This is a genomic window from Algoriphagus zhangzhouensis (assembly GCF_900148515.1).
In the GTDB taxonomy this organism is placed as follows: Bacteria; Bacteroidota; Bacteroidia; order Cytophagales; family Cyclobacteriaceae; genus Algoriphagus; species Algoriphagus zhangzhouensis.
The window spans coordinates 519,044-576,714 of record NZ_FRXN01000001.1 but is presented as its reverse complement, the minus strand read 5'-3'; the positions used below and the strand labels follow the sequence as shown (position 1 = coordinate 576,714).

The following is a 57,671-nucleotide window of genomic DNA, read 5'->3' as shown; positions in this document are numbered from 1 at the left end:
GTAGCTTCATCATCTTTAGATGGAGTTTCACTTGAAGAAACTTCGGCCTCTACAGATTCTTCTGCAACTGGCTCTTCCTTAGGGGTAGGAGCTTCCACGGTTTCTTCTGGAGAAACCTCTTCAGTGGATGTGTTTTCTACTTCTTGTTCTTTACCCTTTACCTCTGAATTTTCAGAAGCTTGGGTCACCTTGTCCTTGTCGGACAAATCGTTACTTTTCTCGGTCATAAAAACGGAACTATTTCAAGGCAATATGGGCAAAAGTAGGGATTTTGCCTAATTTAATCTTGGGTCCATGGGATAATTTGCAATTACCTTAAACTCCCCTCCCATGTTTTTCAAAAGATTTCTCCACAATTCTTCCGGAGTCAGGTGAAAGGTCTCCCTATCGACTTCTTCTTTACAAATTATCCAAGTATCCTCAGTCAATTCATCTATTAATTGTCCAGGAGCCCATCCAGAGTATCCTAAGAAAAAGCGGATATTTTCTAGATCAAAGGTCCCTGTTTTCAATCTGGATACCAACTCCTCAAAATCACCTCCCCACCAGAGATTTTCTCCAATTTGAATACTCCCCTCTAACTCTTTATTTCCCCAATAAACATAGTGAAGGGTATTTTGCTCTACCGGACCACCGACATATACTTCTAGGTCCAGAAAATCAAAATCCTCCAGAATTTCATTGATTCTTAAAATGGAAGGTTTGTTGAAAACTAAACCAAAACTTCCATCATCATTATGCTCACAAAGCAAGACTACGGAACGCGAAAAGTTCTCATCTTGCAAAAAAGGTTCGGAGATCAACAAATCACCGACGTGGGGAGTTGGAGTTTTTTCTTCACTCATAGGCACCAAGTTGGAGTTTATGAAAGGAAAAATATATATCTAAATTTTATAAATGCAATGGTCATCGTACTTTTATTCTGTTAAAATACTTTTGCCCCATCTACTATGGACATTTCATCAATACGTAAAGACTACAGCCTTAAATCATTGGATATCAACAATGTAAACAAGGATCCTTTTCAACAATTCAGCGCTTGGTTCCAAGAAGCAATTGAATCTAAAGTTCTGGAAGTGAATGCTATGACTCTTTCCACACTCGGAAAAGATGGTTTTCCTAATGGAAGGATCGTCCTTTTGAAGGATGTTGATTACGGATTTGTTTTCTTCACCAACTATTCAAGCGAAAAGGGTGAAGAATTAGCTGCTTGTCCAAAAGCTTCCCTTACTTTCTTCTGGCCTGAATTAGAAAGGCAAGTAAGAATCATGGGGAGAGTTGAAAAAGTAAGTGATGAGCTTTCTGATGAATATTATTTCAGTCGACCAGTGGGTTCACAAATCGGGGCTTGGGCTTCTCCTCAAAGTAAAAAGATTGGATCTAGAGAAGTATTAAATGAAAAACAGGCTGAATTTGAGGGTTTATTTCAAAGAGAAAAAATTACCCGTCCACCGCATTGGGGTGGCTATAGAATATTGCCAAAGCGATTGGAGTTTTGGCAAGGTCGTCCAAGCAGGCTACATGATCGAATCATGTTTGAAAAAAATGAAAGCGGAAGTTGGACTATCTCCCGCCTTGCACCTTAATTATTTCAGATCAAATAAATCGTCTGTTCCAATCATTTTCTCTACGGTGAAACCCTCGCCGTAGGTTTTCATGATTTTATGTCCCATTTCCCTGGATCTTGCTTCTATAAAAGGCAAGAAATCAGGCGTGGAAATAAAACTTTCCGGTTCCTTGCTATTTGGATCATGAAACTGGGACTGGAATGCGAGAATACTTTTCACTTTGGTGTCCCAGAATGGGGTGATATCCATCACAAAATCAGGCTCAATGTAATTGTTCTGAATATAGTGATAGACAAATTTGGGTCTCCAAGCTTCTTGGGCCACCCCATCCAATTCAGTTTCTATCTTCCTCAATCCACTCATGAAGCAAGCATTGGTAGCCAGACTACCTCCTTTTCCATGATCTGGATGTCGATCACGAATCGCATTTGCCAGTACAATTTCAGGCCTATACTTTCGGATCATTTTGATTAACTCTACCTGATGAGCTTCATCATCTTTATAATAAACATCTTGGAAACCCATATTTTCACGCGCAGACAAACCTAAGATTCTACCAGCTTCTTCAGCCTCTTTTACGCGTAATTCCGGAGTCCCTCTGGTACCCATCTCCCCTTTTGTGAAATCAACGATACCAACCTTATGTCCTTTGGCTACATGAGCTGCAATAGTACCTGAACAACCTAATTCTGCATCATCTGGATGAGCAGCAAAAACTAAAATATCCAGTTTCATAGTTTTATTATCTTACCCGAAGGTTTTGACCAATTCTCAATATACTGCGAGAAGAAATACCATTCATTCGAGTCAATGCACTGACTGATACTCCGTATCTTCTTGCAATTGAACCCAAGGTATCTCCACTTTTCACTCGGTGATAAGCTCTCGCTCTAGCCTGAGCTATATGGGAGAAAGTCTCTGATGTTATAGTAAACAATTGATTTTTGATTCTATACTCTCCGAAATCATACACGTTTTCCGGATCAAAGGCGAGACCTTTGTATCTCATCTCATAATGAAGATGAGACCCTGTACTTCTTCCTGTACTTCCACCTTTGGCAATGATATCTCCTGCTTTCACTTCCTGTCCTACTTCTGCTACAAATTTGGATAAGTGGCCATAGAGTGTTTCCAAGCCATTTTTATGTCTAACTACAACATAATATCCCCAGCCATATCGATCATAAGACCTAACTCTGACAATCCCATCAAATGTACTTCTCACTGGATCACCTGTATCCAAATCTAGATCAGTACCATAATGCCATCTTCTCCAGCGGTAGCCAAATCCTGATGTCTTCCTGGTCTCATCATCCAAAGGCATTTTCCAATCATAGCCAAAGAATGGGTCGTAAAGCCTGATGTTGACAGAATCCTGAAAGTCCTTGATATCAAAATTATAGATATCAACTTTTTTGGAATCCCAAGCGGAGTAATATTCATAAGCGGTTACCCAGATACTATCAATCTGAATTTGTTCTGAAACTTTAACCAGACGATTGGTGGGTGCCCAAATCATCACATTTTGATCTTCTGAAATAATGGATCTGACTTTACCCAGATTTACATTATTTTCAAAAATCAAAGAGTCAGTAACAGTAGAAAGAGTCCTTAGATATGACTCTTGATCAAATCCTCTCAGCTCAATATTTTTTCTCTCTTGGGTTGTTACTGGGGTGGTAGAAGTATTCTTCTTTATAATCTTAGGAAAAATTTGAGCATTGGACTCAGTTAGTCCAATGCTCAAAAATATTCCTAGAATAAGTATCAGTTTGAGATACCGCATGAATTCTTTTAGTGATTTTCAGTTTCGGCCAAATACCGTTCTGCATCCAAAGCTGCCATACATCCTGTTCCGGCAGCAGTCACCGCCTGTCTGTAAACGTTGTCTTGAGCATCGCCACAAGCAAATACTCCTTCAATGTTTGTTTTGGCTGTACCTGGAATCGTTTTGATGTACCCTGATTCATCCATATGAATGAAATCTTTGAATACCTCGGTGTTTGGTTGGTGACCAATAGCAACAAAGAAGCCAGAAATTTCAATTTCTTTCTTTTCCCCTGTTTTATTGTTCAAAATCCTCATACCGGTCACTTCTTGATCGCCTAAGACTTCTTCAGTCTCTGTATTCCAAAGGACTTCAATCTTAGGATTGTTCAAAACACGCTTTTGCATGATCTGAGAAGCTCTCATTTCTTCTCTCCTTACGAGCATGTAGACTTTGCTACAAATATTTGCCAAGTAAGACGCTTCTTCACATGCTGTATCTCCAGCACCCACAATGGCGACTTCTTGACCACGGAAGAAAAAGCCATCACAAACAGCGCAAGCAGAAACTCCTCTACCGTTCAATCTGGTTTCACTTTCTAATCCTAACCACTTAGCTGAAGCACCTGTAGAAATAATAACTGTATCTGCATGAACAGTTACCTGGTCATCTACTGTAACCACATGTGGTTTAGCAGAGAAATCAACAGCAGTCACAAGTCCATAACGGACTTGCGTACCAAATTTCTCAGCTTGCTTTCTGAAATCTTCCATCATTTCAGGCCCCATGATTCCATCTGGATAGCCAGGATAGTTTTCAACATCAGTAGTGATCGTCAATTGACCACCTGGTTGCCCTCCTGTGTATAAAACTGGGTTCAAACCTGCTCTAGAAGCATAAATAGCTGCAGTATAGCCTGCTGGTCCTGATCCAATAATCAGAACTTTTACTTTTTCAATTTCTTGACTCATCAACGGGATTCGTTAAATCGGGTAAATTTTGATATTTCTTAATTGGCAACAAAACTACTACATGTTAAAATTCCCAAAAGTGATATTTATCTCATGGGAATCCAGCTGGTAGTTTTTAAAAGGTTAAAAATAAAAAAAGGGGTTTGAAACCCCTTTTTTGAATTATCCTAGATAAGGCTTCAATGTCTTACTTCTAGAAGTATGTCTCAGCCTTCGAATTGCTTTTTCTTTGATCTGTCTCACACGCTCACGGGTTAGATTGAATTTCTCTCCAATCTCTTCCAAAGTCATCGCATGTTCTCCATTCAAACCAAAGTACAAAGTGATCACGTCAGCTTCTCTTTGTGTCAAGGTAGACAAGGCTCTCTGAACTTCCTTTCTCAAGGAATCATTCATTAGGCCGTCATCTGGCTTTTCATCACCATCATTTTCCAATACGTCCAACAAGCTATTTTCTTCACCCTGTACAAAAGGTGCATCCATAGATACGTGACGACCTGAAATTTTCATGGTGTCTACCACCTCAGAGGCGGTTACTTCCAATACCTCAGCTAGTTCTTCTGGAGATGGCTCACGCTCGAACTTTTGCTCCAATTCACTGAAAGTTTTGGAAATTTTATTCAAAGAACCAACTCGGTTCAATGGAAGTCTTACGATACGGGACTGCTCAGCCAAAGCCTGTAGAATTGACTGACGGATCCACCATACTGCGTAAGAGATGAATTTAAAACCACGAGTTTCATCAAAACGCTGTGCAGCTTTGATCAAACCTAGGTTTCCTTCATTAATCAAATCTCCCAAAGAAAGACCCTGGTTCTGATATTGCTTGGCTACAGAAACCACAAAACGAAGGTTTGCTTTGGTTAATTTTTCCAATGCCAATTGATCGCCCTCACGGATTCTCTTGGCTAACACTACTTCTTCGTCTGCAGTTAACAGATCCACCTTACCAATCTCTTGAAGGTATTTGTCCAATGATTGGGACTCTCTATTGGTAATCTGTTTGCTAATTTTTAGCTGCCTCATTCAGAATTTTGATTGATGTATTTGAAATTAAGTTAATGAATTTAATCAATAGAAACTTAAGACTCCTTTTTTGGTTCCTGTTTTTCAGGTTTTGGCAATAGAACCTTTCTAGAAAGCTTGAATTTACCAGTCTTTTTATCAATGTCTATCAACTTAACCATAATTTCTTCTCCTGGTTCCAAGACACCGTCCATGCTTTCCAAACGTTCCCATTTGATTTCGGATATATGAAGTAAACCATCTTTACCTGGCATAAATTCCACAAAGGCACCAAATGGTTGAATATTCTTCACTTTTCCTGTATAGGTCTCTCCGATTTCCGGCTGAGCCACTATAGCTTTGATACGTGCCAAAGCTGCATTTAGGTTTTCTTGATTTGCAGAGAAAACGTTAATTTTTCCTTGATTGTCAATCTCTTCGATCACAATCGTAGTATTTGTATCCTTCTGCATCTCTTGGATCACTTTTCCACCTGGACCGATCACAGCACCAATCAATTCCTTAGGAATAAACATGGTGTAAGATCTTGGAGTATGAGGCTTCAAGTCAGCTTTAGGAGCAGCCAAAGTCTTAGAAATCTCATCCAAGATATGCAATCTACCTTCTTTTGCTTGATACAAAGCTTCTTTCAAAACATTGTAATCCAAACCTTCTACTTTCAAGTCCATCTGGCAAGCAGTAATACCTGCGGCTGTACCTGTCACTTTGAAGTCCATATCACCTAAGTGATCCTCGTCTCCTAAAATGTCAGAAAGGATAGAATAGTTCCCTGTCTTCGAATCAGAGATCATTCCCATTGCAATTCCAGTTACTGGAGCTTTGATTTGAACACCTGCATCCATCATAGCCAAAGCACCTGCACAGACAGTCGCCATAGAAGATGAACCATTGGATTCAAGAATATCAGAAACTACACGGATTGTGTAAGGGTTTTCAGCTTCAGGAGGAAGAACTTTTTTCAAAGCTCTCATGGCCAAGTTACCATGTCCAACCTCTCTTCTACCTGGTCCTCTGTTAGGCTTTACTTCACCTGTTGAGAATCCTGGGAAGTTATAATGCAAGAAGAATTTGTTGTAGCCAGAAATCATGGCTCCATCAATCATTTGCTCATCCATTTTGGTACCCAAGGTACAGGTGGTGATAGATTGAGTTTCTCCTCTCGTAAATACAGCAGATCCATGAGCTGATGGAAGGTAATCAACAACAGACCAAATAGGTCTCACTTCGTTCAATTTTCTTCCATCCAGTCTTTTCTTTTCATTCAAAGTCAAGTTTCTGGCAGCTTCTTTATGGATTTTGTGAAAGTAAGGACCGATTAAGCTCGCTTCGAACTCATGCTCCTCACCTAAATTTTCTACGAACTCTTCTTTGATGGCTTTCACCAATTCAGAACGCTCGGATTTATTAGCAATTTGCTTGCTTACTGAATCGTACAATTTGTCATACAATTCAGATTTCATTTTTTCGTAAAGAGCTTCGTCAGACTTCTCATGACAATACTCTCTTTTGGTTTCTTTTCCAACCAATTTGGTCAGCTCGATTTGAGCTTCGCAATGTCTTTTGATCTCATCATGAGCAAATTGCAAAGCTTCTACCATCTCGTCTTCAGAGATTTCATTAGCTTCACCTTCTACCATCAAGATATAATCTAAGGAACCAGCAACGATGAATTCCAAAGATGCTTTTTCCAATTCAGATGGACTTGGGTTGATGACCAATGTTCCATCGATTTTTGCAACTCTGACTTCTGAAATGGGTCCATTGAAAGGAATATCAGAAACTGCCAAAGCAGAAGATGCTGCCAATCCGGCCAATGCATCTGGTAGCACGTCCTCATCAGAGGACATTAGGGTGATTGCTACTTGAGTATCCGCATGATAATCATCCGGGAAAATAGGTCTGATCGCACGGTCAACAATACGGCTGATCAAAATTTCGTAATCGGAAAGTCTTCCTTCTCTTTTCAAAAAGCCTCCCGGAATTTTTCCTGCAGAAGCGAATTTCTCTTGATAATCTACCGATAAAGGTAAAAAGTCTACTCCTTCCTGAGCATCTTTCTTTGAAACAACAGTGGCCAACAACATGGCCTTTCCCATCCGCACAACTACCGAACCATCCGCTTGTTTGGCTAAAGCTCCTGTTTCAATGGTGATTTCTCTACCATCGGAAAGGGTGATGGTTTTAGTGATTAAATTTGGTAACATAAGTTATGATTAGTATTTCTTCTTTCGTTTTAAAAATAAAGGCATCCAGCTTAAAAAGAAAAAAAGTAAGGTTCTCAACATAGAGAACCTTACCAAGGATTATTTTCTGATTCCTAGTTCGGCGATGATTGATCTGTATCGCTCGATATCTTTCTTGTGAAGGTAATCCAACAAGCTTCTTCTTTTACCTACTAGCTTCAATAGGCCTAGTCTTGTGGAGTGATCTTTTTTATTTGACTTCAAGTGCTCAGTCAAATGCTTGATTCTGTGAGTGAACAGAGCAATCTGAGACTCAGGAGATCCTGTGTCAGTAGCAGATTTTAACCGTCCATGATTTTGAAACAACTCTTGTTTTTTCTCTGATGTTAAATACATGTTTAGCTAAATTAATTAAACCAGCCACAAAGGTAAGGCTATTATTTCGAAAATAAAATATTATGCACTAACAGTATTTTTCTTAAACAATCGTTTCTTCACCCCTTTCCACCATTCCAGATAGAAATCAGGTTCGAATAAACGAGCGTCCTTTCTAGCCTGCTTCAAAAAGAATAAACCGAAAGGCAATAACATCACACACGAAAACCAGGTACCAATCAAAGGATCAGTCAAGCCTTCTTTTGCCCATTTTTCTCCGGTGATAGTCAACATATAATAAACTATAAAGAAAATAATTGAGACCAAGACAGGCATTCCCAATCCACCTTTTTTGATGATAGCTCCCAAAGGCGCCCCTATGAGAAACATTACAAAACATGCAAAAGCCTGAGTATACTTTTGATACCAAGCGATTTCGAAGCGGCGGTACTCTCTTTCAAAGTTTTCTATTTGGGTTTTCTTGATTCCAAAATTATTCTTCAAGCTTCGTGAATTATTCAATGCCATGGTGATTGCATTGGATCGATACCCTCTTTTGAAAACTGCTGAGTCAATAGCCTCTTTTTCCTCATCAGTAAGTGGAGCGGTTCTTCTATTTTTACCTAAAACTACTCGAGTATCTTCTTTTGGATTCGCAACCAAGTCCTCCTCCTCTTCTACAATTACATTCCTTTCTTTTCTCTTTTGAGTTTTTGCCGCAAAAATCGAATCCGATTTAGCTAGGTTACCATTTGCCCTTACAGCCAGAACTTTCCCAGAATCTTGATCGACTTTTAGATTGTTTTCGGGATTTGAAACAAGAATTTTTGAGGTGCCTGGCTCCATAGCGAGCTTTTTGGCTTGATTGAGAGAGTCCTGAATTGCCCTAAGCTTTTCAACTTTTTCCTTTCTAAGAGAATCATCTATGGCTTTTCTATTCAAAATATCATCCACTGGATCCAACCCTCGCTCTCTGGCATAAAATGGATATATACCTTCAGCACTTTGGTAAGTGTTGAATTTCTCATCATTGATTTTTGTATAGATAGAATCAAGTCCATCCTTAATCTCTGAAATGTTTTTGATAGCTCGATTAGTCGACCATAAATCTTCCGGTGTTCGACTTAATTGAAATTCATCCATACTAAAGATGATGACATTTTCATCAAAAGTAGATCTATCAAAAGGAACAGGGTTTTCATTAATTCCCCTCATAGCTCGATCCTCGCTATAATTTGTTCCATGATAAAGGGTCAATTTCATGTAGTTTTCATTGAAGAACTTTTCCATCCTGCCTGAATCAGCAACGGTCACTTCCAAATTCCCCAACTGGCCGTTTTTTTGGCTATAGATGATTATATCCTTCAAATCATTATCACCAATTTTTTCATTCACCTTGATACTAAAACCAGGGATACCAGCATAAAAAATCCCTTCTCGAATATCCAAAGCTGGAGACTTCATTCGGATATCGTACAGTAAGCCGAAAGTCTTCAAATTAACCTTTGGAACAACATAATTATTGGAAAGAAAAGCTGCAATAACCAAAAAGATTGTAAACACAGCTATAGGTCTTAAGGCTCTTACCAAAGAAATTCCAGAGCTTTTGATTGCTGTTAATTCGAAATGCTCTCCCAGGTTTCCAAAAGTCATTAAACTGGAAAGCAATACAGCCAATGGAAGTGCCATCGGTGAAATACTCACCACAAAGTATCCGATCAATTCGGCATAGACCCAAAAACTAAGTCCTTTTCCAAATATTTCATCGAAATACTTGAGCATGTTGACGATTAGCAAAATGAAATCGACAACTACAAAAGTCAATAAAAATGGGCCTATAAAAGACCCAAGAATTAATTTATCTAATTTCTTCATGACACCTCTGCTACCTTGTTCCTAACGGGACATAGTATTGGATGTTCAAATTTGGTAAATTCATTGAAATTAACCTCCAATTATCTCTTTCAATTTCCCGATTAAGCCATCCCAGATAGCAATCGACTCCTCGTCATCATAGCTATCAGAGTAATCGATAACTTTCAAAAACATTGTTTGAGTCAATTCATTTTCTTCAAGCTTAAATTCGATGTAGGCATGATCTGACTCCACGGGATCTTTGGGATCAAAGAACTCAAATTTTATATGTGAATTAGTCCTAATAGATGCGATTTTGGCGTAGTGCTCTTCATTATCAAAATCAAAAATAAAGTCCTTATCCTCGTTAATGCGCACTTCATCGGCAAACCACTCCTCTAAACCACTCGCAGTACTCAAATATTGGAAAATTATTTTTTTTGAGGCATTGATTTGATAATCAGCTACAAACTTGTTTTTAACCATGATTTTTAAATTATCCAGCGTGAAAATTTCACTTTTTTAAAGAACGTCAACTTGCATTTCACAGTACAAGACCTCATATTTGCATTCCCAATTCGAACGGGAGGGTTACTAAATGAAAATAAAAGATTTTCAGCCCAAGTATTTTGAACTTCGACCGTGCTTTAATATAGGCATTAATTCGAAAATTCAATACTTAAAAAAGATTAATGGATAAAATTGTAACCAGCATTTTCTAATCTCAGATTGAAACTGGTTTTATAGATATTCGGCGAGGTAGCTCAGTTGGTTAGAGCGCAGGATTCATAACCCTGAGGTCACGGGTTCAACTCCCGTCCTCGCTACAAAGGCTTTCAGAAATGGAAGCCTTTTTTCATTTAAAATCAACAGCTGCAGTTTTCATATCCGCCGCGGCGGACACGGCTCAACTCCTCCCGGTACCTATCGGGACCCGCTATGCCGAAATGCATCGAGGATCTTTCAGAAATGGAAGCCTTTTTTCATTTAAAATCAACAGCTGCAGGATTCATATCCGCCGCGGCGGACACGGGCCTGCTTGCAGAAGGCAAGTTCAACTCCTCCCGGTACCTATCGGGACCCGCTATCCCGATCAGCATCGAGGATCTTTCAAAAATGGAAACTTTTTTATTTTTATACCTATGAAAGAATTCGTTGTATATGTTCTTTATTCTTTTCCAACATGTAAATCAAACACCGGAATGACTTCCAATTTAATCACTAGGTTTCATTTTCATAAAATGAAATCAACAAAGGGATTTACCATAAGATATAGACCCTGGACTGTCATCTGGGTTGAATTTTTCAACCTTAAAACAGATGCATTGAGTCGAGAAAAAGAATTGAAATCCGGAAAAGGTCGGGAATGGATAAAAAAGGAAATACTTCCCTTCTACCTAAAATAATTGTTCAGGATTCATATCCGCCGCGGCGGACACGGGCCTGCTTGCAGAAGGCAAGTTCAACTCCTCCCGGTACCTATCGGGACCCGCTATCCCGATCAGCATCGAGGATCTTTCAAAAATGGAAACTTTTTTATTTTTCACCACCCCTTACTCCAAAGGGATATTTTTGTAATAAAATCTTCGAAAAAGAATTATTGAAATAGGGAGAGCTAATATCAAATACCAACCATACCCTCCTAGAATAAGCAAAATAGCGCCAAAGAACATCCCGAAGATCACTTGATAGAATTTCTGAATTTCACCCATTCGCAACAGAAGTACTTCAAATAAGCCTCCAATCCCCAAAAGAAAAGCAGACAGTGGAATAAAATCAGTTATAGGGAAAATTACCAGGATCACAAACAACTCGGGTAGAAACAAAACTACCAGCTTAGCTCCAACCCTTCCCCAGATCTGAAATATTGTCTCGGGAAAATTTCTACTAAAAATCAGAAATTCATCCTCGTATTTTTTCATAGTATAGACCAAATAGCTATTGATCATTGCCATAGTAAGAGTAATCAATTGAAAAACTCGAACATCCCCATTCAAATCTTGAAACAGAAATACTCCTCCAATCGCAATTACTATTGAAAGAAGTTTAAATAACAGAAAGACTATTTTTTGATGGAATAGAAAATTAAAAAGTGGAATTGACCAAAGTGGTTTTTTGATATGCTGAAAAGTAATGGATAGAAGTGAGTTCCTTGGAGCGTTCGAACCACGATTCAGATTTCTAACAACAAAAGCTGAAATTCCATAACAAATCAAGAAGATGATAACTGGATAATAAATTAAAAGTGAGAGTTCTCCATATTTAAATCCGGCATAGAAAATCCCACACACCAATAGAATTGCTGGAGCAAATATGATTGTAAACACCCCAAACCAAATTCTAATTTGTTCGCTACTTGGCAAAGCATTGATAGAATAGAAAAGGAATTGGTTGGACTCCAATTTCAATAGTCTCTCCATAAATCCAACTACCCTCCAAGCGTAAACAATCAAAAGAATCAGAAAAAGAATGAGCATAATCAGTTCACTGGCGAATGAATAGAGCAAGATCAAATGGAACTTGACCGAATCTTCATGGTTTAAGTGTCCCCCAAGAGGCTTTATCCAAAATATGTGGCTAAAAATCACTCCGAAAACCATCAGTAGAAATCCCATTTGCTCCTTATAAAAGCGAAAAGAGATTAGCCGAATCAAAACTCTCAAAGTCCCAGCTTTCATGCCTCTACCCAATTCAAAGTCTTATCCTCAATAGCAATTACTTTACAGGAAGATTGAATCTCAATTGGCAAAAGTTGATGGGAGGAAATAATAAAATTGCTTCCAAATTTTTCTTGGTAATGTAAAACCCATTGGATCAGATCTTCCACTGATTTATTATCCAAAGTGGTAAATGGCTCATCTAAAAGAATCCATTGGCTTTCTCCCAAAAATGCACAAAGCAGAGAGAGTTTTTTGAGCATTCCAGAGGAATATTCTCCGATTTTTTGATTGATAAAGGATTTCAATCCCATAAAAGAAATCAAATATTCAACATGTTCTCTTTTGCCTCTTTTCCCTGTCAAAAAGATTTCAATCATATCCTCTCCTGTTAGAAAATCAGGGAATTTTGGCTCAGCAACACCATAATTCACCAATGATCTAAAAGCAACAGGATTTGACTTCAGGTCAATATTTTTATTTAAAACTATCTTACCTTCAAAATCTATTAACCCTGCTATTGATTGTAGAAGTGTTGTTTTTCCAACCCCATTTGGACCCTTGAGAAAGTAGATTCCTGAATCCAAATTGAATTGCGGAATGGAAAGAATCAGGTTAGAGTGATAAGATTTTTGAAAGGATAAAAATTCGATCATGAAGAAAAATACCAAAAAAGTAATTTCTCAATGCACTGATTCAGATTAGATTAACCTGATTTAACAGGTTAGTTAAAATAAACAGTTCAGTAATTACTCCTTTAATTCCAAAATAAGCACTGCATCTTCTTCGAAAGGATTCTCAAAAGTCAGTATTTGATAAATTTGAATACTTTCACCAGGAAGGTATTCATTGGTTGCTGGATTAAACCAAGTCACTTTATAAGACTTGCCAAAAATTGGTTTGATTTGAAAAGTCTGCATCTGAGGAGTATAGACTAAAAGGAGCTTATTTTCAGCATCAGATAAAATTGAAACAAATTGATCAAAGGATTCCTCACCAGGTTGGTGGACTAGCAAAGTTTGATTGGGTTTCAATTCCCACCACTTGAATTTGGTAAACAATTGATTCAAATATCCCATCTGGATGCTTCCTGGAAGTTCCAAACTTTCTTTCCAGCGTTTCACATGTTCAGATGGCCCATGGTTTTCGATCTCCTCTCCTTCTCTGAGCCAAGGCCAAATTCCATTTGCTCCATACGTTAATCCGGCAACTGGGGCAGCAAAAACAGACCAATACCAAGCGTTTCTAATATCCTGTGGACTGGCATCCTTTCGAATATCTTCATACAAAGGCTCAGTATTTATAATAGGTAAAGGACGAATCTTGGACCAGCGATCCGTAACAGGGCCTTTATTAATCCAATTCACTGTTCCTTCAGCTTTGGAATGAGAAGATTGATAGGTATACACTTCATACCATGGTTCATCTTCATAAGTATCACCAACCCAACTCAAGCCATGTGGATGAAGAGTCACCAATCCTTGATATTTTCCTTCTCCAAAAACCTGCTCTCCAATCGATTTCCATCGATCCTCCAAATCTCCGTAATACTTACCATCTCCTCCCAGATTCCACAAAACATGGTTTCCCTGATATCTGGCTACAATGTATTTGGCAAGAATGACAGCTTCTCTGATTGGCAAATAATATCCTGGACTATATTCAGTCCCATCACCAAAAGGCAATGCCCATAAAATCACCGGTGAAACCAACAAGCCTTTCCGATTAGCCTCATCTATTCTTTCATCGATTCTTTTGAAAAATTCGGGATTGATCTGGATATGACCCGATCCTGTAAAAGCGACCTCTCCTTCCCCATTCTTCTCACTACCTCTCCACTGGGTCGTCACCAATTGAATCGTATTGTAAGAATTCTCAAGCCTATTCTCCAAATAATAATCCCATTCCTCTTGGGTTGATTTTAATGCTCCATTCCAAGCCGTACAAGCTGTCCAAAAGAAAGGTGTACCATCTTGATGCCTAAGCTGGTAAGTTCCGGGAAAATGGACAATCGGCCCCTTTTGATAAAGGTCCAATTCATTTTCTGAAGCTTTGCATTCAAAGGATCCTTCAATTTGATGCAAACCAGAATTTCCTTTATCTGAGGAATTGGAAATATATGTCCAGGTGCCGATTTCATCCGGCATAAATCGAACTTTCCAAGTATCTCCACCATCCCAAAAGCCACGAACAGTCTTCTTTACCCCGGTTGGAGAAGTAAATACTATCTCAAAATTCTGAACTTGATAAATGGGATCATCATAGGTTTTGTTACTCGTAAAAACTTGCTCAAATCGTTCATAAATCGGAATTTGACCAAAAGTGAAGGTCGAGACAGAAAATAGAACTATGCAAAAAATGAAAGATTTCGGGTTCATGGTATGGTGAATAGATTAGGAACGGTCAAGATAACAGAAATCAATTGTTTCACTCAACCTTTTGATATACACGCACATAATCAACGAGGTATTTACCAGGAAACTCTGAATTACTTGGATCACCTCCATTGGAGCCAATGGCCATATTTAAAAGAATATAATGTGGCTGATGAAAAGGATTACTACCGTCTGGATTAATTGTTTCCTCCAAGTTGACCTCATTTAAAACTTGATCATCCAGAGAAAGAATGATTTTCTTTTCATCCCACTCCATTTTCCAAATGTGAAATTTCTGAGGCCAATCCGGATCTTTGGCTAGAAACTCTTTGAAAGAGATTTTTGCCTCATCCCAAGCAGCTCTCTTATCAGGATGAGCCCATGCAGCGTTTGCCAAAATCGTAGCATCTCCATCTACTCTATAATATTCCATCACATCTATTTCTCCATTTGCAGGCCATCCTTTTTTCATTCCCAAAGTCCAGATAGCTGGCCACATACCCAAGGCTGTATCTAGTTTTGCCTTGACCTCAAGGATCCCGTATTGGAAGGAATATTTCCCTCTTGTATGAATCAATGAGGAGCTGTACTCGGCAAACTCTCTATTCTTTCTCCAATCCTGACTTTGAGGATCATATTTGGAATTAGGAATCTTTTCTCTTTTGCCTGTAATCACCAAATTTCCATCCAATACTTCTGCATTTTCTGGCTGATACCATTGGAGTTCATTATTGCGAACAAACCCATGCTCATAAGACCAAAAAGTAGAATCTGGTTTTCCTGAATAATCAAACTCATCCGCCCAAACTATATCATAACCTTCATAAGGGCCTGAGGTCTTAATATCTTCTGAGTCTTGATCTTGTGAAGGAGATGGTTTGCACTGAAAAAAAAGCAGAGATATAAAAAGGAAAACAGGGAGTTGCTTGATTTGCATAGGAAAGATATGATTGAATTCTAAAAATAAACCTTCCAAAAAATCTTCGGCACCCATTAAAATAAAAAAGCCTTCCCGAATAGGAAGGCTTTCCGCTAAATAAGGTAAGCAAACCTTATTTAACTCTTTCAACTACAGCTTTGAATGCCTCTGGGTGGTTCATAGCCAAATCAGCCAAAACCTTACGGTTCAACTCGATGTCAGCTTTTTTCAACATACCCATGAATTGAGAATAGGAAATACCGTGCTCTCTAGCACCGGCGTTGATACGTTGGATCCACAAAGCTCTGAATTCTCTTTTCTTCGCTTTTCTGTCTCTGTACGCATACTGAAGACCTTTCTCATACTTGTTTTTTGCTACAGTCCACACGTTGCTACCTCTTCCGAAGTAACCTCTTGTGGCTTTAAGCACTTTTTTTCTTCTTGCTCTGGACGCTACCGCGTTTACTGATCTAGGCATAATCTTTTGTTTTTTGACACTTGGTGTTTCGATTTCTCGAACTCTTTAGACCAAAGCATCTGGTGAATAAATAAACCTTAATTTTTAAAACAGGTTGATCAGATTCTCAACATGTCTCTTACTCTACCCTCATCGGATTCGTGAACCAAACCAGCTTTGGTAAGTTCTCTCTTTCTTTTGGTAGACTTCTTAGTCAGGATGTGGCTTTTGAAAGCGTGTTTCCTTTTGATTTTTCCTGTTCCGGTCAAAGCGAATCGCTTTTTAGCGGAAGATTTGGTTTTTACTTTTGGCATTTTGCTGTTTGTATTTAGTTGAAATTATTTCTTCGCTTGTTTCGGCGCGATGAAGATGCTCATTCTTTTTCCTTCCAATTTCGGAAGTTGTTCCACTGCTCCGTAATCTTCCAAAGCCTGTGCAAACTTAAGCAACAACATCTCTCCTCTTTCCTTAAATACAATACTTCTACCAACGAAGTGCACATAAGCTTTCACTTTGGCGCCTTCTTTCAAGAAGTTGATGGCATGCTTCAATTTGAAATTGTAGTCATGTTCATCTGTATTAGGTCCGAACCGAATTTCTTTCAAAACAACCTTAGCCGCATTGGCTTTAATCTCTTTTTGTTTCTTCTTCTGCTCGTATTTGAATTTGGCATAATCCAAAATCTTACAAACAGGAGGATTCACATTCGGAGAAATCTCTACTAGATCGAGGTCGTTGTCTTGGGCAAGTTTTAGTGCTTTGTCTAGGGGTAGGACGGCATTTCCTCCATCTACGTATTCACCTACTAATCGTACTTCTCTGGCCCGTATTCTTTGGTTTACCTTGTATGGCTCTTCCTGCCGACCTCTTTTTGGATTTCTGTCTCTCAAGTTAGCTTTAGTTGTTTTTTTGAAATTGACTGCAAATATCGGAATTATTTCTAAATTCTAAAAAAGCAGAAGAAAATTTTCCAATTTTATTCTCTACTCAGTGATTCTGAAATAATCCCTTGAAAATACTTTATAAACTCCTCCGGTGAGAAGTTACCGATATCTCCCTCCCCGTGTTTACGGACAGAAAGTTTTCTTTCTTCTTGTTCTTTTTCCCCTACAATAATCATGAAAGGGATTTTCTTCACTTCTGCATCTCTGATTTTTCTTCCAATCTTCTCATCTCGATTGTCGATTGAACCAGAAATATCATGCTCGTCCAAAATAGCTTTAATTTCCTCAGCATACCCAACAAATTTCTCAGAAATAGGCAAAATAGTTAATTGCTCTGGGGAAAGCCAAAGTGGGAAATTACCAGCACAGTGCTCGATTAAAACTGCCACAAAGCGTTCCAAGGAACCAAAAGGTGCTCTGTGAATCATCACTGGACGGTGCTTTTGATTGTCCGAACCAATGTATTCCAACTGGAATCTATCAGGCAACTGGTAGTCTACCTGAATAGTTCCCAACTGCCACTTTCTACCCAAAGCATCTTTCACCATGAAGTCCAACTTAGGACCATAGAAAGCTGCTTCGCCTAGTTCAGTTACAGTATTCAGACCTTTTTCAGCCGCTGCTTCAATAATCGCAGTCTCAGCTTTGTTCCAAGCTTCATCTCCTCCGATGTATTTGGAAGGATTTTCCGGATCTCTCAAAGAAATCTGAGCAGTGTAATCATCAAAGCCCAAAGCCTTGAATACATACAATACTAAGTCGATTACTTTGATAAACTCTTCTTTCACCTGATCAGGTCTACAGAAGATGTGTGCATCATCCTGAGTAAATCCTCTCACTCGGGTCAATCCATGCAACTCACCACTTTGCTCGTATCTGTAAACCGTTCCAAATTCCGCATAACGGATTGGAAGCTCTTTATAAGAACGTGGCTTGTATTTATAAATCTCACAATGGTGAGGGCAGTTCATCGGTTTCAATAGGAACTCCTCCCCTTCGTTTGGAGTAGCTATCGGCTGGAAAGAGTCCTTTCCATATTTTTCATAATGTCCCGAAGTCTCATACAAAGCCTTATGACCGATATGAGGGGTGGTTACTTGTTGATAACCAGACTTATCCTGAGCCTTTTTCAAGAAACTCACCAATCTTTCTCTCAACAAAGTCCCTTTCGGCAACCACAAAGGAAGTCCCATCCCAACCTTTTCGGAGAAGGTGAATAGCTCCAATTCACGTCCCAATTTTCTATGGTCACGCTTTTTGGCTTCTTCCAACATGGTCATATATTCCTGAAGCTCTTTGGCTTTCGGGAAAGTCACACCGTAAATACGAGTCAACATTTTGCGGTTTTCATCACCTCTCCAATACGCACCAGCGATATTGGTCAACTTCACAGCTTTGATGAAGCCGGTATTTGGGATATGTGGTCCACGGCAAAGATCCGTGAAATTTCCCTGCTCATAGAAAGTTATGGAACCATCTTCCAAACCTTCCAAAAGGTCTAATTTGTATTCGTCGCCTTTCTCCTGGAAGTAAGCAACGGCATCTTGCTTGGAGATGTCTTTTCTGACATACTCATTCTTTTGGCGAGCCAATTCGATCATTTTCTGCTCGATCTTTTCCAGCTCAGCACCTTCCAAAGTATGATCACCGAAATCTACATCATAGTAGAATCCCGTTTCGATTGGAGGTCCAATACCAAATTTGATTCCTGGATACAATGCTTCCAAAGCTTCCGCCAATAAGTGAGCAGATGAATGCCAGAATGTGTTTTTTCCATCTCCGTCATTCCAGGTAAGCAATTGTACTTCTGCATCAGAATCGATCGGGCGGGTAGCATCCCAAACCTGACCATTGACTTTCGCAGCAAGAACGTTCCTAGCCAAACCCTCGCTGATACTGGCAGCAATCTGTAGCCCGGTAGTTCCTTGTTCATACTCCCTTACCGACCCATCCGGAAGGGTAATTTTAATTTGTTGTGACATAAAATTGTTTTGGCCTATACAAACAGGCAATTGGTTTAAGCTGCAAATATGCCAAATGTGTATTCAAAGGAAAAATTTCAGGGAGGTGAATAATGAAAAGAATCGTTATTTCTTCAGGGTATAAATGATAAGGACAGGATTTTCAGAATCTTTGGCCGCTGTAGCCACTTCTGCAAACTTTTTCCCTTTGCCATTGATATAGGATTCAAAGGCTTCTTCCCCGAGTTCTTCTTTTTTCTTTTGTAAAACCTCGTAAAGGTCAACTCCGGGGATTTTACTACCAACTTGATTTGCTCCATCAAAATTATAATTGAAAAAATAGGGGTTATACCCTTCATCAATGTCATTTTCTATACCCCAATTCAAAACAAACGTTTTTCGATTCTCTCGATCATAAAAAACATTGTAGGAAGTTTCTTCACTTCTAAAAGAGTTAGAAAAATACTTATCGGATAGTACTGTTGCCCGAGGGACAAAATAGAGTTTCGACTTTTTATTTATAAAGTCCATTCTTTCCATGGGATCGAGATTCTCCATTTTCATTTTATACTCTTCTATGTCTTGACCATAGCTTCCATATTCAAAAACCAATTTGGGGATGTAAGCCTCTTCGCTTAATTGAAAAATTGTGTCTTGGAAACCATAAGTGAAATAGGTATCATAGCCTGATAAAATATAATTATTACGACCTGAAAAATTCCCATAATATCTCCCTTCAACAGTTGGAAAATAGCCAGTTGAATCCTTAAAATCAGCATTCACACTAGTAACTATATACTTTTCAGTCCTATAGGGAGACATGGAAAAATGATATCGGTTATTAGACTCTAGATAAACTCCGGCATTTATCCCCATCTCAACTTTCATTTCCCTTAAAAAATCTCCTTCCATATTAAACCACATCAACTTTGGAGGATAGACTCCCAAGAAAAGGACTTCATTTTTATCAATTATGAAATTATCAAACTCCTTATATTTTTCCGGTCCATCTCCGAATGCCCGGATTTGATTTAAAAAATTGCCTTTAGAATCAAAGATTTTGATGCACTTACATCCGAAAATATCCATAGTCATGATTTTATCTTTATAAAATAAAATCTTGTGTAGACCTGCACTCAATTGAGCTTCCTCTGAATCATCTTTCAGCCAGACATAATCAATTTCAGGCTCGAAAAACTCTGAAAGTTTCCCATCATAGGCTTTTGATAAATCAATGGAAATGACCTCAAGGTCATCTTGTGATAGGCTTTCATCTTTTTCGGAACAAGAAAAAAGCAAAAACGACAAAAGAATAGTTACAGCTAAAAGTTTCATCCTTAAAACTAAGGAATTCACTAAATCTATAAAATATCTTAAAGGATTATCTGGGCGCTGACTTTTACAACAAATGGCTTAGCATCAGGAACATCCAAATAAGTCATTCGATGGAAAAAGTCCACTCGGAAGAATTTGAAAATATTTTCCACACCATAACCCAGCTCAACATAAGGACGATTAGGATCCAATCTTCCAAAGCTTTCCAAAGTGTTGCCCTCAGGATCTACTCCCGGAACATTCAGGATATTCTCGTTCCTCACAGACCCAAACAAGATATTGGCATTTGCTACCGCTCTCCATTTGAGTTTTCTCATCAGAGGAATTCGGTTCAGTAGGAAGCCTTCAAAGAAATGTCTGTACCTCAAGCTCATGTATTGATCTGAGGCAAACTCATTGAAATTCATCGTATTGAAAGCAGCCGTTGTGTAAAACAGCGTTCCATTACCCAAATGGTTTTTAAGGATAGGATAAGGAACCTCACCAAAGATTTTCCCAGCATCAAATTCATAGCGAGAAACCCCTAGCAAGCCCATTTTCAGACGTTGATAGACATAAAAACTGAACTTTTCATAGCTCATATCTCCGCCCAACCATCTCAATCCTTTGGTAAAATTCACCTCGACAATTGGCCAGGTATCAGGACCTAAAGAAACCCGCTCATTATCATTGATGATGATGATTTCATCCCTCCCATAACGCAATCCAAAACGAGCCTCCATGGTTTCAAAGCTGGATCTATACTCCCGGCTTTTCTTGTCTAAGAAATAGAAATCAAATAATGGATCAAATTCGCTTTTCCTCAGCCCTCCAGTAAACAGGAAGCCTTTGAAAAACTCCCGCTGGAAATTCAATTGATTTCCCGTAGAAATAAAAGGTCTTCGAAGAGTCCCAAATCTACTGGCAGCCAAAAAGACACTGTTACCTGCCAAAGATTCCATCTCCAAGCCCACCTGATCAATTTCTTTGAAAGTCTTCAATTGGACAGTAGTCCAGCGTTTTCGGTCTAATATCCGAGTAGCAAAAATGGAATACTTAAAGCGCTCATCTTTAAATCCATAGGCTCCATAGCCTTGCAAAAGCCATTTTTTACTGAATTTGTAATTCGTGCGAAGCCCAAATCCACCACGCAGACCTTCTACATTATTATAATTCCCAAATTCTGTCCAGGGTCCCAAATCAACTTTCCCAACTGGCAAAAATCCAGAAGCAAAGAATTTGAGACCTTCTGAGTAAAACCGTACAACGGGGATTTTCTTCAGGGTATCAACCATTTGAAGCACGGCCAATTCCTCCTGGGTAAGAGGGTCTATCCTACTCTTTTGCCAAAACTCATCAGTGGCATTGCCGAAATCCGGTTTGAGTTCTACCGCATTGTTGAAGAATGAAGTTGGTTTAGGATCAGTCAAAACCACCGAGTCTGTAGCAGTATAAAACTTAGCCAACAAACCTGCAGTGTTCTTGGTCACCTGGGCAATCTTAATCTGAACTCGGCTTTTAGAAGGAATCAGATGCCCGCTTGAAATAGGCTCCAATTCTTGTTGAATCTTGATTCTTTCAATAAAATTCAGGTTGGCGGTCTTGGGAATGGTCAAATCCACCTGCTTCAAGGCATAGGTCTCCTTATTGATCCAAATAGTTCCTGCAAAGGCCAAATCCTCCTCCTGACGTGGATAAACCTGTAGCATGTAGCAAGAATCTTTGCCAACTAAGACCGAATCCATCAGATCATAATCGTAAAAAGTCTTCCAACCATCTGCTATTGGGGACACAAACTCTTTATTCAAGATCGAAAGCCAGTTTTTATAAAAATTATATTCTTGAAATACCGAACCTGTGATTTGTGAAGTTGTCGAACCATCTGTAATCCCAACCCCAGTTACCTTGGACTTTTCTACAATTTCCTTTTTTAGGACTGGATCGTTTCTGAAATAGAATTTGGAAACCGTCTCAGAAAAGAAAATCGGGAGGATCTTTTCACCCTCATCATCCTTTAGCTGCTGAATACTATCCAGGATTGCCGTGACTTTCTGAACTGATTTTCGTTGGGTGAATTTGTCAGAAACTTCATCAATATCAATTTCGATCTTCGTATAATTCTTTGTCTCATAAGCATCTAGATTACGCTTATCAAAGTCTTTCTTTCGATCTACAGCCCTTCGAATGATTTCAAATGCAGGATTCTCCCCAGCCTCAAAAACGAATGCTTCCAATTCAAAATCCGAAGGCCTCAATTGAAAATTAAGCGTTTGAAGGGGTTCTTTGGAAAGTGCTTTGGTTTGAGTCAAATAGCCCAAATAACTCACCTGAATACTATCCACCTGACTAGAGGTTTTCAGCTCATAATTCCCTTCAAAGTCAGTATTCATGCCTGTGGTAGTCCCCAAAAGCAAAACAGAAGCAAATGGAATCGGGTCACCAGTAGTCGCATCAGTCACTTTCCCTTTGATAGTGGTCTGGGAAAAAGCAACGAGTGTTTGTAGAAAAAGAAAAAGCAGGAGAAAGAATCTATTCATCCTAGAATTCGGTGATAACAAATGAAGACACAAAATAAAGCCATTCGGACGGCATACCGCTACCAAACGAGTGAAAAATTCTAAATGTTGTTCAAAAGTCCTTCCTTCACCCAATTTAATTTGAATTTCTGATCGGTATATTTGGGGCACAAAACAGGATACTATGCGATACGATATAGCCATTGTTGGTGGCGGAATTGTTGGCTTGGCCACAGGATTGAAGTTGTTGAAGGAAAAACCAGCCTTGAAAATTGCCATTTTGGAGAAAGAATCCCAATTGGCAAAACATCAGACCGGAAATAACTCTGGTGTGATCCATTCTGGCTTGTATTATAAGCCAGGATCTCTTAAAGCCACCAATTGTATCAATGGATATCATGAGTTGGTTCAGTTTTGTGAAGAGGAAAAAATCCCTTTCGAGATCACTGGAAAGGTGGTTGTGGCCACCCAAGAAGAGCAGAAACCACTTTTGGAAAACCTGCTACAAAGAGGCCTTCAAAACGGATTGGAAGGAACTAGAAGAATCAGTTTGGAGGAATTAAAGGTTTATGAACCACATTGTACAGGAGTAGATGCCATCCATGTTCCTCAAACAGGAATCGTCGATTATTTCCAAGTTGCATTGGCCTATGGAAGAAAAATCATGCAAGCTGGAGGCAACATCCTATTGAATCATAAAGTCCTATCATACAAGCATCAAGGACACACTAATTATATCGAAACTTCAAAAGGAACCATCGAGGCAAACCTGATTGTCAACTGTGCAGGGCTTTATTCTGATAAAGTTGCCCAGATGGATTCTGATACTGAAAAAGATGTAAAAATCATTCCTTTTAGAGGAGAGTATTTCAAATTGAAAAAGGAAAAAGAATACTTGGTTAAAAACCTGATTTACCCAGTTCCAGATCCGAATTTCCCATTCTTGGGTGTTCACTTCACCCGAATGATGAAAGGCGGTGTTGAGGCTGGTCCAAATGCCGTATTGGCATTCCGAAGAGAAGGTTATTCCAAATCACAGATCAATTTGGGTGAATTAGCCGAATCGTTGGCTTGGCCAGGTTTCCAAAAAGTAGCAGCCAAATACTGGAAAACCGGTTTTGGAGAAATGTATCGTTCCTTCTCCAAGGCGGCTTTTACCAAAGCATTGCAGGAATTAATTCCAGAGATCCAAGAGTCAGACTTGGTAGAAGGTGGAGCCGGAGTTAGAGCTCAAGCTTGTGATAAAAATGGGGGATTATTGGATGATTTTGCAATCCGCGAATCTCAGTATGTCATCAATGTACTCAACGCCCCTTCCCCAGCAGCTACCAGTTCACTTTCCATCGGAGGAACAGTTGCCGGAATGGTTTTGAAGCGATTGGATTGAAAAATTCACTCAGGCCCGATTGTTCGCGGGTAACAGATCTACACAGAATCTAAAATGGAAACGTTACAAATTCCCACTTAAAAAGGGGGTTAGGGGGATGTTGTGATATACCATATTAAGGAAATGGCAGTCTGGAGACTGCATTGAAATAGGTCCAAGTCAAGAGACTTGAACCTGATAAAATGTTTTTCGAAAATCTTGTTTTTAAACCTGAGTATTTACCGTATCCGGGAAATATCTATTTGCCAATTTGATCATCTCATCACCTTTGACTAGATCATGGATTGTTAATTCTGAAGTATGATGATGACCTGATGCTCCTAAAAGCTCTTTTACGGCATTAATCGTGTTTTTATGGAAGTTATAAACGCGCTCTGACTTATCCGTCACCACCAAGCCTTTAGCTAGTCCATGTTTTTGAGTCGCAACACCTGTAGGACAATCATTGGTATTGCATCTTAAGGCTTGAATACATCCCAAACTAAACATAAATCCACGAGCTGAATTACAGGCATCTGCCCCCAAGGCGATGTTTTTCAAAATGGAAAAAGCACTTAAAGCTTTCCCTGAAGCAATCAATTTGATATCATCTTTCAGATGGAATTTTTCCAAAGCAGCTCTTGCGAAAATCAATGCCGGCTCCAATGGCAAACCCACGCTATCTGAAAATTCCAAAGGCGCTGCTCCAGTTCCACCTTCTGCTCCATCAATGGTTATAAAGTCAGGCTTACAACCTTTAGCTACCATCTCTTTACAGATCTCAATAAACTCCTCAGTTCTTCCTATACATAGCTTAAAACCAATAGGTTTACCTCCTGATAGTTCACGTAATTCTCTAACAAAGTCAATCAAACCTTCAGCATCAGAAAATGCCGAATGAGCTGGAGGAGACAGAACCGTTGTACCTGCTTTAACTCCTCGAATATGGGCTATTTCCGGAGTGTTTTTCACACCTGGAAGCACTCCACCATGACCAGGTTTTGCACCTTGAGATATTTTGATTTCAATCATTTTCACCTCTGGACGTGCTGCTTTTTCTTTGAATTTCTCAGCATCAAAATTCCCATGTTCATCCCTGCATCCGAAATATCCCGTTCCTATTTGCCAGCATAAATCTCCACCCTGCATATGATATTCAGAAATCCCTCCTTCTCCTGTATTATGAAAGAATCTTCCCTTTTTTGCTCCTAGGTTCAAAGCTCTTACCGCATTGGAACTTAAAGATCCAAAGCTCATAGCTGAAATATTGAAAATTGAAGCTGAATACGGTTGCTTGCATTCTGCCCCACCAATCTCAATTCTTAGATCCTCATCCTTGACGTGTACAGCGTATATGGAATGCCTCAATGCTACATAATCCTCCCCATCAATATCTCGCTGAGTTCCAAAAGGATGGGTATCGTTTACGCTTTTAGCTCTTCGGTAAGCCAAGGCTCTGATATTCCTGCTAAAAGGTCTCCCATCAGTATTGCTTTCTATGAAATATTGCTGGATTTCAGGGCTGATAGATTCCAAAATGTATCTAAAATGGCCTACAACAGGGAAATTTCTTAAAATCGCATGCTTGGTCTGAAAGGAATCGTAAATCCCTAAAACTGTCAAAAAGCCTAAAATCAACAGGACGAAATACCCAAAACTAAACTCTCTAAAAGAGTAAAACCACATCAAAAAAAGCGTCAGGGAAAACAGGACTAGAATAGAAAAGAAAAACAGCTTACGCATTAATTTTAAATTTAGTTAGCACTAATATACTAAGTGAGTTTGAGTTTTTATGGATTTACCAAAAAGTCCAAAAACCGCTTTTCTGCCCATGTAAACTCTTCCCCACTTTGAACAAAACCGGTATGTCCCCCTCTTGTTGGCATTTCTAGAAAGATTTCTGATTTATTCTTTGCCAATTCCACTGGGTAGCATTCCGGTCCCAAAAGTGGATCATTTAAAGCATTGATAATTAGTGTTGGAATGGAAATATCTTCCATCCAGTTATCAGCACTTACAGATTGATAAAAGTCCGCCGCATCCTTGAATCCGTGCAGTTTAGCAGTGAATTGAGTATCAAACGTATCAAAATCTCTAACCCTCTCTAAAGCTTCCAAATCAATCAAATCAGGGAACTGAAGCGCTTTTCTTCTGATTTTCTCCTTCAGTTTGTTCAAGAATTTCTTTTTGTATATCGCATTCCTCTTCATTCTCAATGTGGCAGCACTGGAAGGAAGATTACAAGGAGTTGAGTAAACAGCAGCTTTTTTGATTTCAAAAGGAATGTCTGCTCCATTTTCACCAAGGTATTTCAAAGTTTGAGCTCCTCCCATGCTAATTCCGCAAAGGTAAATCTCTTCGTATTCATAATTGGAAACCACATGTTTGATAGTAGAATCCAAATCATAGCTGGCACCATGATGGTATAGAATAGGCTGAAGATTCATTTCTCCCCCACATGTCCTATTGTTCCAAACCAAGGCGTCAATTCCATTTTGGTTAAAAAGCTTTACCAAAGCCATGGCATAATGACGATAAGAATCACCTTCTAATCCATGGGAAACAATTAAAAGCTTTTTGGAACCTACTCGAGACCAATCCAAATTCAAAAAATCCTGATCAGGAGTATCGATTTTCTCTCTTTCGTAAAGGACACCTTCTATCTTCCTAAATAAACTAGGAACGATAGTTTCAAAGTGTCCATTGATTAAATATCCTGGAGGTTTGGTGTAGGTAGAAGGAACAATTGGCATGAAATCGAACGCTGAATCAATCTGCTAAATAAAGCCATTGAAGTCAAATTCGTTCAATATTCCAGAAAATATCAGGAATTGAGCTTTGGCTCCAACAAATACTTCACTTCTTGGATCGCAACTTTGAGTTTACTTTGAAATAATGAAAAATGAGAATCAAACTCATCACCAAATCCAGATGTTTCGATAATAACTTTTCCAGCAATCAGGATTTCGCTCAAATCATCGAAACCAAACATGGCCAAAGTAGGCTTTACCTTATGTCTTATCTGCTGAATGATCACATCATCCTTCAATTGCTTTCCTTCAGCATACTTTTCCTGAAGTTCAATCAAACCAGAATGAATAGCTTTGGTAAGGTCTTCTCTAAACTCTTCATCGCCTTCAGCCATATCGAGGATATGCTGATTCAATTCAGGGTAGGCTAAGCTCATATTGTCTTTTTAAAAGGTGGACTTGCCGGCCAAATACCCAGTTGACCAAGCTGCTTGGAAGTTAAAACCTCCTGTAATTCCATCTATATTCAGTACTTCCCCGGAAAAGTAAAGATTAGGGTGATATTTACTTTCCATGGTTTGGGTGTTTACCTCATTCAAGCTGATTCCTCCGGCGGTGACAAACTCCTCCTTGAATGTGGTTTTCCCTTCGACCTTCAAATTATAGCAAAAAAGATTTTGCACCAATTTATTGATCTGCTTTTTATTCAAATTCCCATAATTACTTCCTTGAGAAATCTCAGATTTGTCCAAAAAATGAGCCCATAATCTTCCAGGAATATCAAAAAGCGGGTAATTTTTAAGCAATCTTGCTCCATTGGCTTTTCCATATTCAATCAGGTGATTCTTGAAATCTTCCTCACCATATTGTTGATTCCAATTGATCATAGCATGAGCCTTATAATCCTGCTCAAACAGCCACGAAGCACCAAAAGCTGATAATTTCAACACAGCAGGGCCACTTACTCCCCAATGGGTAATTAGCAAAGGACCACTGTATGAAAGTTTGGTCCCCTGAAGTCGTATATGAGCATTTGGAACCGATAAGCCCATCAATTCTCGAATTGATTCTCCCGGAGTATTAAATGTGAATAAAGAAGGTATGGGGGAAATCAATTCATGCTTAAGTGCAAAAAGAAATCTATAGCCTTCCTTCTTGGGAAAGCCTCCTGTAGCAAGAATGACTTTATCAGCCACTATTCTTTCCGAACCGAATTCGAGTACCCAGGCTTCATCTTTGGGCTTAAGGCCTGTCAATCCCATTCCAGTCTGAATTTGAATACCACTTTTATGAGCTTCAGATTGTAGGGCAGAAATGATGGAAGAGGAACTATCAGAGACGGGAAACATTCTTCCATCGTCCTCGATTTTCAACGGAACTCCCCTGCTTTCAAACCATTCGATGGTATCTTCTTGTTTGAAATGGCGAAAAACCTGTTTCAAAAACTTCTCTCCACGCGGATAATTCTTAACCAACTTCCCTATTTCCATGGGACGATGTGTCACATTACACCTTCCTCCTCCTGAGACTTTTACCTTGGAAAGCAACTTGGGAGACTTCTCATAAATGGTCACTTTCCTACCTGGGCCAGATGCATGAATTGCAGCAAAAAAGCCCGAAGCTCCACCTCCTATTACCGCGATATTCAAACCTATACTATTATGATTAACAAATAGTTAAACTAATTACCTTCTACGCGTAAATGAACCTAAAATACCTCTGGTTAATTCGCGGAAAATGGTCCTTCCGATTTGTCTCACCATGGTGTTTTTGCTGAGTTCTTCTATGATAGATTCGTCTTGCTTAGTTCGTCGAGTTGTTCTAGGTTTTGGTCCAGGTAAAACTGCTTTTTCCTGTTCTTTCTCGATTTTCTCTAGCTTGTCTCCCAAGATTTCAAAGGCACTTTCTCGATCGATTTCCTGATTGTATTTATCAATCAAATCAGAAGATTTGCATACATCATCTATTTCTTTTTCAGTCAGGATATCCATGCGAGTGATTGGCGCACGAACCAAAGTATGAGCCAGCGGAGTTGGTATCCCTTTCTCATTCAATGCTGTGATCAATGCTTCACCAATCCCCATAGAAGTCAGAACCTCTGAAGTTTCATAATAGGGCGATAAGGGATAATTTTCAGCGGTTTTGGTAATTGCTTTACGGTCTTTTGCTGTAAAGGCTCTCAAAGCATGTTGAACCTTCAAACCTAATTGACCTAAAACAGAATCAGGAACATCAGTAGGAGTTTGTGTACAGAAATACACTCCTACACCTTTGGATCGGATAAGCTTTATAATTGCCTCAATCTTTTCTAAAAGATCTTTGGAAGCATTGTCAAACACCAAATGAGCTTCATCGATAAACAAACAAAGCTTTGGCTTGTCATCATCTCCTTGCTCTGGGAAAGTTTCATAAATCTCAGAAAGAAGACTCAACATAAAGGTTGAAAAAAGCTTTGGTTTGGATTGAACATCGGTCAATCTAATAACCGACACCACTCCTCTTCCATACTTGGTTCTCACAAAGTCCTCAACCTCAAAGGATTTCTCACCAAAGAATCGTTCAGCACCTTGCTGTTCCAACTCAATGATTTTTCGCATAATAGTATTCACGGAAGCAGAAGAAACCTGACCATATTCTTTGGTTACAGCTTCTTTACCTTCATTAGTGATGTATTGCAGCACCTTTTTGAGATCTTTTAAATCCAGCAATGGAAGTTGCTGCAAATCACAATAGCGGAATATCAAAGAAATGATGCCACTTTGAGTATCATTCAATTCCAGAATCTGAGAAATAAGAACTGGCCCAAATTCTGAAATAGTGGCCTTCATTCTTACTCCCTTTTCATCTGAAATAGACATCAGCTCAACAGGCAAGCCCATTGGATCATAGTCCACTCCTATTTTTTCGGACCTTTTCAAAATAAAATCAGATGCATCTCCGGGTTGAGCCAAACCTGAAAGATCACCTTTCAAATCCATCAAAACTGAAGGAATACCCTTTAGAGACAATTGTTCTGCTATCACCTGTAAGGTCTTGGTTTTACCCGTTCCGGTAGCACCCGCAATCAAACCATGACGGTTCATTGTCTTCAAAGGAACTTTGATCTGGGCACCAGTGATAGGCTCACCATCAAGGATTCCTGTCCCCATGATGATGTAATCTTTTTTATAAACCTGACCATCAGCCAAGTATTTGGTAAACTCTTCTTGTCGATTCTCTGTACTCATTTTCGAAAGATTTTAGAAAAAGCAAACTACAAAAAAAACCTTTTTGCTCAGGGCAAAAAGGTTTCTAAATGAAATTACTATTTCAAATTTTAGTATGTCACCATTGGTTCCAATGCTTTTGCTTGGCTGATAAAGTCTTCCACTTTAGAAAGAGCTGGAACAGCTTTAGTCAAACCTTTTTCTTCTTGGGTCTTTGTCAAAGCAGCGTGAAGATTTTCAGCGTTTCTGTTACGTAGTTCTTTCACAGTGTCCACTCCTGCAGCTTTCAAAAGTTCTGCAAACTGACTTGCAATTCCATTAATTCTGAAAAGGTCAGCCATATTCACCCAAGTAAGGATTTTTGACTCATCGATACCAGAGGCTTCCGCCAATTTCTTTCTTCCAGCTTTAGAAGCTCCTGCTTCCAAAAGACCTTCTACGGTTTTGATTCCTGCCTCACCAAGTTTCCCTTTGAATACTTCGCCAATTCCTTCAATTGCATCAATTGCCTTTGCCATTTTTGATAAAATTTTTATAAACACTAAATAAATACTCAAAAGCATCCTTCTTTATAAGGAAGTACTAAATCGTTCTCCTAAAATAAAGACAATTTTCATCTTCCAAAATCCATTTTAGTAATTGTTTGAAAATTCACCGTTTGCAAACATTAACTTTACCTTTCCAAAAACTTCTTGTTTATTTTGTCATTCAATCAGCAAGTAACAGTGTACTCAAAATTTCTATTCTCAGCCCTTCTTATTCTAACTATCTTTTCCTCAAAAGCTTATAGTCAAGGAGTTCCTAATTTGGGACAGACAGATCGATGGATGAAAGGAGCCCTTGCTGCCATGGAGCGGCAGGATTATGAGACCGCAAATTCTATTTTCAGGAATCTAATTGATTCGGGTCTACCATTGCCAGAAGAAATGCCCTACTATTTTTCAGAGACTTTGTTTGAGTTGAAACAATATGACAATAGCTCTAACTTTTTGTCCAAATACTTTGAATTAAATGGTTTTAGAGGCGAAAATTACCAAGGAGCAAAGGAGCTGGAAGAAAAGTTAAAGACGCCACTAGCAGCAATTGCCAGCTGTCAACTTTGTAATAGAAAAGGCTATAGATTAGAAACATGCGAAACTTGTAATGGCACTAAAAAACTAGAACAGGAATGTTCTTATTGTAAAGGCCATGGAATAGTAGGTTGTAGTAAATGTGCTGGAACTGGAATGATCACCAAGAGAAATATCTTTAACATCGTCGAATACTACGAGTGTGACCGCTGTGCAGGAAAAGGAAGACTAACCTGCCCTACTTGTAATGGATCTCTCAAAGAAGTCAGTGAATGTAAAACTTGCGGAGGAAGCGGCACTGTTCCTTCCGAAGAAATATGTGATCACAAACCTCACGAACATTTATAAAAAAATGTTTATTTCAAAAACAGGAATTTGAAACAAAAAAGGGTGATTTTCTGCCATTTAATTTATTCGTCCTTTTTCCTGTAGGTGAAAAAGAGGACCAATCCCGATCCCGATAAGTATCTGGATACGAAACCACCGCTGTCCATTTTTGGGTTAAACAAATTCATCTAAGGAATTGAATTTTTCACTTGCCCTTTAACTCCAAAGTTTATAAACACCCATAAATAATTCAATCAAACTGGACTTCAAACTATTGAATGTACTTTTGGCATGGCCCAAAATGTACCAAAAGGCCTAGTCGCAGCTAAGCTTCCACCGCACATAGCCATCCCACACCTCGCGGCTGCGACCTCCCACCGCACCACTAGATTTGAGTTTTAAACAACATTTAAATAATAGAAGAAACTAAAAAGATTCCAGAATTTGCTTTGAAGTGGCTGTTGACGGATTGAGGTCAACAAGCGTGAAGAAAATCGGATAGTTCCGAAATGTTCGGAAATCCGGTGATTTTTAGCGTTTGACCCGCATGGGCTCAAGTCTCCTGTCTCGTGACTGCCATTTCTTACTTCATTTCCATCACAATAAGAATCAGTAGTTAAAAACTTCAACATTGAAAAGCACAAGTCGGGAGACTTGCGCTAGCTGGGATGTTTTCACTCAAAATGGAATTTGATTTGGTGAGAAGTTTCTAAAAAATAATCCAAATGAAAAAGCCCCGAAAATTCGGGGCTTTTTATTTGGACTCTTAGTTACAATATTTTTTGAGAGCATCTTCAGCTCCCGGATATTCCAGACCCTTTGCCAATTGAAAGTCTTCACAGGCACTTTTCTTTTTCTTAGTAGCCACTTTCAACATTCCTCTATTGAAATAAGCTTGGCCAAAATTCTTATCCAGCTTAATCGCATTATTATACGACTTCATAGCATCATCCGTATGTCCCAATTGATGTAGGGTTCTTCCTTTCATAAAAGAAGCCATTGCCGGTGCTCCAGAAATCTCTTCAGCTTTACCTGCATAGATCAAAGCTTTGGAATAGTTCTTTTGTGAATAGTGAATATTAGAAATACTCAATAATACCTGAAAGTTATTAGGATCAATCTGAGCCGCTTTTTCAAAGTCTATTAAAGCAGAATCATATTCACCCTGCTCCTCATGCGCTCTCCCACGATTATAAAGTGTGGTCACATCATTTGGGCTGAACTTCAATGTTTCAGAATACTCATTGACAGCTTGGCTGTATTCTCCTTGAGAGAAATAGACATCTCCTTTACTCTCACCAGAATTAGAACAAGCCAGACATGCAGCACTTAAAAGCACTGCAAATCCGGCCCGGAATAAAATTTTCATATTAGTTGGTTTAGACTGCTACGTTGTTTTCTCTTAAAGCGTCGTTTAGAGAAGTTTTAAGGTCCGTAGAGGCTTTTCTTTGTCCAATAATCAATGCACATGGCACTTGGAAAGTTCCTGCATTGAATTCTTTGGCAAGTGATCCAGGAATCACCACTGATCTTGGAGGCACATATCCTTTGTACTCCACAGGCTCAGATCCTGTCACATCAATAATCTTGGAACTAGCTGTTAGGGTGACTCCAGCTCCGATTACCGCTTCTTTACCAATTCTTACACCTTCTACGATGATTGCTCTGGATCCGATGAAAGCTCCATCTTCCACAATCACTGGTGCAGCTTGAACAGGTTCCAAAACCCCTCCGATACCTACTCCACCACTCAAGTGAACGTTTTTGCCGATTTGGGCACACGAACCGACTGTAGCCCAGGTATCAACCATCGTGCCACTGTCCACATAAGCTCCGATATTAACATAACTTGGCATCATCACCACTCCACTAGCCAAATAAGCTCCATATCTAGCTACAGCATGAGGTACAACTCTAACACCCTGCTTAGCATAATTGGTTTTCAAAGCCATTTTATCATGGAATTCGAATGGACCAACTTCGATTGTCTGCATTTTTCGGATAGGGAAATAAAGAATCACTGCCTTCTTTACCCAATCATTTACTTTCCAGCTACCGTCTTCCAAAGGTTCAGCAACTCTCAATTGACCTGAATCCAAGTCAGAGATGATGGTTTTGATAGCGATTTCAGTATCTTTTTCTTTCAACAATTCTCGGTTGTCCCAAGCTTTTTCAATGATTTCTCTGAGTTCCATTATTTTGTTTAGTTTCGTTTATGCAACAGAAAAGGGCCGAAAAGACACCCGTTTTAATAGCTTCTGGACTCAAACCGGTCCAGGATATCCGGGCTTTTAGAAAGCTCGGCCTTTCGATGAGCGAAACAAATAAATACAGCCTAAACTTCATAGGCTTTTGCCCTAAAAGGTCTTCAAAAAGCGAGAAATTCCGATACTTTTATTCCATCACCGATACAAAATCTCTATGGCAACGAGCTTGGATGCCTTTCCGATTTGCTCAAATAGTCCAAAAAGTTCGACCTAAAATCGTCATTTGTTGCACTTGGGAATATCTCCCAATAGCAAAACTTCTAAAGAGAATCTATGGCTTTAAGTTGATTTATGATGTTCAGGAAAACTACGTAGCTAACCTAAATCTCAATCCTGAAAGAGGAACAATTTCCCGCTTCTTAGCCAAATCTCTGATCTCATTTTCGGAATCCAAAAATGGAATTGATCATTTTCTCCTGGCTGAAAAATGCTACGAAAAAGAGATGCCTAAGAAAAGTCCAGCTTTGGTTTTACCCAATTTATATGCTGGTGAAAAGGTAAAATTCAAGCCAGTATTTCTAGACCTTAACACCCCACTTCAACTCCTAATCACAGGAACTCTTAGCCCTAGCTTTGGGACAGAAAATGCACTTCTCTGGTTCATCAAATTGAGTGATAAATTACCTCAACTCAAATTGAAAATCGTAGGACATTGCACTTTAAAATCCTTCCAAAAAAGAGTTGAAAATCTCTCCAAAAACTATCCAAATATCAGCTTAAACATTTCCGAAAATCCAATCCTTCACGAGGAGATTATTGAAGAAATGAAGGCCTCAGATCTTCTGCTTTTAGCATATGAAGACCGAGCAGAATTCAGGTCAAAGATGCCTACTAAATTGTATGAATGTGCAGGGTTGAACATCCCCATTTTGCACACACCAAACAGCCAGTGGCAAGAATTTTTAGCTCCATTTAACGGAGGTAAAAGCATCAATTTTTTAAATCTAAATCAAGCGGAAACTCAATTCAAAAGCGCACTTCAAGAACCATTTTTCTCCCAAAATCCTCCCCTGGAAATTTACTGGGACACTGTGAAGAACTCCTTTCTGGAGATTCTTTAATCCACACTTTAGTCCACACATTGTTTTTCTCCCCGCGTGGATAAGTGGAAAACTTATCCACCTACCCCGCTCTTTTTACACTCATTTTCATAAAATGGAAACTCGTTTTTCATTTATGGATTTTCATTTTTTAACCTAAATATCAATAATCAATACATCATAAACACCTATTATTTAATTGATTACATTTTTATTTCTGCTATCCTAATTATTATTTTAGACAGGCCTAATACGTAAATCACATTAAAAATTAGCTTATCAACAGCCGATTTAGATAATAATAAATATATTTTTAGCTAAATCTAATTTAATTTTTATATTTGCCTTATAACAATTGACTCATGAATCTGACTACAGCGGAAGAGAATTATTTGAAAGCGATCTATCACCTATCAGATGGTGGTAGCAAATCCGTCAGCACGAATGACATTGCAGGTGAAATGAAAACCAAGCCTGCTTCTGTCTCCGACATGCTTCGAAAACTTTCAGACAAAGAGGTGATCGAATACAGAAAATATTATGGAGTTCATATCACTGAGGAGGGTAAAAAAAGAGCACTCCAAACAATCAGAAAACATAGACTCTGGGAGGTCTTTTTGGTTGACAAACTCAACTTCGCATGGGACGAAGTTCATGAGGTTGCAGAGGAGTTGGAACACATTCAATCCCCCCTACTCATCCAACGATTAGACGCCTATTTGAACTACCCGAAATTTGATCCGCATGGCGATCCGATTCCAGATGAATATGGAGATGTCCGAGCAAGACCAAGAGTCCCTCTAAACGAAATGGATCTCGACCAAACCGGTCAGATCGTGGCAGTGAAAGATAGCTCAGCGGCCTTCTTGAGATACCTTGATAAAGTGGGTGCTTACATCGGCGCAAGAATCAAAGTTTTGGACCGAGTGGAGTTTGATGGATCTCTTGAAATTTTGGTTGACAACAAGAAAAATATCTTCATGTCAAAAGATGTAGCCGGCAACATTCTAGTCATTCAATCATGAGAAATTGGTTTTTCGTAGGACTCATTTTTTTAGGATTTTCCTCCTGTCGTTTCCAATCGGAAGAGGATAATGGAAAGGTGACAATTGTGGCCACCACCTCTATCCTAGCGGATGGAATCCGGAACTTAGTAGGTGACCAAGCCAGAGTTATTTCTCTTATGCCTGCTGGAGTTGACCCTCACCTTTACAAGGCTTCCGTTCGAGATTTGGATTTATTGGAAAATGCAGACTTGGTGATTTATCACGGTTTGTACCTGGAAGGAAAAATGACTGAGATTTTTGAAAAGTTGGCTTTCAGCAAAGACTTGATCAATGTCTCAGAATCCATCCCCGATTCTTTGTTATTAAGAGCAGGCCCCGAAGCCCACAGCGTTGATCCGCACATTTGGTTTGATGTCAATCTTTGGAAGCTTGCCATGCAGCATGCTTCAGATGAAATTATCAAATGGAAACCTGAATGGACAGATAAAACCCAAGAGCTTTCCAAATCCTATCAGAAACAATTGGATGAACTCAACCTAGAAGTTCAACAAAAAACAAAACAACTAACCGAAAGCCAACAAGCCCTTATAACCGCACACGATGCTTTCGCCTATTTTGGAAAAGCCTATCATATCGAGGTAAAAGGCCTCCAAGGACTTTCTACTTTGAGCGAACCCGGATTGAGAGATCTTACAGGCTTGATTCAATTTATTATCGAAAGAAATATCCATGCGGTATTTGCGGAGCAAACCATTTCCCCCAAAGCAATCACTGCAGTTGTAGCAGGTTGTGCAAATGCAGGCCATACCATCAAATTGGCGGGACCGCTATATACAGACAGTCTGGATAGCCCCAACACCCCAGCCGGAACCTATATTGGAATGGTAGAAACCAATCTCAAAACCATATTTGAAAGCCTTCAACCATGATTAAACAAATAGAAAACCCCTTATTGGAAATACATGATTTGACAGTCAGCTACGATCAATCTCCAGTATTATGGAATATTGATTTTAGTTTACCGGAAGGAAAACTTATCGGAATCCTGGGACCAAATGGTGCTGGAAAATCCACACTGATTAAAGCCATCATGGGATTGGTAGAACCAACAGGTGGTTATGTCAAGATTTTCAATAAAGATCTGGATCAGGTTAGAAATCGAATCAGCTATGTCCCCCAGCGGGAGTCAGTCGATTGGAATTTTCCTGCTTCGGTTTTGGATGTGGTAATGATGGGAACCTATGGCAGATTGGGACTTTTTAAAAGACCCGGTAAAAAAGAGAAGGATCTAGCCTTTAACTGTCTTGAGAAAGTCGGAATGACCGCTTTTGCCAAAAGGCAGATTTCGGAACTTTCAGGTGGACAGCAGCAGCGGGTTTTTATTGCAAGAGCACTTGCACAAGAAGCTGATTTGTATTTGATGGACGAGCCTTTTGCCGGAGTAGATATGGCTACAGAAACTGCCATTTTCCAATTACTTCAGGAAATGACGAAGGAAGGGAAAACCGTCATAGTTGTGCACCATGATATTCATTCGGCCATGACATACTTCGAATGGATCATCATGTTAAATCTCCATTTGGTTGCCTCTGGTCCAAAATCAGATGTAGTCAATGAGGATTTACTCAGAAAAACTTACGGTGGAAAGTTAAACCTTTTGAGCAAGGTTACAGAGATAATCCGCCAACAAGAGTTTAACCCATTAAAGAATTGATATGGAAGATTTCTTATACTTCTTTTCTTTTCAGGACTCTTCTATCGCCTTTATTGTTTTAGGGATCACTATCCTTGGAATTGGATCTGCCTATGTTGGCACATTTAGCTTTTTGGACAACAAAGCACTCCTTGGCGATGCCATCTCCCACTCTGTCCTCCCGGGGATTTGTTTGGGATTTCTTTTGGCCGGAGAAAAGAACCCATATTACATTGTAGGAGGTGCAATCATATCTGGGTCTGCAGCTACTTTCTTGACCTCTTGGCTGAAATCAAACACCAAACTGAGTGAGGATTCAATCATTGCAACTGTCCTTTCCACCTTTTTTGGGTTTGGAATTGTTTTATTGACCATAATTCAAAAGACTGGAAACCCTGAAATGGCCGGATTGAACCAGTTTATTTTTGGAAATGCAATCGGAATTCTGGAAGAAGACCTCTGGGTTTATGGAGGACTTTCCTTAATCATCATATTATCCTTAAGCCTGATGATGAAAGAATTCAGCCTTCTGGTTTTCAACCAAGAATTTGGTAGGGCGATTGGCTATCCCATGGATTTTATCCGATTGGTATTTAATATCCTGATGATTCTTTCTGTGGTTATCGGAATTCAAGCCATTGGAGTAGTATTAATGGCGGCTCTATTAATCACACCGGGAGCTGCAGCAAGATTTTGGACCGACCGCCTCTCTACCCTATTGATACTGGCAGGACTTTTTGCTGTGATTTCTGGTATTACGGGAACCTACATTTCTTTTGTCATTCCTAAAATGCCAACAGGGCCTTGGGTCGTAGTCTCACTTTCAGCATTGGCATTAATCTCCTTTTTATTCGCACCGAAAAAAGGAATCTTGTTCCGATATATTTCAAGAAGGAAATACCTACGAAAAACCCATCGAGACCACGTTTTGAAAAGTCTATTTAAAGCTACAGAAGAAGGAAAAAAAGGACTTTCGAAGGATGAATTATTGGGTCTTTATCCTCACCATAAAAAAGAGACTTTAGGATCAATTTCTTATTTACTAAGAAACAATCAATTAAATAATATTCAAGGACTTATAGAATTATCAGAATCTGGAAAAACTGAAGCAAAACGAATCGTTAGACTTCATAGATTATGGGAATCCTACTTGAATGAATACATGAATATTGCCCCAGATCATGTCCATGATTCAGCAGAGAAACTGGAACATTTAATTACACCAGAACTTGAAGCTTTATTGGACAACCGTCTGAAATATCCAAAACTAGATCCACATCAGGAAAATATCCCAAGAGACAATGATAACATTTGATCAAAACGCCTTTCTTATCATTTCCACAGCATCCCTGATCGCAATTTCCTGTGGACTTTTGGGAGTATTTATGATGCTCCGCAAAATGTCCATGACTGGTGATGCCATTTCTCATGCCGTGCTTCCGGGTATCGTCATCGGTTATTTTATCTCGGGAAGCCAAAGAGGTGTTGAAGTAATCGTTGGAGCTGGACTACTGGGAATACTGGCGACTTTGATAATAGACTTTCTTCGGAAAAAGGCAAAAGTCCAATTAGATGCATCTATTGGAATCACCTTTACCCTCCTATTTGCAATCGGAATTATCCTGATCAATTTACTAGCCTACAAAGTCGATCTGGATCAGGAATGTGTCCTTTATGGGGAAATCGCCTATCTCCCAATCGACCTTTGGATCACAGATTCCGGTTTTAGTATGGGCCCCAGAATTATCTGGCTAGCTCTTCTCAATCTACTTTTGGTAGGTTCTTTCATCTTCTTATTATTCAAAGAATTAAAACTAACCAGTTTTGATGAGGGATTTGGGATGGTAATGGGAATTCCTGCCGGTGCAATCAACTTAGCCTTGATGAGTATGGTATCCTATACGACAGTAAGTAGCTTCGATGCGGTTGGTGCGATTTTGGTAGTTGCATTATTGGTCGTACCGCCAGCAACTGCTTTCCTTTGGACCAAAGACATCAAATCTCTTATAAAACTGACCATTGGAATTGGAATTGGAATTTCAGTTTTGGGATACTATCTCGCCTTTTGGGCAGATTCATCTATTGCTGGGATGATGGTGACAGTTGGCGGAGCTGTATTTCTGATTTCTGCTGTTTTGACCAGTAAAAAGTTTAAATTTCGACTTGGAACCCAATCTAACCAGGAAGCGTTCAATTCTTGAATGAAGACACCCATGAAAAAAATAATCTTTCTATTTGCCTTCGTATTTGCATCAACATTCGCTTTTTCCCAAGAAAAAATCGAATGGATGAAATTTGAAGACGCTGTAGCTGCCAATGAAAGCAATCCAAAAATGTTCATTGTAGACGTTTATACGGATTGGTGTGGCTGGTGTAAAAAAATGGACAAAGAGACCTTCACTGACCCGAAGGTTATCGCATATATCAATGAAAATTTTCATGCAGTAAAATTAAATGCGGAAGATTCCCAAAGAACTTTTGAATTTGGTGGAGAGGAGTTCTCAGAAGCACAAATGGCTGCTGCTATGAGAGTTCGCTCCTACCCTAACTTTGTGGTAATCGAACCCAGCATGAAAAATATTGCCCAACTTCCGGGCTACAGAACTCCAGACCAATTTATGGAAGGCCTGAACGAGTTAATTGAAAAAGCATTTAGAATTAAGCCATGAGTTTCTCTCTCGCCGAACGCGAAGACACCATCATTGCATTGGCAACCCCACAAGGTGTTGGCGCCATTGCTGTCATTAGACTTTCCGGGAAAAATGCCATAAAAATCGTCAATGAGGTTTTTTATGGAAAAGACTTAGAAAAACAGCCTTCTCATACCATTCATTTTGGAACCATCCGAGATGGTGAAAAGATCATTGACGAGGTATTGGTTTCATTATTTGTCACCCCAAAGTCATTTACCAAGGAAAATGTAGTAGAAATCTCTACACATGGCTCCTCCTATATAATCAATCAGGTCATTCGACTTTTTGTCAAAAAGGGAGTTCGACCGGCTAAACCAGGAGAATTTACACAACGAGCATTCCTAAATGGTCAATTCGATCTGGCCCAAGCTGAAGCTGTGGCCGATTTGATCCATGCTGATTCTGAAGCTTCCCACAGTGCCGCTTTGAATCAAATGCGTGGAGGATTCTCTTCTGAAATTCAGGAGCTAAGGACTCAATTGATCCATTTTGCTTCAATGATTGAACTCGAGCTGGATTTCACAGAAGAAGATGTGGAGTTTGCCAGCCGTGATGACCTTCGAGCTTTGGTAGAAAGGCTATTGAGAGTTGTCGAGGAATTGATCCTAAGTTTTGATTTGGGGAATGTGATCAAAAATGGTGTTCCTACTGTAATCGCAGGAAAACCAAATGCCGGGAAGTCTACCCTATTGAATGCTTTGCTCAATGAGGAGAAAGCGATCGTTTCAGATATCGCCGGAACTACCCGTGATTTTATTGAAGATGAAATCAATATCGGAGGAGTTATTTTCCGATTTATAGACACAGCTGGTCTGAGAGAAACAACTGACACCATTGAGGCCATTGGAGTAAGCAGAACTCAGGAAAAAATGAAAACAGCTTCCTTGATTCTATACCTATTTGATTTGGGTGATACGGACCTAGTGGAGATTAATCGAGATATCAATAAGCTGGAAAATTTGGGAGTTCCATTTGTTAAAGTTGCAAATAAGATTGACAAGGCTAATTCATTGTTAATAAATGAATTAAAAGAGAAACATCCTGATACAATTTTTATCTCTGCAGGCAATAAGGATAACCTAGAGGGATTGAAGGCAAAGATCCTAGAATTGGTAAATCTGGATAAATTTAAAACTGGAAATACGGTTGTAACCAACATCCGTCATTACGATTCTTTGACCAAAACTAGAGAGTCACTTTTGGATGTATTGGGTGGATTGGACAATGAAGTAACCAATGATTTCTTGGCTATGGATATCCGCAGATCCCTTCATTTCTTAGGAGAAATCACCGGGGAGATTACTACAGATGATTTGTTGGCTAATATATTTTCGAAGTTTTGTATCGGGAAGTAAGCAAGCTTAAAAAGCGACATGATTATATCAGATGGTGGAATTACAAATTCTGAATAAAGTGAAAGTCATAATTTGTAATTCCGCCTTACTTAAACCCCTCATTCGGCTAATGTAGACTAGACAGGTTAAATCAAAGACTTTTCAAGTTTTAATTTCCATTTTTCCCAATTCGGCATCATCCTAACTTGTAACTCGTAAAATTCCTTACTATGATTTGGATGTACTAGATGACATAATTCATGAATAATAACATATTTCACACACATTAAAGGTGTTTTAATCAGTTCTGGGTTCAGAACAATTCTTCCTTTAGGAGTGCAACTTCCCCAACGTTTGTTCATTCTTTTAATAGTTATTGGAGGATTCTCTATTATATCATACCTGGTAAATTCTTTAATGGATTCTTTTACGCAATTTTCAAATATTCTTTTTGCATGGTTATAATACCATACATTCAAAAGGACTTTAATCATTGAGGTGTTTTTTAACTCTTTGATATGTACTATTAACTCCCCTCCTTTAAGCTTAACCATGTTTTCTTCAGAGAGTCTGATTCTCAGGAGGTATTTTCTCCCAAGGTAAAAGTGGGTCTCTCCAGATACATACTCTCGCTCGGGAGTCCTTGGTAAAAATTGCTCAAAGAATTGCTGTTGCTTGATTATCCATTTTGCCCGCTTTAATACTTTTTCCTCAATAGCTGTGATTTCTACCGCATGTGGTGCAATTACGTTTATAGATAAATCTGGGTTAACTTCTATGGATAATAATTTACGATCAGAACGTTCAATTGAAAATGACAATAAGGTGTTTCCGTATGCTACTTCTGATCGCATTAGTAGTTATTTTTAGCCACTTTCAAACACTTGGAAAGTATTTCATCTATTTCATCGAAGGTGATTTCAATTCCTAGAGCTTTTCTATGATCAATTAGATAATCTTCAATCTCATTTTCCATCCTATTTTGAATATCTATATTACGTTTCCAGTCTCTAATAGTCAATTTCTCAACAATCTCACTGATCTGAATCCCTGCCTGCGCCAATAGATTATTAATATTTTTTAATTCCTCTTTTTCATGTGAAATACCCAACACTTCAGTTAGTGCACCATAAAAAGCCCTAGCTTCTGTTTTGTCCGAAAGTATTTTAGGTAACCCTTCTTGATGCCCAGTCTGGAGATCATTTCTATTTCTTAGGATTCTTTCCAAATACTCCTTTTCATCAATTCTTCCTTCTCGAAACGCCTTTATTGTGTCTTCAATTAACTCAGAAAATTTTTTGTAAAAAGCTTCATCCTTCTCCATATTTTCTGTAATGACTTTCTTCATCTGATGCGCAATCATATCAGCTTTTGATGCCGGGGTTTTCCCATAGACAGCCAAAGCTTCATTTACCATAGCTTGATCAAAAATATTAACTTCCTCAGTCATTTTTTCCACATAGTCAGCCCCGACATAAGTATCAAGGAGTTTTCTTACTCTTGGTTCATACTCCTTGTAACTAACTACTTCAGCATATCTGTTTTGAACTGATGTTTTCATCTTTTGAAAGAACTTCAACTCATTTTTGAACTCTTGAATTTCATTGTCATTATACTCCTTATAAAATTCATCAGACGATAATGCAACCTGAAGGACTCTTGCAAATACAGAGAGTTTTTGATAAAAGCTATCTCTAATATCTTTGGGACCTAAATACCTTTCCATCGCCTCCAAGTCCTTTTTAGAGATTCCTTTAAATATCTCCCATAAATCAGCAAGCCGCGACGGAACTTTTCGGATTTCTGTAAGAATATCTACTACAGTTCCTTTTAGGTCTTCCTCTTCATACCCCTCAAATGCACTGTATTGGGTTAATGCTTCATCAAGCTTGCCTAGAATTCCTACATAGTCGATGATGTATCCAAATTCCTTTCCTTCAAAAAGTCTATTTACTCGTGCAATCGCTTGCAATAAATTATGTTCTACAAGTGGTTTTGCTAAGTACAATACTGTATTTCGTGGAGCATCGAATCCAGTCAATAATTTACTAATGACAATTATTAGTTCGACCTGATTGGATTCATCCTTAAATCGATCAACAGAATCTGTTTCATATTCTTCTTGTCCCCGAAACTTATCCATCAAACTATTCCAATACTTCTTAGCTTCACTACTTGCTTCTTTCCAAACATCCTCATAATCTGATCGACTATCGGGTGGAGTAAAGACTACTCTTGAATTGATCCGTAATGCTGGGTTAGTTTGATTTTCAAAGTATTGTTGATATCTAATTGCAGTATCAATTTTTGGTACGGCTAATTGAGCTTTAAACCCTGTTCCTTGCCAATTTTCGCAGAAATGTTTCGAAATATCAAAGGCAATCTCTTCAACTACTTGCTCTGAATCATAGATCTTGGAAATGGTAGCAAATTTCTTTTTTAAGTCTTTTTGCGCCTCTTCCGATAAGGGTGCTGCAAGTCTTTCGAATCCCTTATCAAGTTGCTGCCGATTTACACTAAGCTTTGCTGATCGACCTTCATAAAGTAAAGGTAAAACAGCTTCGTCTGCAACGGCTTGATCTATGGTGTACTTATGAATAAATCCACCAAACTTTCTAGCTGTGCTCTTTTCAGATTTAAGCAAAGGCGTACCTGTAAAACCTATATAGGAGGCATTTGGCAGCATTGATTTCATTTTCGCATGGGCAGAACCATACTGTCCTCTATGACTTTCATCAACCAAAACGAAAAGGTTTTTAGAATAATCCTTAAAATCCTTTCTCTTTAGTGCAGTCTGGAACTTGTCTAGTATTGATGTGATATTTTCGTTGCCTTTGTCTTTGAGCAATTCAATCAAGTCATTTCCAGATTTAGCTTTTTTGACATTCTTACCACAATTCAAAAATGTTTTGTATATCTGCTTATCCAGACTAATACGATCTGTAACTAATATTATTCTGGGATCCTTGATAGATTCTTCCAAGGCAATGGACTTAGAGAGCATTACCATGGTCAATGATTTTCCACTTCCTTGTGTATGCCAAATTACCCCACCTTTTCGAACACCAGATTCATCAGTTTGCTTAATGCGATTAAGTGATTCTTTCACTGCAAAATATTGCTGGTATCGAGCAATTTTTTTTTGTGGTCCGTCAAATACAATGAATTTGTAAACCAACTCCATCACTCTGGCAGGATCACATAAAGAAACAATAGATTGGTCTTGCTGAGTCGCTAATCGGCTTTCTGGTTCTGTGTCATAAGCCTTTGATTTTAATGTTTTCTCTGTCTGTTTTTGATTGTCTTCCTTCCAGACTGACCAGAATTTTAACGGAGTTCCTGTCACGCCATATTTTACCAAATTAGGTTGAACTGCCAGCAGTAGTTGGGCATAGTGAAAAATACGCGGAGCTCCTTGATCCTTCCGTTGATTTCTGATATGCTGTGAGATTCCTTCTTCTATGGATTCATTCTTATCTCTACGCTTGTTTTCCAACAGCACAAACGGAATTCCATTCACAAACAAAACGATATCTGGTCGACGTGTACTTTTTACACCTTCCACCACGTATTCGTCAGTTACATGATATACGTTATTGTTTACATTTTCCCAATCAATGTACTTTAGTGTAAATGCCTTTTGATCCCCTTGAATGTTCTCTGTAAAACTTTTGCCAAGGGTAAGCAAATCATAGATTTGTTCATTCGTGCGGACAAGTCCTTCGTCTGGGACATTTTTTAATGCGTTTATGGCAGATTGCAAACTGCTTTGTGAAAAATCATAGACCTTCCCTTTATAGTCAAATTCATTGATTTTAAGCAATTGTTTTTCCAGAATTTGCTCTAGAACTACATTGGATAAGATACCACCTCTCTCCTGCTCACATTGCTTTGGTGTGAGGTATTGCCAGCCTAGTTTCCTTAAGAGGATTAATGCAGGGTTTTGTGAATCAGTCCATTCTGTATAGTTAGTCATCTTTATAATTCTCTTGTTTCTACTACTCTGGCATGCCTATTTTTCCACTCAAATTCTGTTTCGTATTTATAATTCTCTGTATCATGATACTTTATTACAAATCGGAAACTCATTTCTTCAGGATCTAAACCTCCATACATTCCAGTAATTTTGATATTCCCCTTCTCTTTTTCTATCGGAACATATTTACCGTTCCAGTGACTAATTTCTACAGTGTCTCCATCTAAAAAATCTATAGAATCAAGAAATGCTAATTGCCCCATATTATCAACATCCACATGAAATTCTCTTTCAGATGGACGGATTCCTGAACCATTTGTCCAAATCAATGGCCTCACAGACATCCTAATTCTTTTCTCAAAAAGATGATTTTGTTTAATCAATTGCTCTGTTTGATTTTTTAACTCATTCAGTTGAATCTGTTTCTCAGTATCCTTTTTAAACAATTGGTAAAATGCTACGAAGGCACCGATCAATCCTGCAATTCCTCCAATTATAATTGCCCACAATGAAAAAATCTCTAATCCTCCCTTTTCTGGGAGATAAGTATTTACTTCTAATCTCTTGGAAGGAATTTCTATTGTTGTCTTGTTAAAGAAATCAATATATAATGTATCATTTTGATTATAGACTGTATCAATTACCAAACCTTCTTTGGTGTTTTGCAAAACAACTATTTGGTTTTGCTTTATCATGGTTTAAATCTTTTGGGAGTAAAGGTTCCTTTTGATGAAAGTTTTAGATTATCAGAAATCAAATTAAATACCTCTGCTCTGGAGCTGCCAATTTGTTGATATATTATGATATCTCCAGTTTTAGTAGTGAAAACTGGTATCTTTAGCTTAAACAGAATATCTCTAATTTCTTGCTTAGGATGTTCGTATTGGTTGTCATAATTTGAATTACAAACTGCCAATATGGGATTTGTCCTTTTAAGAAATTCTTCATTTGTAAATCCATTATTAGCCCCGTGATGTGCCAAAATCATCACATCCAATTCTGAAGTAAATATCGAGCTTCGTCCAAGACGATCTGAAATTTCCCTTGATTCACAATCTCCAAATGATGACACATTGAAGCCACCAGATCTGAACAATTTTATTAAGCTCATATCATTCTTACAATCGCCTTCAAATTCTGATGGGCAAACAACATGGTTCGTTCCTTTTGCAGCTGCAACTGAGAGTCCCTTAAACCAAGATTGTGTACAATATCGAACGTTTTTCACATATTTGCTATGGATCTCATCATAACCCTCAAGAACTCTTTTGTTTCTTTTTCCTTCTTCACTTTCAGGTTCATAGCTAGGAACTTCAATTAAATCAGGCCTAAATTTGTTTAGAATTTGAGTTAATTCTAGAAACCTCATATGATCTGTATCCCAACTTGTTATATGAAGTACATTGATTTGATCCACTCCACAAATAGCTAGTTCTTCCTCTAGAACTTCAATTCCTCCTTTTGGCAACCTTGCCTCAACTAAGGTAAACTGGCCTTCTTTATAATATGAAAACAGCGATCCTGCTGAATCCAATTGATATGCTCTAAATCTTGTTATATATGTCATTTAATTTTCTCCTTTATTATTTTTGATCTTTTGCTTGGTATCAGAAGGCTTCACGTTGGACTTAGCAAATAATACTTGAATTACTTCTTGGATCTTATGAATCAACTCATGACTTCCAAATCCAGCAAGAAACCCTAGTGCAATTAGTGTGTAATACGACTTGAAGCTTTCTTCAGAAATGGTTTCCAAAGTGATGAGACTGCTATTTACAAGCGTCAATAAAATCAGTGCTAACACACCTCCTTGAATCGGCCTATAAAGAAACCAGAAGAACCAAACCCGAGCATTAAATGTCTTATTGGGCTTAATTTTGCCATCCTCTAAATCGATAGGTGTATATGCTTCGCCAAGTCTTTGATAAACTGCTCGCAGGCAATAGAATGCACCTCCAAGAACACCCGAAAGAAATAATCCATAGGTTATGTTTTCATTTATCGAGAAGTTTGTCAAATCAGAGAGACTACTTTTAGCATCCACAAATGCATTAGTAAATAGCCAAAAGAGTGTAAACAGTAATAAACTGAGATTGTAGATAACAATGACTACAATAATGGCTATGTCTATTCCTTCATGTTCATCTTTTACTTTCATGTCTCATTAATTTTAACTCTCACTTCACCAGTCAATAACTTCTGCATCAATCCCTTTTTCTGTTCTTTAAGCCTGTCCAGCTGATTTTGAAGGAAGGATATTTCCTGAATAGCAGATGAAAAAACATAGGCAATTCTTTGTTGCTCCTGGATAAGAGGTAAAATCAATTCAAATTTTTGCAAATTAGCTTTTGATATGCCAAACACTTTACTACCTGTGGCTATGACTTTTAATGCCTTTGATACTTTGGGATTCTTAAAAATATAGGCTCTAAAACCAATGCTGGTCAGGGAGGATTTATCTCTTAATGCAAATGTGTGAAGCCCCGCTAATACTTTCTTTTCATTTATGTTTTTTAGCTCGATTGCCTCTCCAACACCTTTATAATCTTCGGAGGCATCAGCAATAATCACATCACCATCATTTAAAAAAGTCGCTGAATTAGAAATTTCTATCTCATCAGAGATAATTGGCACTGATTCCTCGATATTGAAATCTAAAATTGCTTCCTTATAAGTTGCATGAATATCACCATAATGGATATTGTAAATGCTATTTTCCGAAACATCATAATGCATTTGACTTCTGGAAAAAGAATTGGTTGAAAGAAAATCGAAGACATCAGATACTTTTTTCACTTGCCAATCTTCAGGAATCCAACCCAATTTTGTTTCCTTCATTTTGTCTGATTTAACAAACTCCTTAAACCGCTTCTTACCAGTCAAGAGCTGCTGCATTAAGCCTTTTTTGCGTTCCTGCTTTTTGGTGATAAGCTGTTCGGTTTTGGCGATGGCCTTGTCCCACGTGCTGAGGATTTGTGCGATTTTTTGTTGTTCGGGAAGTGGAGCTCGAAAAATCGAAATGCTTTGAAAAGTTGATTTGTTCAATATTGGAACAGCTTGATTTCCAGCAATTCTCTTAAACCTTAAGTTATTTAAGGTTAACTGATAATACAGATATTCACCTGAATTATCATTGTTTGGAACTACTGCATTGATTTGCTGATTCGTAACCAAATCAGCTCCAGCAATTGCAGTTTTTCCTATTGTAGATCCAATTGAAACAAATAATGGCGATCCTTTATTGATTTTTCTCCCTGTATTATAACCAGACTTGGAAAGCCGTTTTTCCGTCCGTTCAACGTATTTAACCCCGTTCATATCTGCAGGAGATACGAATAAAAACTCCCCAGTATAATATTCTTTATTTACAGTTTTGGGGGTACTTCCTGTAACTACCTTTCCAAATAATTTCACTGGAACTAATTCCCATTCCTCCGGGATCCAACCGAGTTTAGTGTATTTATAGCCTGGCATTTCTTCTACCTTCTGATTCATCTGTGTCGCTGCTTCGCTCATCCTTTAATTTGTTTTATGAATTCATCCACCTCTTTTAAGGAGAAGGCGCCAAAAGTTTTTCCATTAATTTCCACTGGCGTATCATAGGTAGCGATTAGGATTCCATTTTTACCCCCCCCCTCTTCTATAGGTAGGATGTCATTGTCGCGATACCACTGGCATTTATCTGCCCAGCGCTCGCGGTACTCCTTGTCGTGCATCATACCGCAATGCTCCCAATAATAGACCTTGTCGGAGTACTCATCCATGATGGTGAAATCTGGTAGCTTTTGTACTTCCCTGATCACCAAGTCTTTTTCATATAGTGCTTCTATACCATGGTTGATGAACTGCTGATAAATGAGCAATTCAGATTTTGATCTGAGTAATTTGCCATCGCTGGCCTGGTGGATCAGATTTTTCTCCAGGTACTTTCCATCTTTTTCCACCATATCAGGCGCTTCGAACAGGTTGGTAATCCTACTCAGCGTGTCCGAATGAATGGGTGAAGACAGTTCTTTGATCTTAAAGGCATCTCCCTGATAGAGCACAATTACTTTGTCCTTTTGCCGTGTGAGTGCCGTATAGAGCATCTCTCGCGTTAACAGAAAACAAGGGTCCGGGATAATCAGGAATACTTTGCCAAACTCACTTCCTTGTGACTTGTGTACCGTAATGGCATATGCTAATTCCAGTGAACTGTTTCCCTCTTCTTTAAAGTCTCTGGACTTAAAAGTGTACGTGAATCCCTTTTGAGAAGAAAACTCCACATGAGTAAATTTGGGCTGTCCTTTTACTTTTGGACTTTTGAATTGACCCACGACTAAGCCAATCTCCCCATTGGCTATATATGACATTCCGTTATCTGGATAAACATCCGTTCGTCTATGATTTGATAGGTTAATTACCTTATCACCATAAACTACTTCCTCCGTACCCAGTGCCTTGGGTAGTTTTGGGGTATCATAGTCATTTTTTTTAAGTCTGCCACTTACATAGTCTACCTGAACTTGGCGAAACTGCTTATGTAATTTTCTATTTATTGCTTTTACTCCAAATGGCTTTTCTCTAACAGGAGACAAGACTTGCCAGTCTTCTACCCTATTAATCGATGGCTCCAACTTACGATATAAAGCATCTTTAGTAGAGTTAAAATAAGAACCATCAGATGATCCCAAAGAGATATTGAATGATTTCTTAGGGTCTCCTGTACTCTTCAAATTCAGTTCTTTAGAAAGTACTTGTTCTAATTGTTTGTCAAAATCCTCTTCATTCTTCCAACTGACCAGCTTCAAATATTGACTCTCTTTACCCGATAGAATATCATTTATAATTTGGTCTTCACCAGCGCCCAAGGCGTTGCCACTAAACCATTCTGCGAGTTGAAGGTCTTCACGTTTGGTACCCCCTTGCCGTCTCCTTACCGTCAGCTCAGCATACCCAGCTCCAACTTTTGGAAATATCTTTTCCAAATCTTCAGGAAGTAAGTATTGAATAATGTCCCTAAATGGTCTTCCTGGGCCAATTGGGGGTAATTGTCTATGATCACCTACCAGAATAAATCGTTTCACTCCCTTAAAACAATTCATCAGAGTAGCCATCATTTCTTCCGTCACCATAGATGACTCATCTAAAATCACTGTCTGATACGTCCCTTCACAGTATTCATCCGAGAGTTTGTATTGCTGAAGCTTGCCATTGAAACGATGATACTTCAGTAGAAACTGAGCTACAGTGGTCACTTTAATACCTGTTCCCTGCGAAAGCTCTTCCATCCGAACACGGGCTTTACCTGTAGGTGCTAAAAACAAAACGCCATTTCCTTTGATCTCCGATTGTTTCGCCAGAATGCTTAACAGTGTTGTTTTACCAGTACCTGCAGGACCTATTAAGACTGAGAATCTCGATTCAGCAATTTCCTTCAAGGCTGCCGCTTTTTCTTCTCTAGCTTTTAGCTCTTCTTCATCAGGTTCCCCCTTCGTATGTTCGCTTAGTTCCTCATCCAATAAAGACCTCCAATCAGCAGGAAAAGCAAGACGATCTCCTTTCAGGCTATTCTTTACTTTGGCATTGATGATTTCCTGAGTCTTTTTTAGTCGATCCAGTTGGTAAGCCACCTCCCCGTTTTTCATTTCGGTGATATGGATATGACTTGCAAATACATCTTCTGCCACCTCCATATGATCGCTATTGGGTTTAGCTAGTGGATGAAAGTTGATCTCATGGATTTTATTAATAATGTCCTTCCTTGGCAATAGTGTATGTCCCGCAAGTGCTCCATTTTCCAACAGTATAATGGTCATAGCTTTTAACCTGCGTTCGTCCAGCGCATCTTTGATATGAATGTCGGGAAGTACCGCTGTTCCTTTTGTTGGAGTATAAAGCCCAAGGTCGATGGTAGAGAGGTCCACAGGAAATTCAGATCTTCTGGTGATTTGATAAATCAAGTATGGATTCTCGAGAAAGTCTTTATCTCCAAAATCTTCTTCTGTCAATTCTGCCCTTTTGTCAAGTGACCAAAGTATTTCAGCTTGCTGCTGGGTGATATCAAAACGGCTGAGCAGATAGAGAAAATGTAAACGAGATTTATCATCTCTTTTGTGATAGCGTTGATATGTTTTAATAGCCATTCCGGTAAGTTCTGAGGCAGTAGCATCACTTAAGACAGCGGAAGGGTTTTCTAAAGCTTCATCAAACTTTAACCATGGGTTTTCATTTTCTTTAATGCTATTAATAATTTCAGCAGCTATAAAATGTCCTTTTCTAAGGCCAAGCGCGCACAATGCTGCACCCATTCCAGGGTAATCTCCTCTCAGTTTTTCTAGTTCATGAACACGGTCATGTATCCATTGCAGAATACCATCATTATTTTTACCAATCCCAAGTTCATTCGCTTTTTCAAAGGTCTTGGAACATAATAAAAGTGTCCGTATGGCTGAATCACTGGAAACATGCTCTGAGCCATAGGAAAATTCCAATACTTTATCTGAAGGTGTAATAACCGCTAACTCTGCAGGATCAAAATCAGGGTGTTCTTTTTGAAATTCAATTGCATCATGGTAAGGAAGTAAAAAGCCATCCTTGAAATCATCACGAATCGAATGATGTATCATATGTTCCCAATATGCAGCTGAGAATTTCTTGTTTGATCCATCATACAACTCTGACTCCTTTATATCTTTAATGCGGCCTACACCTATTAGAACTCTTCCACTGTCTTCAACAAAAGGCACTTGCTTGGCATAGAAAAGGATAAGCGAAGAGGCAGGATCTAAATGTTCGAAAAAGCAATTCAACATAGCTTTTTGATTTCCTGACTCTTGAATCCAATTATCAGAGGTATCTTGTTTTCCCTTTTGCCAATCCAGTTCTGGTTCCATATCCTTATTGAAACCAAGATCGAATAGCTCATTCTTTTCTTCAGCATTTCCTTTTAACATCCATAAATAAGGTACAGCTGCTGCTGAGAATGAAGGAAATCGAACGCTAGTTGGTTTTAGATGTCCGTGAGTGCTTGGAGAAGATTTTATATAGGGATGCTTTAAAGTTTTGTAAAAAGCGAAAGGCGCCATGAAAGTAGCCCGCTCCCCTACGCAAACCGGATAATTCTTCTCGTCTAGATGTTCGAGGCTTTCACCAGCATGCTTCTTTTCATTTTCATCATCTCGATTTAAAGCACAGTTCCTTAATATCAAACATGCACCATTAGATCCTGGGGAATTACATACGGTTCCATTCCATCTGTTGTCATGCCAAGGAACACGAACAGAAAGATGTTTAAGGGAGTAGCGTGGGTTCTTTTTCATATTAAAACCCTAGTTCTTTTAAGTACCCATCCATCTCCTTACGCACATCTACCAGTTCACTTTCCAATTGATTGATTTCAGCTTGCACAGCTTGAATATCTACAGGTTCTTCCTCTTCAAATGTGTCCACATAGCGAGGGATATTAAGATTGAATTCATTTTCCTTAATTTCAGCTAAATCAGCTCGATAGGCGTACTTATCGACTGTTTCAAATGCTTTGTAGGTCGAAACAATATTTTGCACATCTTCTGGTCTCAACTTATTCTGTTTCTTTCCTTCTTGGTATTCCTTGCTGGCATCAATGAACAAAACGTCTTTGTGCTCTTTAGCTTTATTAAAAATCAGAATTGCAGCCGGTATACCCGTACCAAAGAAAAGGTTGGTAGGTAAGCCAATGACCGCTTCCAATAAGTTCTCTTCAATTAAGGCCTGTCTAATTTTGCCTTCGGCACTTCCCCTGAACAGCACTCCATGAGGTACAATCACACCTATTTTACCTGTAGGCAAAGCAGTATCGATCATGTGTAAAATGAAGGCATAGTCTCCTTTACTCTTAGGAGGAAGGCCTCGAAGAAACCTTCTGTATCTATCGGCTTCAGCTTCCTCGTAGCCCCATTTGTCTAAAGAAAAAGGAGGATTTGCTACCACTACGTCAAATTTCATTAAACTATCTCCTTCTAATAGTAGTGGATTATTTATCGTGTCCCCCCATTGGATATCAGCTGTATCCATGCTGTGCAAAAACATATTCAATTTTGATAGTGCCCAGGTATCGCCATTGCTTTCTTGACCAAAAAGCGAAAAGTCATTTGAAGGGTTTCCCTTACTATCCTTTACTTCTTCGGCAACTGTGATCAAAAGAGAACCAGATCCACAGGTAGGATCACATATTCTTGCTCCTGCCTTTGGTGAAACAAGCTTAGCCAATAATTCAGAAACTTCATGTGGCGTATAAAACTCACCGCCCTTTTTACCAGCACCAGAGGCAAAACGCTCTATTAGGTACATATATGCATTCCCAATAAGATCTTCTTTCCTTCCCAATATCGAGGGGCGAAAGTCCAAAATAGGATTTGCGAAATCATTGATTAGATTTTTGAGCCTTCGATTTCTATCTTTAGTCTGTCCTAGTTTTTCAGAATTAAAACTGATATTTCGGAACACACCTTCTAATTTCTCTAGGTTCTGATCTTCAATTTTTGCGAGAACTTTATCAATTTTTTCTCCAATGTCCGGATCATTGCGATGTGCATGCAGGTAATCAAAGGTGCAATCATCAGGTAATACAAATCGCTCTCGTCGCATTTTACGCTTCAAAAGCTCTGAGTCGTCACCATATTGAGACTTATACTCCTCTTGTTTATCTTTCCAAACATCACTCAAGTATTTCATGAACATGAAAACCAGTATGTAATTTTTGTATTCAGAGGAGTCAAAGGCACCTCTGAAAGTATCACAAGCTGCCCAGAGGGTGCTATTGATTTGGTCTTGTGTAACTCGGCTTTCCATTTTTATATATTTTTGATAGCTAATTCAAATTCTTTCAGAATCGGTTTGAGTACTTGGGTTAATTGAATTCCATTTATATCTCCCTTTAGCATGTCTTCAATAGCTGATTGTTGTAACTGAATTAATTCTTGCTCTTTGCTCAATAAATGAAGATTCCGTGAGTTTAATTGAGGGTCACAAAAAATTTCAGGGACTTCCCCATCAACCATGAATGCGCTGATTGAATCTTCACCCTTAATTCTTTTTTCTTCCAATTCATTTCTTTTTTCACCAAGTAGGAGAAATATTTGATCTATCAATTGATGAATCTCATTTTTGTGTTTTTCTATTATCATATTCTATTTTATTATTTTTTGCATTAATAGATTGCTTATTAGCAGTTTCCGCTTGGCTAAAAGCTCAATCGTTAATAAATACTCTCGCTTTTGTAAAAAATCCATTTTTGCAACAATTTTTTGTTCGTCGAGTGTTGGAAGTTTTATCTCAATAGCTTCTACAGTAGTTTTATTGACATTTGGGATATATGTTCCAGCTCTGTTCTCTTCTATGAAGCGTTGGGTTTCTTTTTGATTTATAAACCACGCAAGGTATTCTGGGACGATTATCTTTTTATTTGGACGCAAAACGAAGAAGGCTGAAGCAGCAACAGCTTTAATTTTATCATTGAATACAAGTGCATAGTTATTAGCACCTTTTGAGATAAAAAGTACATCTCCAGGTTCAAGTAAGTATTTTTTAGGTATAGAATCTCCAGAAATTCTTAGCATCTGACTTCCAATTTCTTGATATTCATTATGCAAATCTTTCATTTGAATTACAGAGACATCTCCGTTTTCATCATGTTCGACCTTACTTCTAAATGAATACCCAGAAAATATACTTTTTAGAACCTTTTTCATTGAATTAATAATTGCATAATAGCTTTGCTGTAACTATTTCTCAAAATTAGAAACACTTTGAGAAAAAACAAAAATTATTTGCAATAATGGCTAGGATGTTAAAAAATATGAAAACCTACTTTCCTAACTTTCTATTTCACTATCATTAAACCAATTAGAAATCTTTAACTCGAAACAAAAAAATTATTAATTCCATAAATCAATTTTACCAGAAAAGATATTTCTAAAAAAATCTATCGAAATCCTTAGCTCTTTAACCTTACCTCCCCTCACCTCCTACCCAAATACTGGGAATCAGAAATCAATAGCTTCTTCTGGCTTTGTGTTCTGTGGAATACCAGGTAAAGCTCCCACTCCAGTTCTTGATTGGTAGAGTCTAAGGAGATAGCTAGGCTTAAGTCTTCTCTTTTAGCTATCTCTTGTAGCCAAAGATGTCTTTGGACTTCTGGTTGGTGCAGGAGAACAGCCACCTGATCTCTTGGGTTGGCATTGGCTTCCCAGGAATTATCTGACCAAGAGATCCTAATTTCATCCCCTTCCCTATTAGCAGATGCATCACCAGCTCCAACCAGACTTCCTTTGCTGATTTGCAAGTAAGCCGGATTGATTCTCGGATTTGCCTGATGATTATAGCCTTTCGTTGCCAAATCCGTATGCGCCCAGTTCACCCCGGTCTTTTGATCCAGAAAGTTCTGATAGCCAAAGTCAAGCACTCGCTTTAAGGGTCGCAGATAGGCATTGATTTCTTTTAGCCTGGTCCGATAAATCTTTTGAAGGGCTGAAGGATGGGTTTTGTTTTTATGAGGGCCGCTAGGAAGGCTCCTCATGATGGTTTTTCCATTGAGTTGGTAGAATGTAAACCTTCCTACTTTCCCTTGAGGCTGAATAATACTGGAATCTGAGATAGTAGCCATATCTAAAAAGTCTATTTGAACTATAGTTAAAGTAGTGAATTTTTTTAATATTCAAATACTTAAGCAACTAAATATCAGGGTATTTATAGGGTCTTTACTGGGTTTATGTAGGTCAGATTTGTATAAATCCTATAGAATCCCTGTATTAACCCTGAATAAACCCTCCATTTAATCAAGATCTCTATGCATTCATTGCTATTCAGCATGCGCCTTATTAGGGGGAGCTTTTTGTTGATATTGCTTGAGATTCTTGCTGACATGGGTCGTAAGAAGCTGGAAGAAGTATTGCCTGTTTTCTACTTCTTGATGGGTCTTATCTTTTTGGGAAAGCTCCAGCAACCAGCACTGATACATCTCCCAGAGGTAAAAGGAAATATCCTCCTCCAGATAGGAATCAAACAACTCTTCTGCGCTATGATCAAAATTCAGATTCATCAAATAAGGGGCTAGTAATTAGATAGGATTTAAGATCATCTTTTTTCTCTTAGATTCTGATCCAATGTCATGTATTTCAATGGGATACAATATTCTATATCAAATGATTTAGCCCCTTCAGAAGATTAATTTTTTTCTGACAAAAAGCGTTTGGACTGCATGTTTCCCTTGTTCAATGGAGGGAAATGATGGGTATCAAGCAGGAGGCTTTTCCTTTCGAATTGGGTGTTGAATAGGATCGGCCTTTTATTCAATTTGATAAATATGGGGTTTGAATAGGATTGGCCTTTAGACCATTCCCTACCAATGGACATTTATAATTTGGGGTTTTAACCCAATCTATTTGATAATTGGGCTAAAGCCCGATTGGGTTTATGGGTATTATTAATAACCCCGGTTAAAACCGCGGCCTATTCAACACAAACATTTATAATGATTTTCCAATTTCAATAGAATCGGCCTTTAGGTCATGCCAAGAGGTTAAATTCCATAGGTTTTGAATAGGATTGGCCTTTAGGCCATTCCCTACAGATGCATATTTTTAATGGGGTTTTAACCCAATCATTGATTTATTGGGCTAAAGCCCGATTGGGGTGTTGCATATTTTTTAAAACCCCGGTTAAAACCGGGGCCTATTCAATGCAAACATTAATAATGGTTTTTCATTTTCAATAGAATCGGCCTTTAATTCAATTTGATAAATATGGGGATTGAATAGGATTGGCCTTTAGGCCATTCCCTACAGATGGACATTTTTTATTTGGGGTATTAACCCAATCATTGATTTATTGGGCTAAAGCCCAACCGGATATTAATTCAATTTTTTATACCCTCGTTAAAACGAGGGCCTATTCAACACCAACATTTATAATGGATTTCATATTTGAATAGGAATGGTCTTTAGGCCATTCCCTTCCCATTGACATTTTTTATTGGGGTTTTAACCCAATCATTGATTTATTGGGCAAAACCCGATTGGGGTGGTGGGGATTATT

At 38.7% G+C, this 57,671-nt stretch carries 52 protein-coding genes and 1 tRNA gene (1 of these 53 cut by a window edge); 13 read left to right on the top strand and 40 right to left on the bottom strand.

Annotation, left to right across the window (positions count from 1 at the left end; genetic code table 11):
• A protein-coding gene (locus BUF13_RS02515; RefSeq protein WP_073570163.1) for a DUF349 domain-containing protein crosses the window boundary here: on the bottom strand, positions 1-227 show its 5' portion. The gene continues 1,789 nt to the left of window position 1, outside the view; the window shows 227 of its 2,016 coding nt (coding positions 1-227); the start codon lies at positions 225-227; its stop codon lies beyond the left edge, outside the window.
• A 48-nt stretch (positions 228-275) separates the two neighbouring features.
• On the bottom strand, positions 276-845 hold the full coding sequence (locus tag BUF13_RS02510; protein WP_073570162.1) for a YqgE/AlgH family protein: 570 nt from the start codon (positions 843-845) through the stop codon (positions 276-278).
• A 105-nt stretch (positions 846-950) separates the two neighbouring features.
• On the opposite strand from BUF13_RS02510, the gene pdxH reads away from it, so the two are divergent.
• Complete coding sequence (gene pdxH, locus BUF13_RS02505; RefSeq protein WP_073570161.1) at positions 951-1,586, top strand: pyridoxamine 5'-phosphate oxidase; 636 nt, start codon at positions 951-953, stop codon at positions 1,584-1,586.
• Here pdxH and bshB1 read toward each other — a convergent pair whose 3' ends face one another.
• From bshB1 to BUF13_RS02465, 8 genes are all read right to left on the bottom strand, one after another.
• Positions 1,587-2,303 carry a bacillithiol biosynthesis deacetylase BshB1 gene (gene bshB1 / locus BUF13_RS02500; RefSeq protein ID WP_073570160.1) on the bottom strand — a complete coding sequence of 239 codons (717 nt, stop codon included), beginning with the start codon at positions 2,301-2,303 and terminating at the stop codon, positions 1,587-1,589.
• 7 nt (positions 2,304-2,310) lie between these two features.
• Positions 2,311-3,354 carry a peptidoglycan DD-metalloendopeptidase family protein gene (locus tag BUF13_RS02495; protein WP_073570159.1) on the bottom strand — a complete coding sequence of 348 codons (1,044 nt, stop codon included), beginning with the start codon at positions 3,352-3,354 and terminating at the stop codon, positions 2,311-2,313.
• A gap of 8 nt (positions 3,355-3,362) precedes the next feature.
• Entirely contained in the window at positions 3,363-4,307 is a 945-nt protein-coding gene (gene trxB, locus BUF13_RS02490) for a thioredoxin-disulfide reductase (RefSeq protein ID WP_073570158.1), read from the bottom strand.
• A 162-nt stretch (positions 4,308-4,469) separates the two neighbouring features.
• Positions 4,470-5,333, bottom strand: coding sequence for a sigma-70 family RNA polymerase sigma factor (locus BUF13_RS02485; protein WP_026954085.1), 864 nt, complete (start codon positions 5,331-5,333; stop codon positions 4,470-4,472).
• 56 nt (positions 5,334-5,389) lie between these two features.
• Complete coding sequence (pnp, locus tag BUF13_RS02480) at positions 5,390-7,537, bottom strand: polyribonucleotide nucleotidyltransferase (protein ID WP_073570157.1); 2,148 nt, start codon at positions 7,535-7,537, stop codon at positions 5,390-5,392.
• Between the two features lie 99 nt (positions 7,538-7,636).
• Positions 7,637-7,912 (bottom strand): 30S ribosomal protein S15, encoded by a 276-nt coding sequence (gene rpsO, locus BUF13_RS02475; RefSeq protein ID WP_073570156.1) that lies wholly within the window; start codon positions 7,910-7,912, stop codon positions 7,637-7,639.
• A gap of 60 nt (positions 7,913-7,972) precedes the next feature.
• Positions 7,973-9,766, bottom strand: a complete 1,794-nt coding sequence (locus tag BUF13_RS02470) for an LptF/LptG family permease (protein ID WP_073570155.1) — start codon at positions 9,764-9,766, stop codon at positions 7,973-7,975.
• Between the two features lie 69 nt (positions 9,767-9,835).
• A complete protein-coding gene (locus tag BUF13_RS02465) occupies positions 9,836-10,231 on the bottom strand; it encodes an START-like domain-containing protein (RefSeq protein ID WP_073570154.1) in 396 nt (131 codons plus the stop codon).
• A 267-nt stretch (positions 10,232-10,498) separates the two neighbouring features.
• Here BUF13_RS02465 and BUF13_RS02460 point away from each other — a divergent pair.
• Positions 10,499-10,572, top strand: a tRNA-Met gene (locus BUF13_RS02460).
• A gap of 15 nt (positions 10,573-10,587) precedes the next feature.
• Positions 10,588-11,151, top strand: a complete 564-nt coding sequence (locus tag BUF13_RS20785; protein ID WP_244547790.1) for a GIY-YIG nuclease family protein — start codon at positions 10,588-10,590, stop codon at positions 11,149-11,151.
• Between the two features lie 147 nt (positions 11,152-11,298).
• Here the strand turns inward: BUF13_RS20785 and BUF13_RS02450 are convergent, their stop codons facing one another.
• The 10 genes from BUF13_RS02450 to BUF13_RS02405 all read right to left on the bottom strand — a co-directional run bounded on the left by BUF13_RS02450 (position 11,299) and on the right by BUF13_RS02405 (position 22,909).
• A complete protein-coding gene (locus BUF13_RS02450; RefSeq protein WP_073570153.1) occupies positions 11,299-12,423 on the bottom strand; it encodes a hypothetical protein in 1,125 nt (374 codons plus the stop codon).
• Entirely contained in the window at positions 12,420-13,058 is a 639-nt protein-coding gene (locus tag BUF13_RS02445) for an ABC transporter ATP-binding protein (RefSeq protein WP_073570152.1), read from the bottom strand. Before BUF13_RS02445 ends, BUF13_RS02450 begins: the two co-directional genes overlap by 4 nt.
• Before the next feature lie 93 nt (positions 13,059-13,151).
• Positions 13,152-14,780 carry a glycoside hydrolase family 140 protein gene (locus BUF13_RS02440; RefSeq protein WP_073570151.1) on the bottom strand — a complete coding sequence of 543 codons (1,629 nt, stop codon included), beginning with the start codon at positions 14,778-14,780 and terminating at the stop codon, positions 13,152-13,154.
• 49 nt (positions 14,781-14,829) lie between these two features.
• On the bottom strand, positions 14,830-15,714 hold the full coding sequence (locus BUF13_RS02435; protein ID WP_073570818.1) for a glycoside hydrolase family 16 protein: 885 nt from the start codon (positions 15,712-15,714) through the stop codon (positions 14,830-14,832).
• Between the two features lie 115 nt (positions 15,715-15,829).
• The gene (gene rplT, locus BUF13_RS02430; RefSeq protein WP_073570150.1) at positions 15,830-16,174 is read right to left on the bottom strand and encodes a 50S ribosomal protein L20; all 345 of its coding nucleotides are present in this window, start codon (positions 16,172-16,174) and stop codon (positions 15,830-15,832) included.
• Positions 16,175-16,272: 98 nt separating this feature from the next.
• Entirely contained in the window at positions 16,273-16,467 is a 195-nt protein-coding gene (gene rpmI, locus BUF13_RS02425; RefSeq protein WP_073570149.1) for a 50S ribosomal protein L35, read from the bottom strand.
• Positions 16,468-16,491: 24 nt separating this feature from the next.
• On the bottom strand, positions 16,492-17,043 hold the full coding sequence (gene infC / locus BUF13_RS02420; RefSeq protein WP_073570148.1) for a translation initiation factor IF-3: 552 nt from the start codon (positions 17,041-17,043) through the stop codon (positions 16,492-16,494).
• 86 nt (positions 17,044-17,129) lie between these two features.
• The gene (gene thrS, locus BUF13_RS02415; RefSeq protein ID WP_073570147.1) at positions 17,130-19,079 is read right to left on the bottom strand and encodes a threonine--tRNA ligase; all 1,950 of its coding nucleotides are present in this window, start codon (positions 19,077-19,079) and stop codon (positions 17,130-17,132) included.
• A 105-nt stretch (positions 19,080-19,184) separates the two neighbouring features.
• A complete protein-coding gene (locus BUF13_RS02410; protein WP_083586345.1) occupies positions 19,185-20,393 on the bottom strand; it encodes a 6-bladed beta-propeller in 1,209 nt (402 codons plus the stop codon).
• 38 nt (positions 20,394-20,431) lie between these two features.
• On the bottom strand, positions 20,432-22,909 hold the full coding sequence (locus BUF13_RS02405) for a DUF5686 and carboxypeptidase-like regulatory domain-containing protein (protein WP_073570146.1): 2,478 nt from the start codon (positions 22,907-22,909) through the stop codon (positions 20,432-20,434).
• A 163-nt stretch (positions 22,910-23,072) separates the two neighbouring features.
• Between BUF13_RS02405 and lhgO the strand changes: the two genes are divergently transcribed.
• The gene (gene lhgO / locus BUF13_RS02400) at positions 23,073-24,275 is read left to right on the top strand and encodes an L-2-hydroxyglutarate oxidase (protein ID WP_073570145.1); all 1,203 of its coding nucleotides are present in this window, start codon (positions 23,073-23,075) and stop codon (positions 24,273-24,275) included.
• Between the two features lie 204 nt (positions 24,276-24,479).
• On the opposite strand, the gene BUF13_RS02395 is transcribed toward lhgO, so the two are convergent.
• The 6 genes from BUF13_RS02395 to BUF13_RS02370 form a co-directional block, all read right to left on the bottom strand.
• Complete coding sequence (locus tag BUF13_RS02395; protein WP_073570144.1) at positions 24,480-25,997, bottom strand: FMN-binding glutamate synthase family protein; 1,518 nt, start codon at positions 25,995-25,997, stop codon at positions 24,480-24,482.
• Positions 25,998-26,044: 47 nt separating this feature from the next.
• The gene (locus BUF13_RS02390) at positions 26,045-27,007 is read right to left on the bottom strand and encodes a YheT family hydrolase (protein ID WP_073570143.1); all 963 of its coding nucleotides are present in this window, start codon (positions 27,005-27,007) and stop codon (positions 26,045-26,047) included.
• Between the two features lie 71 nt (positions 27,008-27,078).
• A complete protein-coding gene (locus BUF13_RS02385) occupies positions 27,079-27,441 on the bottom strand; it encodes a hypothetical protein (protein WP_073570142.1) in 363 nt (120 codons plus the stop codon).
• Positions 27,442-27,450: 9 nt separating this feature from the next.
• The gene (locus BUF13_RS02380) at positions 27,451-28,653 is read right to left on the bottom strand and encodes a BaiN/RdsA family NAD(P)/FAD-dependent oxidoreductase (protein ID WP_073570141.1); all 1,203 of its coding nucleotides are present in this window, start codon (positions 28,651-28,653) and stop codon (positions 27,451-27,453) included.
• Between the two features lie 36 nt (positions 28,654-28,689).
• Positions 28,690-30,231: a helicase HerA-like domain-containing protein gene (locus BUF13_RS02375; protein ID WP_073570140.1), complete on the bottom strand. Its 1,542-nt coding sequence runs from the start codon at positions 30,229-30,231 to the stop codon at positions 28,690-28,692.
• An 89-nt stretch (positions 30,232-30,320) separates the two neighbouring features.
• Positions 30,321-30,728 (bottom strand): DUF4332 domain-containing protein, encoded by a 408-nt coding sequence (locus BUF13_RS02370; protein ID WP_073570816.1) that lies wholly within the window; start codon positions 30,726-30,728, stop codon positions 30,321-30,323.
• A gap of 207 nt (positions 30,729-30,935) precedes the next feature.
• Between BUF13_RS02370 and BUF13_RS02365 the strand changes: the two genes are divergently transcribed.
• Positions 30,936-31,628 carry a J domain-containing protein gene (locus tag BUF13_RS02365; protein ID WP_073570139.1) on the top strand — a complete coding sequence of 231 codons (693 nt, stop codon included), beginning with the start codon at positions 30,936-30,938 and terminating at the stop codon, positions 31,626-31,628.
• A gap of 745 nt (positions 31,629-32,373) precedes the next feature.
• On the opposite strand, the gene BUF13_RS02355 is transcribed toward BUF13_RS02365, so the two are convergent.
• On the bottom strand, positions 32,374-32,976 hold the full coding sequence (locus BUF13_RS02355; protein ID WP_073570137.1) for a tetratricopeptide repeat protein: 603 nt from the start codon (positions 32,974-32,976) through the stop codon (positions 32,374-32,376).
• A 10-nt stretch (positions 32,977-32,986) separates the two neighbouring features.
• A complete protein-coding gene (locus BUF13_RS02350; RefSeq protein ID WP_073570136.1) occupies positions 32,987-33,802 on the bottom strand; it encodes a 2,3,4,5-tetrahydropyridine-2,6-dicarboxylate N-succinyltransferase in 816 nt (271 codons plus the stop codon).
• A 116-nt stretch (positions 33,803-33,918) separates the two neighbouring features.
• On the opposite strand from BUF13_RS02350, the gene BUF13_RS02345 reads away from it, so the two are divergent.
• The 8 genes from BUF13_RS02345 (at position 33,919) to mnmE (ending at position 41,662) form a co-directional block, all read left to right on the top strand.
• Complete coding sequence (locus BUF13_RS02345) at positions 33,919-34,935, top strand: glycosyltransferase family protein (RefSeq protein WP_134204306.1); 1,017 nt, start codon at positions 33,919-33,921, stop codon at positions 34,933-34,935.
• A gap of 341 nt (positions 34,936-35,276) precedes the next feature.
• Positions 35,277-35,939, top strand: coding sequence for a metal-dependent transcriptional regulator (locus BUF13_RS02340; RefSeq protein WP_073570134.1), 663 nt, complete (start codon positions 35,277-35,279; stop codon positions 35,937-35,939).
• On the top strand, positions 35,936-36,850 hold the full coding sequence (locus BUF13_RS02335) for a metal ABC transporter solute-binding protein, Zn/Mn family (protein ID WP_073570133.1): 915 nt from the start codon (positions 35,936-35,938) through the stop codon (positions 36,848-36,850). The genes BUF13_RS02340 and BUF13_RS02335 overlap by 4 nt, the downstream gene beginning before the upstream one ends.
• A complete protein-coding gene (locus tag BUF13_RS02330) occupies positions 36,847-37,635 on the top strand; it encodes a metal ABC transporter ATP-binding protein (RefSeq protein WP_073570132.1) in 789 nt (262 codons plus the stop codon). The genes BUF13_RS02335 and BUF13_RS02330 overlap by 4 nt, the downstream gene beginning before the upstream one ends.
• Position 37,636: 1 nt before the next feature.
• Complete coding sequence (locus tag BUF13_RS02325; protein ID WP_073570131.1) at positions 37,637-38,929, top strand: metal ABC transporter permease; 1,293 nt, start codon at positions 37,637-37,639, stop codon at positions 38,927-38,929.
• Positions 38,916-39,815 carry a metal ABC transporter permease gene (locus tag BUF13_RS02320; RefSeq protein ID WP_073570130.1) on the top strand — a complete coding sequence of 300 codons (900 nt, stop codon included), beginning with the start codon at positions 38,916-38,918 and terminating at the stop codon, positions 39,813-39,815. The genes BUF13_RS02325 and BUF13_RS02320 overlap by 14 nt, the downstream gene beginning before the upstream one ends.
• Positions 39,816-39,827: 12 nt before the next feature.
• Positions 39,828-40,283 (top strand): thioredoxin family protein, encoded by a 456-nt coding sequence (locus BUF13_RS02315; RefSeq protein WP_073570815.1) that lies wholly within the window; start codon positions 39,828-39,830, stop codon positions 40,281-40,283.
• Entirely contained in the window at positions 40,280-41,662 is a 1,383-nt protein-coding gene (gene mnmE / locus BUF13_RS02310) for a tRNA uridine-5-carboxymethylaminomethyl(34) synthesis GTPase MnmE (protein ID WP_073570129.1), read from the top strand. The genes BUF13_RS02315 and mnmE overlap by 4 nt, the downstream gene beginning before the upstream one ends.
• Positions 41,663-41,787: 125 nt before the next feature.
• Here the strand turns inward: mnmE and BUF13_RS02305 are convergent, their stop codons facing one another.
• From BUF13_RS02305 to BUF13_RS20500, 12 genes are all read right to left on the bottom strand, one after another.
• Positions 41,788-42,495, bottom strand: a complete 708-nt coding sequence (locus BUF13_RS02305; RefSeq protein ID WP_073570128.1) for a M48 family metallopeptidase — start codon at positions 42,493-42,495, stop codon at positions 41,788-41,790.
• A complete protein-coding gene (locus BUF13_RS02300) occupies positions 42,495-45,617 on the bottom strand; it encodes a type I restriction endonuclease subunit R (protein ID WP_073570127.1) in 3,123 nt (1,040 codons plus the stop codon). The genes BUF13_RS02305 and BUF13_RS02300 overlap by 1 nt, the downstream gene beginning before the upstream one ends.
• Positions 45,618-45,619: 2 nt before the next feature.
• Positions 45,620-46,312, bottom strand: a complete 693-nt coding sequence (locus BUF13_RS02295) for a hypothetical protein (protein WP_073570126.1) — start codon at positions 46,310-46,312, stop codon at positions 45,620-45,622.
• Positions 46,309-47,184 (bottom strand): ComEC/Rec2 family competence protein, encoded by an 876-nt coding sequence (locus BUF13_RS02290; RefSeq protein WP_134204304.1) that lies wholly within the window; start codon positions 47,182-47,184, stop codon positions 46,309-46,311. Before BUF13_RS02290 ends, BUF13_RS02295 begins: the two co-directional genes overlap by 4 nt.
• Positions 47,185-47,775 carry a hypothetical protein gene (locus tag BUF13_RS02285; protein ID WP_073570124.1) on the bottom strand — a complete coding sequence of 197 codons (591 nt, stop codon included), beginning with the start codon at positions 47,773-47,775 and terminating at the stop codon, positions 47,185-47,187. It abuts the gene before it with no gap.
• The gene (locus BUF13_RS02280) at positions 47,772-49,133 is read right to left on the bottom strand and encodes a restriction endonuclease subunit S (protein WP_073570123.1); all 1,362 of its coding nucleotides are present in this window, start codon (positions 49,131-49,133) and stop codon (positions 47,772-47,774) included. Before BUF13_RS02280 ends, BUF13_RS02285 begins: the two co-directional genes overlap by 4 nt.
• Entirely contained in the window at positions 49,130-52,918 is a 3,789-nt protein-coding gene (locus BUF13_RS02275) for an AAA family ATPase (protein ID WP_073570122.1), read from the bottom strand. Before BUF13_RS02275 ends, BUF13_RS02280 begins: the two co-directional genes overlap by 4 nt.
• A 1-nt stretch (position 52,919) precedes the next feature.
• Positions 52,920-54,428, bottom strand: a complete 1,509-nt coding sequence (locus BUF13_RS02270) for a type I restriction-modification system subunit M (RefSeq protein WP_073570121.1) — start codon at positions 54,426-54,428, stop codon at positions 52,920-52,922.
• Between the two features lie 2 nt (positions 54,429-54,430).
• Entirely contained in the window at positions 54,431-54,763 is a 333-nt protein-coding gene (locus BUF13_RS02265; protein WP_073570120.1) for a hypothetical protein, read from the bottom strand.
• Positions 54,764-54,766: 3 nt separating this feature from the next.
• Positions 54,767-55,327, bottom strand: a complete 561-nt coding sequence (locus tag BUF13_RS02260) for a restriction endonuclease subunit S (protein ID WP_073570119.1) — start codon at positions 55,325-55,327, stop codon at positions 54,767-54,769.
• Positions 55,328-55,596: 269 nt separating this feature from the next.
• On the bottom strand, positions 55,597-56,241 hold the full coding sequence (locus BUF13_RS02255; RefSeq protein WP_073570118.1) for a DUF6266 family protein: 645 nt from the start codon (positions 56,239-56,241) through the stop codon (positions 55,597-55,599).
• A gap of 195 nt (positions 56,242-56,436) precedes the next feature.
• Positions 56,437-56,676, bottom strand: a complete 240-nt coding sequence (locus tag BUF13_RS20500) for a hypothetical protein (protein ID WP_134204302.1) — start codon at positions 56,674-56,676, stop codon at positions 56,437-56,439.
• Positions 56,677-57,671: the final 995 nt, after the last annotated feature.

Excerpts from the sequence above, each read along its gene's own strand:
- BUF13_RS02285 (WP_073570124.1), bottom strand. The coding sequence starts at position 47,775 with ATGAAAGTAAAAGATGAACATGAAGGAATAGACATAGCCATTATTGTA.
- BUF13_RS02470 (WP_073570155.1), bottom strand. The coding sequence starts at position 9,766 with ATGAAGAAATTAGATAAATTAATTCTTGGGTCTTTTATAGGCCCATTT.
- BUF13_RS02465 (WP_073570154.1), bottom strand. The coding sequence starts at position 10,231 with ATGGTTAAAAACAAGTTTGTAGCTGATTATCAAATCAATGCCTCAAAA.
- BUF13_RS02275 (WP_073570122.1), bottom strand. The coding sequence starts at position 52,918 with ATGAAAAAGAACCCACGCTACTCCCTTAAACATCTTTCTGTTCGTGTT.
- BUF13_RS02345 (WP_134204306.1), top strand. The coding sequence starts at position 33,919 with ATGAGCGAAACAAATAAATACAGCCTAAACTTCATAGGCTTTTGCCCT.
- BUF13_RS02340 (WP_073570134.1), top strand. The coding sequence starts at position 35,277 with ATGAATCTGACTACAGCGGAAGAGAATTATTTGAAAGCGATCTATCAC.
- rpsO (WP_073570156.1), bottom strand. The coding sequence starts at position 7,912 with ATGTATTTAACATCAGAGAAAAAACAAGAGTTGTTTCAAAATCATGGA.
- BUF13_RS02405 (WP_073570146.1), bottom strand. The coding sequence starts at position 22,909 with ATGAATAGATTCTTTCTCCTGCTTTTTCTTTTTCTACAAACACTCGTT.
- BUF13_RS02305 (WP_073570128.1), bottom strand. The coding sequence starts at position 42,495 with ATGCGATCAGAAGTAGCATACGGAAACACCTTATTGTCATTTTCAATT.
- BUF13_RS02445 (WP_073570152.1), bottom strand. The coding sequence starts at position 13,058 with ATGATCGAATTTTTATCCTTTCAAAAATCTTATCACTCTAACCTGATT.
- BUF13_RS02265 (WP_073570120.1), bottom strand. The coding sequence starts at position 54,763 with ATGATAATAGAAAAACACAAAAATGAGATTCATCAATTGATAGATCAA.
- rpmI (WP_073570149.1), bottom strand. The coding sequence starts at position 16,467 with ATGCCAAAAGTAAAAACCAAATCTTCCGCTAAAAAGCGATTCGCTTTG.
- BUF13_RS02335 (WP_073570133.1), top strand. The coding sequence starts at position 35,936 with ATGAGAAATTGGTTTTTCGTAGGACTCATTTTTTTAGGATTTTCCTCC.
- BUF13_RS02385 (WP_073570142.1), bottom strand. The coding sequence starts at position 27,441 with ATGAGCTTAGCCTACCCTGAATTGAATCAGCATATCCTCGATATGGCT.
- lhgO (WP_073570145.1), top strand. The coding sequence starts at position 23,073 with ATGCGATACGATATAGCCATTGTTGGTGGCGGAATTGTTGGCTTGGCC.
- BUF13_RS02410 (WP_083586345.1), bottom strand. The coding sequence starts at position 20,393 with ATGAAACTTTTAGCTGTAACTATTCTTTTGTCGTTTTTGCTTTTTTCT.
- BUF13_RS02350 (WP_073570136.1), bottom strand. The coding sequence starts at position 33,802 with ATGGAACTCAGAGAAATCATTGAAAAAGCTTGGGACAACCGAGAATTG.
- BUF13_RS02295 (WP_073570126.1), bottom strand. The coding sequence starts at position 46,312 with ATGATAAAGCAAAACCAAATAGTTGTTTTGCAAAACACCAAAGAAGGT.
- BUF13_RS20785 (WP_244547790.1), top strand. The coding sequence starts at position 10,588 with ATGGAAGCCTTTTTTCATTTAAAATCAACAGCTGCAGTTTTCATATCC.
- BUF13_RS02485 (WP_026954085.1), bottom strand. The coding sequence starts at position 5,333 with ATGAGGCAGCTAAAAATTAGCAAACAGATTACCAATAGAGAGTCCCAA.
- pdxH (WP_073570161.1), top strand. The coding sequence starts at position 951 with ATGGACATTTCATCAATACGTAAAGACTACAGCCTTAAATCATTGGAT.
- BUF13_RS02435 (WP_073570818.1), bottom strand. The coding sequence starts at position 15,714 with ATGCAAATCAAGCAACTCCCTGTTTTCCTTTTTATATCTCTGCTTTTT.
- BUF13_RS02290 (WP_134204304.1), bottom strand. The coding sequence starts at position 47,184 with ATGACATATATAACAAGATTTAGAGCATATCAATTGGATTCAGCAGGA.
- BUF13_RS02255 (WP_073570118.1), bottom strand. The coding sequence starts at position 56,241 with ATGGCTACTATCTCAGATTCCAGTATTATTCAGCCTCAAGGGAAAGTA.
- BUF13_RS02315 (WP_073570815.1), top strand. The coding sequence starts at position 39,828 with ATGAAAAAAATAATCTTTCTATTTGCCTTCGTATTTGCATCAACATTC.
- BUF13_RS02450 (WP_073570153.1), bottom strand. The coding sequence starts at position 12,423 with ATGAAAGCTGGGACTTTGAGAGTTTTGATTCGGCTAATCTCTTTTCGC.
- thrS (WP_073570147.1), bottom strand. The coding sequence starts at position 19,079 with ATGTCACAACAAATTAAAATTACCCTTCCGGATGGGTCGGTAAGGGAG.
- trxB (WP_073570158.1), bottom strand. The coding sequence starts at position 4,307 with ATGAGTCAAGAAATTGAAAAAGTAAAAGTTCTGATTATTGGATCAGGA.
- bshB1 (WP_073570160.1), bottom strand. The coding sequence starts at position 2,303 with ATGAAACTGGATATTTTAGTTTTTGCTGCTCATCCAGATGATGCAGAA.
- BUF13_RS02510 (WP_073570162.1), bottom strand. The coding sequence starts at position 845 with ATGAGTGAAGAAAAAACTCCAACTCCCCACGTCGGTGATTTGTTGATC.
- pnp (WP_073570157.1), bottom strand. The coding sequence starts at position 7,537 with ATGTTACCAAATTTAATCACTAAAACCATCACCCTTTCCGATGGTAGA.
- BUF13_RS02320 (WP_073570130.1), top strand. The coding sequence starts at position 38,916 with ATGATAACATTTGATCAAAACGCCTTTCTTATCATTTCCACAGCATCC.
- BUF13_RS02300 (WP_073570127.1), bottom strand. The coding sequence starts at position 45,617 with ATGACTAACTATACAGAATGGACTGATTCACAAAACCCTGCATTAATC.
- BUF13_RS02390 (WP_073570143.1), bottom strand. The coding sequence starts at position 27,007 with ATGCCAATTGTTCCTTCTACCTACACCAAACCTCCAGGATATTTAATC.
- mnmE (WP_073570129.1), top strand. The coding sequence starts at position 40,280 with ATGAGTTTCTCTCTCGCCGAACGCGAAGACACCATCATTGCATTGGCA.
- BUF13_RS02355 (WP_073570137.1), bottom strand. The coding sequence starts at position 32,976 with ATGAAAATTTTATTCCGGGCCGGATTTGCAGTGCTTTTAAGTGCTGCA.
- BUF13_RS02325 (WP_073570131.1), top strand. The coding sequence starts at position 37,637 with ATGGAAGATTTCTTATACTTCTTTTCTTTTCAGGACTCTTCTATCGCC.
- BUF13_RS02495 (WP_073570159.1), bottom strand. The coding sequence starts at position 3,354 with ATGCGGTATCTCAAACTGATACTTATTCTAGGAATATTTTTGAGCATT.
- BUF13_RS02440 (WP_073570151.1), bottom strand. The coding sequence starts at position 14,780 with ATGAACCCGAAATCTTTCATTTTTTGCATAGTTCTATTTTCTGTCTCG.
- rplT (WP_073570150.1), bottom strand. The coding sequence starts at position 16,174 with ATGCCTAGATCAGTAAACGCGGTAGCGTCCAGAGCAAGAAGAAAAAAA.
- BUF13_RS02395 (WP_073570144.1), bottom strand. The coding sequence starts at position 25,997 with ATGCGTAAGCTGTTTTTCTTTTCTATTCTAGTCCTGTTTTCCCTGACG.
- BUF13_RS02270 (WP_073570121.1), bottom strand. The coding sequence starts at position 54,428 with ATGGAAAGCCGAGTTACACAAGACCAAATCAATAGCACCCTCTGGGCA.
- BUF13_RS02370 (WP_073570816.1), bottom strand. The coding sequence starts at position 30,728 with ATGGCAAAGGCAATTGATGCAATTGAAGGAATTGGCGAAGTATTCAAA.
- BUF13_RS02375 (WP_073570140.1), bottom strand. The coding sequence starts at position 30,231 with ATGAGTACAGAGAATCGACAAGAAGAGTTTACCAAATACTTGGCTGAT.
- BUF13_RS02260 (WP_073570119.1), bottom strand. The coding sequence starts at position 55,327 with ATGAAAAAGGTTCTAAAAAGTATATTTTCTGGGTATTCATTTAGAAGT.
- BUF13_RS02330 (WP_073570132.1), top strand. The coding sequence starts at position 36,847 with ATGATTAAACAAATAGAAAACCCCTTATTGGAAATACATGATTTGACA.
- BUF13_RS20500 (WP_134204302.1), bottom strand. The coding sequence starts at position 56,676 with ATGAATCTGAATTTTGATCATAGCGCAGAAGAGTTGTTTGATTCCTAT.
- BUF13_RS02280 (WP_073570123.1), bottom strand. The coding sequence starts at position 49,133 with ATGAGCGAAGCAGCGACACAGATGAATCAGAAGGTAGAAGAAATGCCA.